Source organism: Arenibacter flavimaris (genome assembly GCF_030291335.1).
Lineage (GTDB): Bacteria > Bacteroidota > Bacteroidia > Flavobacteriales > Flavobacteriaceae > Arenibacter.
This window is the reverse complement of record NZ_JASWIM010000006.1, coordinates 115343-173013: the sequence shown is the minus strand read 5'-3', so window position 1 is coordinate 173013 and position 57671 is coordinate 115343. Positions and strand designations below refer to the sequence as shown.

The following is a 57671-nucleotide window of genomic DNA, read 5'->3' as shown; positions in this document are numbered from 1 at the left end:
TTTCCTGTAAAGCCTGCTGGATTTTGGAATTTACCGCCAAGGAACACTTGGCTTACCTCCTTCCGAGCATGGATACTTTTGTCCGTAATATTGGTTCGGTGCATTTGGATCCGGCAGTTAGGCCCATTGCCAAAATCTGCGAGATCTTAATGAAATCCTACTTTCAAACAAAGGACCACACAACCCGTAACGCACTTAATGAAGAACACTTGGAAAATATAACTTCCGCTTGTTTCGACTGGCTTATAGGGGACCATAAAGTGGCGGCCCAGGCATATTCCATGACCAGCTTATTGTTATTGGGCAGAAAGTTCAACTGGATCCATCCGGAATTGCGAATGATACTGGAACAGAACTATCAAAATGGCAGTGCGGCTTATAAGGCAAGGGCTAGGCTGACCTTGGCGAAACTGAAGTAAGTAAGAACCTTGGTACAAATAACAGAACAATCTTCCGCTTAACTTTTAAACTCCTTAACTTATAGCTATCTTTGCCCTTTTCCAAAATCAATCAAATAGCACGAGATGTCATTAAACAAATTAAACGCCATATCCCCTATTGATGGCAGATACAGAAACAAAATAGATTCCCTTGCCTCATATTTTTCAGAGGAGGCTCTTATAAAATATAGGGTGCGCGTAGAAATTGAATATTTTATATCACTTTGCGAAATTCCCCTTCCCCAGCTTTCAAATTTTGACAAATCAAAATTTAATGATTTACGTAAAATTTATAACGATTTTAGTTCGGAGGATGCCATTGCCATAAAGGAGATTGAAAAGGTAACCAACCACGATGTAAAGGCTGTTGAATACTTTATAAAAAAGGAGTTCGACAAATTGGGCTTGGAGTCACATAAGGAATTCATCCACTTTGGACTTACCTCGCAGGACATAAACAACACTGCTATTCCCCTTTCCATTAAAGAAGCCATGAACGAGGTTTATGTTCCCCAGTATTTGGAGGTATTGAACAAGTTAACGGCCCTGGTCAAGGAATGGGAAGCCGTTCCAATGTTGGCAAGGACGCACGGCCAGCCAGCATCCCCAACCCGTTTAGGAAAAGAGATAGAGGTATTTACCGTGCGTTTGGAAGAACAATTCAATCTGCTCAACGATATACCAAGTGCTGCCAAATTTGGGGGAGCAACAGGGAACTATAATGCCCACAAGGTTGCCTACCCACAAATTGATTGGAGAAGTTTTGGACAAAAATTTGTGCAAGAAAAGCTCGGTCTGCACCACTCCTTCCCTACTACACAGATAGAACATTACGACCATATGGCTGCCCTGTTCGACTGCCTAAAGAGGATCAATACAATTATAATAGATTTGGACCGGGATTTTTGGACCTATGTTTCCATGGACTATTTTAAACAGAAAATAAAAGCTGGCGAAGTGGGGTCGTCCGCTATGCCCCATAAGGTAAACCCTATCGATTTTGAAAACTCCGAAGGCAATTTGGGAATTGCCAATGCCATTTTTGAGCATTTATCCGCCAAACTTCCTGTTTCCAGGTTGCAAAGGGATTTAACGGACAGTACGGTACTCAGAAACGTTGGCGTACCTTTTGGCCATACACTTATAGCCTTTCAATCCACTTTAAAGGGATTGGATAAACTACTATTGAATAAGGAGAAATTTGAGCAGGACCTTGAAAATAATTGGGCGGTAGTGGCAGAAGCCATTCAAACCATCCTTAGGCGAGAGGCCTACCCCAATCCTTATGAAGCCCTGAAAGGATTAACCAGGACCAATGAGAAAATTACACAAAAATCCATTTCAAATTTTATAGATACTTTGGAAACGACGGAAGCAATAAAATCTGAATTGAAGCAAATTACCCCGAGTAATTATACGGGTATTTAAAAAAGCACTCAATTATAATAGGCTTACATGAAGCAATCCAGGGTATGATCTATATGCCCTGGATTACTTTTTTATCCATACTTCAAAGGAACAGACCCTACCCCTTCTTTTGTATTTCTACCTGATGGGGATATGGTATTTCGATACCTGCCTTATCAAGGGCCAATTTGCAGGATTCCAAGGTTCCAAAATACACCGACCAATAATCTTCTGGTAGACAAAAGGGACGTACGGCAAAATTCACGGAGCTATCCGCCAACTCGGAAACGTTAACCGATGGCGCCGGGTCTTTCAACACCTTGGGATTGGATTCCAATACGGCCAATAGTACCTCCTTGGCCTTCTTAATATCCTCATCATATCCAATACCAATGGTAGTATCCACCCTCATCTTACCTTCGGCCGTGTAATTGATGATATTGCCATTGGCCATGGCTCCATTGGGCACAATGGCAAGTTTATTTTGAGGTGTTATAAGTTTCGTGGTGAAGATTTCAATCTCCTTTACTGCACCTAATACGCCCTGTGCCTCTATTAAATCCCCAATCTTATAAGGTTTGAATATCATGATCAAAACCCCACCAGCAAAATTGGACAATGAGCCCTGTAGGGCAAGGCCAACTGCCAAACCGGCTGCAGCGATCACAGCGGCGAAAGTAGTTATGTTTATCCCTAACTGACCAATAACCACTAAGATTAAAAATATTTTCAGGATCCATGACACCATACTAAGTAAAAAACGCTGTAGGGATTCATCATATTTACTCTTGTACATGACCTTTCTAGTACCTCCGATAATCCTTTTAATAACCCATAATCCGATAATGAAGATTAAGAATGCCGTGAGCACCTTAGGTCCAAACTCTTTTGCCAATTCTATTCCGTAATTAAGCCATTCTTCTGCCTTTTCCATGATTGTATATTGTTAGTGTTCATAATATCACGAAGATAACATAAGTTTTATAATAGGTTAACTGCACCAAGGATTTGGAACTTTTAATCAATTAGATCCAGGCTCCCACCCCAAGACAAGCCATTATAAAAGGGAATGGTTCTTCTAAAATTGTAGAAGTATTAAATTTTAGGTTAAATTTTATACATGGAATGCTATTTGTCAATATTTATGTTATACTATAACATGAATAAATTTAATAGGAAATCGGTAATCTACATTATGGCTATTTCAGCCTCCTTGTTTATGAATGCACAACATAAAATTCCAAATTCGATTGAAAATGAAGCCTTAAAGGCACTGTCTTTTTATCCGGAACTATCAGAATGTAATATTGAAATTCGTTTTAAAAGAAATATCAAGAAATCGACCATGCAGGCCAGACCCACCTTTCAAAGTTTCTTCAAGAAACGGAGCAAAAGGAACTATGTAATATTGATCAGTGAAACTTTTAAGATTTCGGATAAAGAATTTACAACAAAGGATATCCCGTCCAATATTCTAATTGGTTGGATCGGCCATGAATTGGGACACATTATGGACTATCAAAATAGGACTAAGACCAATTTGGTTTCATTTGGGGTAAAATACCTCTTTTCCGATCGATTTATAATAGAGGCCGAACGTGCGGCGGACACCTATGCTGTTGCCCACGGTATGGAGAAATATATACTAGAAACCAAGAATTTTATTTTGAACCACTCAGATATAGCCGCCTCCTATAAGGATCGAATTAAAAAGTATTACCTATCCCCGGAAGAGATCATGATTTTGGCAGAAGAACGTAGCCGCTAGATCCCATGGGAGACTTTGGTGCGCACAAATTGTTCCCAGTCGGCAAATTTTTCTTCCTTCATTACCCGCTCCATTTTGACCTGACCACCTTTCTTTTTGTTCTTCCCATTCCAGTCGTAAAAAAAATCAGGAGAAACTACCTTAACCTTCACCCCTCTTAGGGATTTGCCCCTAGCTACCTTATAATTTTTGTTGGCCCCCATCAAAAACTTATCCAATGACTTTGACAGAGATTCGCAATCAGGATTTTCCATATCGGAACCCAAATACCAACAATGGTAGAACTCGCCATCATCAAAACGTTTGGCACAAATGGTATATTCAGGTATCTTGGTAGAATACGCATCTTCCAAATGTCCCATAGCATCATCCATTTTGTTAACGGTGAGCTGCGATCCAACCGTATTTAAGAAAAATTTTGTCCGTCCAGTAATTTGTATTTCGGCTTTCTCCAAATTTGTAAACCTAATGGTATCACCAATTAAATAACGCCATGCCCCGCTAACCGTGCTTATAACCAGAACATAATCCTTATCCAATTCCACTTCGTTTAAGGTAATGGAAGGGGCATTCCCCGTCAGGGACCCATCTTCCTGAATATATTCCGGTTTAAAGGGAACAAACTCGAAATAGATCCCATTATTGGTTATCAACTGCATGGCCGTGGTTTCTGGCCTTGTCTGGCAGGCAATAAATCCTTCGGAAGCCAAATAGGTATCTATGACTGTAATAGGGTGCCCCAAAAGAGAATTGAAACTTTTTTTATAGGGTTTAAAGGCTACCCCACCCGAAGTATACACCATCAGGTTGGGCCAAATTTCATGGATGTTTTTTAGGCCATGGTGTGCAATAACTTTTTGGAGCATTAATTCTATCCATGAAGGTATCCCGCTCAAAGCACCAATATCCCAATCACCGGCGCGTTCAGCGATACGCTCCACCCTTTTGTCCCAGTCTTCAATTTTTGCGATTTCCTCCCCTGGTTTATAGTAACTTCTGAACCAGTCAGGAATGTTTCCTGCACTTATACCACTTATTTCTCCTTCCAAATGTTCATTTCTTTCCTCCAAATTGGTAGAACTGCCCAACATCATAATTTCCTTTTCGAAAAAATCGGCAGGTAAATCAAAATTACTCAAAGCAAAGACTTGCTTAAGTCCGGCGGCCCTTATGGACTCGATCATATCGTCCGTAACAGGTATCCGCTTGCTCTTTTTTCCGGTTGTTCCGGAACTTAGGGCAAAATAAGATGGCTTGCCGGGCCAGGTAACATTCTCATGGCCTTCTTGTAATTTATGCCACCATTCCCTATTTATTTTTGAATAATCGAAATAAGGTATTTTTTCGGCAAATTTCCTGGGAAGGTCCCGAGAATCCAGGATGGTCCCAAAATCATAATAATTCCCGAAGTCGGTATTTCGGGCAATATTCAAAATATTTTGAAGGACCTCTTGTTGTTCTTCCCAATGATCCCTTTCAGAAGAGAACGTTTCCTTTAGGTGAATTGCACCTTTAATAATGTTGCCTAGGATTGCCATAGGGGATATATTGGATTTTTAATGTCTTCGGCAGCAACTTTTATAATAAATCAGCTGATTATTAAAGTTCCTGAGCAAAGGCTGATTTAACACAAATATCCCTAATCTCGTTACAAGACATTATTTCTAAACAGAGAATGTTTAACCCATTCCATACATAGCATTCCGCTAGGCACTGCTTTACCCCTTCAAAAAATTTCCTATTTCTCCCAATCCTTCCCCTTTATAATCCGATTTTTCCACAGCTTTCATAAATTGGACCAATTTGGCAGGGTTCATATTTTTGCCCAATACCCGTACCAGCATAAAACCCTTATCCTCGCTGTCTCCATAGATGATAACCTCATCAATGGCATCATCATCACCTAAATATCTTACCGAAGCTTTCCCGTATTTGGTGTTCATTTTCATTAGCTCTGTAAATTTGCCATTCTTTAGAATGGCCGTAATATTGGCTTTCTCTTTTTGAAACTCAATAAGGTTATCCTTGGTTATTTTAAACGCCAGAATATTTAATTTTTTTAATGACGCAAGAGCTTCCCTTTGGTCTTCCGTTAAATCGGTTTTCTCCATATTCAACAAGCTTACCGGTAGATCTACCGATAAAAAATTTGGATTATCCGCATTGTCCACATAATATTCCTGAAGACTTTGTGTGGACGAACATGCAGACAATGTGAAGATCAGCAACATTGCCCCGGTGAATTTCCCAACTTTTGTTTTCATTTTCTGTATGATTAAGTGTTGATCGGTAAGGGCAATGGTCCAATAAATGGATCATTGCCCCCAACCACTATTTCTTGTTCTTACCAGCCTTATTTAGCTCGGTAGGCAAATTCATCTTTTGGGTCAAAGATCCAATCTTGTTTAGATCGATATCCCCGGTCAGCGATAGCAATACCGTTTCAAATTTTCTATTATTAATTTCCAGGTCCGTATTATTAATCCCGGTGACAAACATGAGCAACTCACTTACATGATCCTCATCCTTCCCGCTCTTGATATAAAACTTTACGTTGGCATCCTTATCCTTAACCCTCATAAGTTCCTGTAATGACGACGATTTCAGATATTTTTCCATGGTAACCTGCATGTCCGCAGAAATCTTTTTATCCTCGGTAATAAAAACCTTCAGATTTTTCAGGTTTTGGGCAATATCCATAAAATCCTGAGCCTCTTTGTCATCGACCTCTACGTTTATCTTGCTCAACAATTTGAACATGCTTTCATTGACCACTACAGCGCTCACATTGTCCAGATCTTCAAATTTATCGAACATGGACTGTGAAAAACCTATTAGGGGCAAAACGGTAACTAATGCTATTATGATAATCTTTTTCATTTTTTTTGATTTAATTTTTGTTGTAAATTTTTTGTTTTGTTTCTTCAAATTCCCTTAAATATGCTACTTTCTCGGTTCCCTTACCAAGATTGGCGGCCAAAAGGCTCAATGCCTTTTTGGTTTCCTGATAGGCGTATTCGGCTTCTCGCTGTTCTTGATAGCTTCTTCCAAAATAAATACCAAATATCAAAATGCCTACAGCCGCAACGGAAATCCACTTCATATAACTTTTTTTTCTAGGTTTTAGTGGAACCTGTCTAGTAAACTTCTCTTCTTTGGCTATTGAAAAATACTGAAACATTGGGGCATATTTTTTTAAGTGCAACGGAACTTCTTCCTTTGTAAAATACTCCCTCAACATTTCTTCTTCAGCAACCGTAGCAGTTGCGTCAAAATATCTTTCCAATAATTTTTCTATATTATTTAATTCCATAATTGTGCTTTTGAACTAATTTTTCCCTCACTGTTTTTCGCGCTCTGGATAAAGTGACCCTAACTGCCGTTGCACTCAAACCCAATAGTTCGGCTATTTCCTCAAATTCATACTGCTCCACATCCCTTAGCTGTAGTACCATTTTTTGCTGTTCCGGCAATTCCTCCATGATTCTTTCTACCCAACCTAGACTATCGCTTACCTCAACCTGGTTCTGCAATGAAACATTTTCATCCCTATAATTGCTATGCACCAGTTTTAAGTTCCCGGCCTGTTTGGATTTGAGTCGGTCCAAACAAAAATTCTTTGTCATCATCATGGCATAGGCCTCCACATTGTTATAACCCTCCATCATACTATTTTTGGACCATAGCTTCATTAGGATTTCTTGTGTGGCATCCTCTGCTTCTTCCTTAGAGACCAATAAACGCTTGGCCAATCTATAAAGCTTATCCTTAAATGGCAAAACCACATTTAAAAACTCCGTTTGTTGCATTTTGGTTTAGTTGTTTTATAATCCTGATCAACAGGCTTACAATAGCAAGACGACGTACATCGAATTTTGTTACAATTAGTTTCCAATTCATTACAATGTAAGTAAATTAGCGCAACGGAAACCAAATTGGCAATATTACCGTATATAGTTTAAATCGTTCCCCAAAGCTAATTCATACTTTTTTAATGGAATGATATTTGTACGTCACTAACCATTATGGTTTGGCCGTTATTTTAAAAATTATGAAGAAGTATTTATTGATTTTTTTAGGATTGGGATTGATCCTCACGGGTTGTAATAAGAATGATGACCCCCAAGTTGCCGATGCATTTGAAGGGATAACCCCCAACCCGGAAGCAGAAATAGATGTAACGGTCCAAAACTTTATGTGGCAGACCATGAATACTTATTACTTTTGGCAAAGTGATGTATCTGACTTGGGAGATAACCGCTTTAATTCCTTTGAGGATTACGTATCGTTTTTGGAAACAGAGGAAGACCCTGGAACATTTTTTGACGAAAAATTACTTTATACGGAAGACCGCTTTAGTTTTTATTCCGATGATTATAAAGAATTAACACAATCTTTCGCCGGAATATCCAAAAGCAATGGCTTGGAGTTTGGTTTGGGTTTATTTGTGGATAGTAATGATGTCTACGGATATGTACGCTACATTGTACCCAACTCCAATGCCGCTACCAAAGATATCCGAAGAGGGGATATTTTTACGGGCGTAAATGGCACTAACCTTAATCTGGACAACTATATAGACCTTTTATTTGGAGATAGCGACACCTATACCTTAAATATGGCAGAAATCTCCGATAATATAATTTCCACTACGGATAGGGAGGTTACATTGACAAAAGAAGCCAACCTAACCGAAAATCCGATATTTATTACCAAGGTATTGGAAACTGCCGGACAAAAAATTGGCTATTTAATGTACAATAGCTTTACGAATGAATTTGACGAAGAGTTAAACGATGCCTTTGGCGAATTCAAATCCACCGGCGTTACAGATCTAGTTTTGGACCTTAGGTACAATCCCGGGGGATCGGTTAATTCGGCCCGATTATTATCCAGTATGGTTTATGGCACCTATACCAATAGTGTTTTCCTGAAAGCCAGGTATAATGACAAGCTGCAATCGGAGTTTAAGGACACCGATCTTATTGAGTATTTTGCCGACGCAACGGACAACAATACTCCTATAAACACGTTAGGCTTAAGCAAGGTTTATGTCATTGCCACCGGGAGTAGCGCATCGGCAAGTGAATTGGTAATGAACGGATTGGACCCTTACATAAATGTTATCCATATAGGGACAACAACGACTGGGAAGAATGAATTTTCCGTTACCTTTGTGGACGATTTTGAGAATGGCAATGTGTACGACCCAAATAGGGAGGACAATATAAATCCTGAAAATCATTGGGCCATTCAACCATTGATAGGACGAAATGAAAATGCCAATGGCTTTTCGGAGTATACGGACGGCCTTGCCCCTGATATATTATTGAGGGAGGATCTATCCAATATGGGTATATTGGGCAATATGGACGAACCCCTTTTGGCCAAGGCCATTGCAGAGATTACAGGAACCACTGCAAAAATGGATTTTACGGTAGATATGCCGGTTGAATTGGTAAGTAGTTCCAAGATGTTCACAAAGATCAAGGACAATATGTTTATGGATATCAAAAAACCCCTAAACTGGATAAAAAAACAGTAGCCAGTACTCTGTTTGAGGTGTCGCCCTAGCTTATAAAGATTAACCTAGGCCAATAAATATAATGTGCGGCAGAATTAATATTACTAATACTATGAAAAAAATCTTCAGCCTACTTTTAATTACAATAGTTTTTTCCTGTTCGGACAAGGATGATGATGCATTCGTCTATCCAAAGGAGTCAACTGTACAGAACTTTATGTGGCAAGGTTTAAATCAATGGTATTTTTGGCAGGCGGACGCTCCTAATTTAGGTGATGACAGATTCACTACCAATGACGACTATGTGGCCTATCTTGAATCCTATACCGATCCAGAGGAATTCTTCTACCAAACCTGTTACAATCACTCAAATGTAGTTGGCAGTAGTTCCGCTATTGATCGTTTCAGCTTTGTTGAGGATGATTACGAAACACTGGTAAATACACTGAGTGGTGTTTCAAAAAGTAATGGACTTGAATTTGGACTGGCGCGGAATGAGGGCAGTACCGATCTTTTTGGATACGTAAGGTACATAATTCCGAACTCCAATGCCTCCACTAAAGATATAGCCAGAGGGGATATATTTACTCGGGTGAATGGGGTGCAACTTACCGATGCCAATTACATAAGCCTTCTTTTTGGAAATTCCGATAGCTACACCCTTGGTATGGCCGATATTTCCGGAACTGTCGTTACGGATAATGACAGGGAAGTAACATTGAGCAAATCTGAAGGATTGCAAGAAAACCCGATACTAATAGCAAAGACAGTAGAGGTCAACGGAACCAAAATTGCCTACCTAATGTACAACGGTTTTACCAGTGGCTATAATGAACAACTAAATACGGTCTTCGGAGAGTTTAAAAATGCAGGGGCTACGGAATTGGTGCTAGACCTTCGGTACAACCCCGGAGGTTCGGTAAACAGCTCCAGATTATTGGCCAGTATGGTTTATGGCACCAATACGAAGGAATTATATGTAAGACAAAGATGGAACGATAAAATACAAGGCCTTCTTAAACAAGAGCAATTGGAAGACTATTTTGCCAATAAAACAGACTCGGGATCGGACTTGAACAGTCTTAACCTTAACAAAGTATATGTTCTTGCCACAGGAAGTTCCGCATCGGCCAGTGAATTGGTCATGAACGGACTGGCACCCTATGTTGATGTTTTTCACATTGGTGAAACCACGAGGGGTAAGAACGAATTTTCCGTTACTATGGTAGATGATATAGACAATGATTATATCTACAGATCCGACAGGGAAAATAAAATAAACCCTGGCAATAGATGGGCCATGCAGCCCCTTATGGGGAGAAACGAGAATTCCGAGGGGTTTTCGGACTATACCTCAGGCTTGGTCCCCGACGTTGTTTTAAAGGAAGATCTTGCGGACCTAGGCGTTTTAGGGGATATAAATGAACCTCTTTTTGCAAGGGCTATCCAAGAAATTACCGGTGCAAGTGCCAAGAGGGATTTTACCGTAAAAATGCCGGTAAATGAAATCTCCAACTCCAAAATGTTTACAGCTATAAAGGATAATATGTATTTGGACAAACCTATTGAAATTTCCTTTCAATAGGCCTTTCACCTAGTTATTCCACATAACAACCATAAAGCGGAAACCCCTCTTTTACTTGGCATATACCAAATAAAAGAGGGGTTTTCATTACCATAGGAAATCGGTCCAAACCACCTAATTGAAATAGATTCCCCCAGGAACAATACCCACCGTGATGGATTTTATAGCCAATGTGGTGCTTACATCATAAACTGTTAGTGTACCATTACTGGCATAATCGCCTGCATCGGTGCCATATAACCTACCATTATGTACGACCATATTATAAAAACTAACGCCTTCCAAGACCATTTCCATGCCCAAGGAGGTTGAAGTTAAACTTTGTTTAAACACGGTATCCCCCAAATGATAGTACAGATCCCCTCCATCCAAATTCAAACTATTGGGATGTTGGGTGGATTCAAACGGTAAATTGCCCTCCACTTCATTGGTGACCGTATTGATCTTTGATAGCACCCCTTCAGTTTCATCCTCCGTATAGGCAGGTTTACCCGAAGCCAATACCCATAAATTCCCAGAGGTGTCCAATTGCATAGAGTTGGGCACATCCCCTACTGTAAGTGTTTTTATCACCTCATTGGAAGTGGTGTTGATAACCGAAATCTTATTATTCTGGCCCCAAGCACCTTGATGGGCCACATACACCGTATTGTCTTTTGCCAAAATAGCTTCAGGACCCAAAACTACGGGTATGGTACCTTCCACAGTGTAATTTTGAAGATTGATAATGGCTACGAAATCATCTGTTTCATCTGCAGTATCTCCCCAATTGGTAACATACCCCTTGCCGTTTGCCTCAATAAAATACCTTGGGTTGTTCAAGCCGTTGGTAATACTTGCTATTTTTTCAAAAGTAAATCTATTTACTACATTTATTTTATTGGAAACATTGGCCACTATAAACGCCTCATCCTCCGTGAACCCTATCGACTGAACAACATTGCCCAGATCTTCATCATTCGTTGTATTATAAATTCCGTGATTCACTACGGACAGATCCTCGGAAATAAAAGTGACCGTTCCGGTTCCATTGCTAAAGGGGCCTTCGTTGGAAATCAAAATTCCATCTGCGTAATCGCCCATAGGCACTTGAATCCCATCATCATCGTTGGAGCATGACCAGGTAAGGCCGATAATCAATAGGGGTAAAACTACTTTTCTAATCTTCATTGGTTTAAACTGTTTTAAAATTTAGTAATTAATTGTATTTGAAAATTTCTATTGGGCATAGGTCTATAGGCTACGTTCTGATAACTTTTATTAAATATGTTGTTCACCTTTACTCCTAATATAAATTTGATTCCCGAAATATCCGGTCCATGGTAATCCAATCCTAGGTTGCCAAGGGTATATGAAGGTAGGCTATCGCTATTGTCTGTAGTTATATAAACCGATCCGTTGTACAAGAGCTGACAAAAGGCTACCACCTTCTTGTATTGATAGGCCAAATTTGACCTCAACATATGCACTGGGACATATAACAATTGATGGTCGGTGGAATTATCGATAGATTTGGTGAAGGAATATTCGCTCTCCCAGACCACATTATTGTTTCCCCATTTTTTTTTCCAATCAAGACCAAGTTCCAATCCGTATTGGGACACATCCTGGACATTCATCGCCATCCAAATACCTTGTTCATTGGGTCGCCATTGAATTAAATTATCGGTTGTTATACTGTAGGCATTTAATAATAAGGTTATGTTCTTCAACCTAAGTTTCTGCCCAAGTTCCAACTGCCAAGAGGCTTCCGGCAGGACCTCTAAATTACCACTGGCCCCGGCGCCTGTCCAATAAAGGTCATTGAAGGTGGGTATTCTATGGTTTTTGGACATATTAATGGTCAAGCGGTAGTTTTTAGACACTTCATAACCACTGTTCAAAGAAAAAAGAAATGGACTTTTAAAGTCACTTACCACTTCCTTTCTTAGGTTTACACCATAGTTGAACCTATCCGTAAGGTCATGGGACAACAAAAAAGTTCCGGCTACAAAATCTCTATTGGCATTTTCAATGGAAGTCCCTTTGGCCCTGATCGTAGAGAGATCGATCAAGCCATTTAACGTAATCCTATTTAACTGATATTTATAATCGTAATTGGCAAGAAAGGTATTGGCTTGTCCATAGCTAAACTCCTTTCGTTCCTTATTGGGAAAATAGCGATAGCGCTCATATAAATGCCCTACTTTTAACCGTGCTATCCTCTTTTCGTTAAAGCTGCCCAGCTCTACAAGTGACCTATGGTTTAAATCCCTGTAATTTTCATCGGCCGGGGCAGTCAATGTTCCAGAAAAATCCCGGTCACCAATAAAGGTATTATGGTACACTTTTACAATTTGTTGATCGGACAAAATAAAGCCAACATTGGCATTTAGGTTCAGCTGATCGTACGCACCATTCCCGTTTCTTCTGTCTGTCCCCAAAAACTTATAATCGTTGTCCGAAGCTATGTGGTTAACTCCGATTTGAAAAGATGTCTTTTCTTTACCGAGGGAAGTATTAAAAGCGAGCAGACTGGTATTAAAACTGCCATAACTTGTCCTAAGACTATTTTTCCAACCGTCATTAAACTTAAAGCTATCATTTAATAGTATCGTTCCCCCTACCGCTCCACTCCCGTATTGGACAGAACCTCCGCCACTTCTTACCACAACATCCCCGTAATTCCCTGGAATCAAGGTATTGAAATCTGTCTGACCTGTAAGTTGGGAGTTTATATTTATACCGTTCCAAACAACAGCAGTTTGTTGGGCATTGGTGCCCCTAAATGAAGCTGAAGAGACCATACCATAGCCATTTTCCTTAAAATATATATTGGAATTATACCGCAATAAATCCGTTAAGGTCGCTCCGCTTTTTTGCTGAACGGAATCCCTTACAACGCTAACTTTTGTACCTTTTGAAAAATGAAGCAGTTTGGCATCGCTCAAAATCACCTCGTCCAAAACAATTATATTGTCCTTTTGCCCAAAAATCTGCCCAATGGACAACAGTCCTATAAAAAATAAAAATATTTGTTTTTTTTCCATACCCAAGAAGACCCTTTGCCCGAAGATCTATTCTATTTTAGTGATGAATATGGCAGGTCTCCTGACTTGCGTACTATCATTTACCTTCCCACCCGTATTATAGGGCAGTGGTATTTGAAGAAATGATAGCCTTCCATACAATATGGATTAAGCTCACAGTTGCGGGAACAGTTCCGGAGTTTCACCGAATTCCCTTTTAATCCTATCCCCTATACATTTGGGAATAGAAACCAAAATTCATTGCGAAACTACTACTTTTTTTTGGATGTACCACCGTCCTTTTTTTTGTTTAATTTATAGGCCAACCAAATGAAACCTACAATAAAATGCAAGACTATGACAGCGGCAATAATATATATTAAGGTGTTGGACTCTCCTCTCATAATTTTTATTTGCCCAAAAATAAATACTCTGGCAACAATAAATTATGACCATTGTTAGCCTTTAAGAAATTTTGATTCAAGAAATTAATACTACTTTTGAATTCTTAAACAAACCCTTAGACTTTTGAGAAAAGCCATTTTTTTTCTACTTTTTATATGCATTTGTTCTTGCAAACAGTCTAAAAAGGAGGCTGTTTCCAGCTCTGTTTTATCACAGCCCACAAACATAGATTATGCCCAAGGTTTTACCATTGAAAGAACATCGTCCGGTGTAACTATTATTACAGTAAGTTCTCCTTGGCCCGAATCTGAAGATAGTTTCACCTATGCCCTGGTGCCTGAGGAAAAATTACCGACAATAACACTGAACAGGGATGAATATAGCGCCATAATAGGGGTGCCGATAAAAAAAATGGTAGTTACCTCCACTACACATATACCGGCTCTGGAGGCATTGGAAGAAGCTGATAAATTGACAGGGTTTCCAGATACGGAATACGTATCTTCCCCGAAAACCAGAAAACGTATAAATGAGGGATTGGTGCAGGAATTGGGCAACAATGAATCCTTAAATTCCGAAATGGTGATTGCCTTAAATCCCGAAGTAGTGATTGGTTTTAGCATTAACCGTACAAATAAAGCTTATGAGACCATTCAAAGGTCTAATATTCCCGTTGTTTATAATGGCGATTGGACCGAAGAAACACCATTGGGAAAAGCGGAATGGATAAAGTTTTTTGCCCCCTTCTTTCAAAAGGAACAAAAGGCCGATAATATTTTCAAAACAATAGAGACTAATTACAACAATGCCAAGGCCATGGCTAAAAATACAGCCGATAAGCCTAAGGTATTAAGCGGAGCCTTATATAAGGATATATGGTATTTGCCTGGTGGAAAGAGTTGGGCCTCCAAATTTATAGAAGATGCCAATGCGGAATATTTATGGAAGAATACCGATTCAAACGGAAGCCTTTCCCTTAGTTTGGAAAGCGTAATAGAGCGGGCCAAGGATGCCGATTTCTGGATTTCCCCCTCACAATTTGGCAGTTATTCCGAACTAAAGGAGGCCAACCTTCATTATACACAGTTTGATGCATTCAGCAATAAGAAGGTGTACACCTATGCCAATTCCAAAGGGGAAACTGGGGGATTGCTCTTTTTTGAACTGGCACCCAACAGACCGGATTTGGTACTAAAAGACCTAATCCATATTTTTCACCCCGAGCTGCTTCCCAACTATATTCCGACCTTTTATAAACCCCTGGATTAAGTGCGGCAACTAAAATCATATAGAATCTATTTTATCCTACTGTTTTTGGTTATGGTGGTATGTTTTTTAGTGAACATCAGCCTAGGCTCCGTTTCCATTCCCTTTCAAGAAACATTGAGATCAATAATTGGCAAAACTACCCAAGTAGATTCTTGGAGCTATATTATTTGGAACTACCGAATTCCCAAAGCGTTTACCGCCATATTGGTGGGGAGTGGCTTGGCTTTGAGCGGGTTATTGATGCAGACCTTGTTTAGAAACCCCTTGGCCGGCCCCTTTGTACTGGGCATAAGCTCCGGAGCAAGTTTAGGAGCGGCCCTCTTAATATTGGGATCCTCCCTATTCACCGGAATATTTTCCTTGGGGATGGTAAATGACATTTCCTTGGCCTTGGCATCCAGTATCGGTAGCTTTATGGTTCTATTGGCGGTCATGGTAGTTGCTGTAAGGGTAAAGGACACCATGGCCTTACTGATCATAGGTCTCATGTTCGGCAGTATTACTACTGCCGTGGTGAGCGTGCTCTCCTATTTCTCCACCGCCGAAAAATTACAGCAATATGTATATTGGTCTTTTGGAAGTATCGGGGATTTATCCTGGAACCAACTGATACTGCTGTTGTTGATTGTAATGATCGGTGTTTTGATCAGTATTTTTTCCATAAAACCCTTGAACGCCCTATTACTGGGAGAAAGCTATGCCAAAAGTTTAGGGGTCAATATGAAGCGGTCCCGGTATTCCATAATTGTAGCCACGGGTCTTTTGGCAGGTGGTGTAACCGCTTTCGCAGGGCCCATTGCCTTCATAGGCCTGGCCGTGCCTCATTTGACGCGACAAATTTTCAACACCACCGATCATAAAATTTTGGTTCCGGCGGTATTGGTCTACGGTGCCATATTAATGCTCATCTGCGATACCATTGCCCAAATGCCCAATTCGGCCAGTGTTTTACCCATTAACGCCATAACATCCATTATTGGTGCACCTGTTGTTATTTGGCTGTTAATAAGGAAAAGGAAAATGATTTTTTAATCTCTTGACAATATTGGGCAGTACTAAAGTACCTTCAATAAAATAGTAGCGTAAAGAACAGCAAAAACCAATAACTTAGCAACCTAAAATTCACCTAAAAATAGATACTTTTACTCCACATATTGCCCTTAAAACGGAAAAACTAAGCATAGGTTATTCCAACGGCAAGCAACAATCCTGCATTGCCCGGGATATTAATTTTACCCTATTTAAAGGAGAACTCGCCTCCATAGTTGGCGTTAATGGGATTGGAAAATCAACCTTATTGCGCACACTTGGCAATGTACAGCCCAAATTGTCCGGCAAGATTACTTTGAACAAAGAGTCCTTGGAACATCATTCCATTCAAGAGCTGGCATCGGAAATTAGTGTGGTACTAACAGAACCCATCGCCTCCAAAAACCTAACGGTGTTGGAGCTGGTCAGTCTAGGTAGACAACCATACACCAATTGGCTGGGAACACTTACCAAAAAAGATAATGACAAAATATCCATGGCCCTGGACATGGTCCGTATTTCAGCATTAAAGTCCAAAAAATGCTATGAACTCAGTGACGGACAATTGCAGCGTGTAATGATCGCCAGGGCCATAGCCCAGGACACCCAGCTAATTTTACTGGATGAGCCTACGACGCATCTGGACCTATACCATAAGGTACAAATACTAAAATTACTCAAAACCATTGCCCACGAAACCAACAAGACTATCCTCTTTACCACCCATGAAATTGAAATTGCGATTCAGTTGTGCGATAAAATATTGATACTAAAAGAAAACCAGAGCAGCTTTGGATCTCCATGCGAATTGATACAAAAGAAAAGTTTTGAAAATCTGTTCCCTTTAGACACCATTACTTTCGATGCACAAACGGGTTCTTTTAGAGTTAATAAGTAATGAATGTCAAGATCACTTTTTTTTAACACAATCCACTATCTTTACTCCAAAGAACCTTATAAACATGAATGAATTGCTCCTATATATAATCTTTGCCCTTGTAGGCTTGGCAATAGGCTATTTTTTGGGAAATTATATCCAAAATCTAAAAACAAAATCCAGTCAAAGCGCCCTTTTGGAACGCGAACAACAATTGAGAGCAAACCTCAGCACCTTGGAGCAGAGGCTTATCGATGCCGAGGAGCAAAAAGCACAATTACAATCCGAAAAGGAGCAATTGGGGAATAAAATAGTCCGTTATCAGGCAGAAATGGAAAATTTGGACCTCAAAAATCGGGAACAAAAAGGGGAGGTAGAGAAATTACAGGAAAAATTTACCAAGGAATTCGAGAATCTGGCCAATAAAATTTTGGACGAGAAGAGCACCAAATTCACGGAACAGAACAGGGAGAACATTAAAAATATATTGACCCCCCTACAAGAGAAGATAATTCTTTTTGAGAAAAAGGTGGAGGACAGCCAAAAAGAAAGTGTAGGCATGCATTCCGCCCTCAAGGAACAATTGGCCAATCTTCAAACACAAAACCTTAAAATAACCCAAGAGGCGGAAAACCTTACCAAGGCCCTAAAAGGGGACAGTAAGATGCAGGGCAATTGGGGCGAATTGGTATTGGAACGCGTTCTGGAAAAGTCGGGCTTGGAAAAGGATCGTGAATATACGGTACAACAAAGTTTTACCCGAGAAGATGGAAGTCGGGTGCTACCCGATGTGATCATAAACCTGCCCGACGGCAAAAAGATGATCGTAGATTCCAAGGTCTCCCTTACGGATTATGAACGTTATGTAAATGCCGAGGATGAGCTAAAGGATAAATTCCTTAAAGATCATATCAATTCCCTCAGGAGGCATGTGGACCAACTATCAGCAAAAAAATATGAGGACCTTTATGAAATGGAGAGTCCGGATTTTGTACTTATGTTCGTTCCCATAGAACCTGCATTTGCCATTGCAATAAACAACGATAACAACCTGTACAACAAAGCTTTTGAGCAGAACATTATCATAGTAACCCCTTCCACCCTATTGGCTACCCTACGGACTATAGACACCATGTGGAACAATGAAAAACAGCAACGCAATGCCATTGAAATTGCCCGTCAGGCGGGAGCCTTATATGATAAGTTTGAAGGTTTTGTTGGCGATTTGATGAAGGTTGGCAAAAAAATGGATGAAGCAAAATCCGAATATAAGGGAGCTATGAACAAATTGGTCGACGGTAGGGGAAATATAATTACCAGTATAGAGAAATTAAAAAAAATGGGCGCCAAAGCAAAAAAATCCATTCCCGATTCTCTCCTGAAAAGAGCCGAGGATGATGATGACGGGAATGAAGAACCTTTAACCTTACTTTAGCTAACTTAAACATTAAGCATGAAAAAAATACTCGGATTTACCTTGCTAGGCCTGGTCCTAATTATGACTGCCTATTTTTTATTTGTATATTTTGTTCCCTATAGTGAAGGAATCCGCTCGGGAGAACTTATCAAAATAAGCCGTAAAGGAGTGCTTATAAAAACATGGGAGGGTGAAATAAGTCAAGGAATATCCGGAGCACAGATTTTCTCCTTTTCGGTTTTAAAGGACGATGTAATTGCCAAACTGAAGGAATATCAAGGTTCTTATGTTAAAGTAACCTATATAGAGCGCTACAGGACCTTCTTTTGGTTGGGAGATACCAAATATTTTGTCACTTCCGTAGAAAAGGAAAACTCCCCCCACTTAAATTAAAAACCATGGACGAATTTAAAAGTGCCAGACAATCCAGAGTCTCCATAACCCAATTAATGCTGCCGTCCCATTCCAATTTTGGGGGAAAAGTACACGGTGGCCACATATTAAACCTAATGGATCAAATAGCCTTTGCCTGTGCCTCAAAACACTCAAGAAAGTATTGCGTTACAGCATCGGTGAACAAGGTAGATTTTTTAAACCCCATTGAAGTTGGGGAATTAGTTACGTTAAAGGCCTCCGTAAATTATACAGGACGTACCTCCATGGTCATAGGTGTCCGGGTAGAATCCGAAAACGTAACCACTGGAAAAAGAAAACATTGTAATTCCTCCTATTTCACTATGGTAGCGAAGGATTCGGAGGGCCGAAGCACTCCTGTGCCCGGTCTGATCATTGAAGACGAACAGGGCGTTCGCAGGTTTGCACGTAGTGTTCAACGGAAAAAACAATCAATGTCTCGAAGCAGTCAATTTGAATCGTCCCAATTTAAAATGAATGACTACTTGAAGGATTTGGACCATGAAAATGTCAAAATAAATCTAGACCCCTCCTAATTTATTTGGGCCGCGGCCTCCTCGTCCAAGAACCAAATTAACTCCCCGGATGAAGGCGCTACCAAAGAAGCGGGATAGCTCTCATGGCCTTCCTCCCTCGCAATTATGGCCCTAACTTTTTCTGCCTTACTGCTGCCCGTCACCAAAAATGCTACCGTCTTCGCATTGTTTATTAGCTTCCCGGTAATGGTAATACGTCTTTGTCCCGAATCTGGATGAATTGCTACCTCGCAGTTATTCTTGGAGTCCCAAAGGCCTATTTCATGTGGAAAAATAGAAGCTGTATGTCCGTCATCGCCCATACCGAGAATAACCAAATCAAATTGAGGCATGTTGTCCACTATGGGCAATTCCTCCTCCAAGACCTTTCCATATCTTCCTGCCTCCAATTCCGGCAGATCTTCCCCATGCACTCGGTGAATATTATCTTTGGGAATATTGATCTTGGATAACAAGTGGTCTACCGTCATTTTATAGTTACTTTCCGGATCGGTAGGAGGAACACATCGTTCATCTCCCCAATACAAATGAACCGTAGACCAATCCACCTCCTTATAATGCTCTGCCATATAATCAAAGACCACCTTAGGCGTACTACCCCCGGACAAGGCGATATGGGTTGTAATATTCTCTGTGATAAGTGCTTCCAAATAATCGGAGAAGTTTTTGGCAACTTCCGTTTTCGTGGGAGATATATTAATATGCATCTATTATATTTTGTTTGATTAAAAATTACTTAATAACACAGAAACCGGGGTCATCGGCCAAGTTTTCACCCGGATTCCTCCACTTTAGGTCCCCTTCCAATAAACGGTCCGAATTGGTTGGACCCCAAACTCCCGAAGAATAGCCATATATGTTTACATCCGAACCATTCTTCCAGTAGTCCAATATGGGATCTACAAACTCCCATGCAGCTTCCACTTCATCCGCTCTGGCGTAAAGGGTTGCATCTCCCTGCATGGCATCCAACAACAATCTTTCATAAGCATCCATTACATTATTATCTGCCAGATTGGAATAGTAAAAGTCCAGATTGGCCCGTTCTACGGTAAAGCCCTGCCCGGGAACTTTCACCCCAAACTTAATAAGGATGCCTTCATCCGGTTGAATCCTTATGATCAACTGGTTGTCCTTGTTGTTCATATCAGAATTTTTGAACACTTGGTGGTGCGGTGATTTAAAATGAATTACCACTTCTGTTACCTTGGTAGGCATTCTTTTGGCGGTGCGCACATAGAAGGGGACATCTTTCCACCTCCAATTATCCACGAAAAATTTAATGGCGGCATAGGTCTCCGTTTTGGAGTTGGGATCAACACCTTCCTCTTCCCTATACCCCTTTACTTTTTTACCGTCTATTACGGATGACAAGTATTGTGCCCTTACCGTATTATTATACAAGGTTTCCTCATCGCGCATAATCCGCAATGATTTTAATGCCTTGACTTTTTCGTTCCTTATTTCCTGCGCACTGGCATCTATTGGTGGTTCCATTACTATTAAAGAGACAATTTGCAATAAATGGTTCTGGAACATATCGCGAAGCGCACCGGATTTATCATAATACCCGCCCCTTTTTTCCACACCAACACTTTCGGCATTGGTGATTTCTATATGGTGTATATAGTTTCTGTTCCAAAGTGGTTCAAAAATACTATTGGAGAAACGGGTTACCAATAAATTCTGTACCGTTTCCTTACCCAAATAATGGTCAATTCTATAGATCTGGGATTCCTTGAAATAGGTCTGCAAACCAATATTTAGTTCTTTGGCCGTCTCCAAACTATAACCAAATGGCTTCTCAACAATAATTCGCTTCCAGCCGTTGGTTTCGTCATTTAAACCTTGCTCGGAAAGATTTTTTGCAATTAGCTCATAAAGACTGGGTGGGGTCGACAGATAAAATATATAATTGCCCCCGGTACTGAATTTATCATTCAAGTCCGATATTCTAGTTGACAACTTACTGTATACCTTACCGTAATCATCCCCAAGATCCTCATAAAAAAACTTATCTGCAAAGGTGTCTATAAAATCTGTGGAGGCATCCTTTACCTTTTCCTTCAGGTAAGTGCTTTCCTGGACGACCTTCCTCCTAAACTCACCATCGGTCATGTTGCTCCTACTTACTCCCAATACCACAAAATTCTCAGGGAGTTGTTTTGCCTTGTACAAGTTAAATAAAGCCGGAACCAGCTTTCTAGCAGTTAAATCTCCTGATGCCCCAAAAATAACAAGCATTTGATTTGCTGTTTTGTTCATATTATAATTATTGGAAGTTTTGTTCAATTTGTTGGGAATTTAAAACTTTGGTTCTAAAAACCGTTTAATTGATTATTTTTGATTTTTAAATTATCATGCGAAGATAAAACTAATTTAGCTTATTCATTTATAAACAAGGACACTTAACAAAAGCCACTTTATTTTGTTAAATAACTTTAAGGAAAAAACATGGAAAACACATATGATTTTGGATTGATCGGCCTAGGCGTAATGGGACGTAATTTTATTTTAAATGTTGCGGACAATAACTTTTCGGCCATGGGATACGATCTGGATGATGAAAAAGTAAATGCACTGATCGAGGAAGGACAGGACACTAAAAGAGTGAATGCCTCCACAAATATCGAACATTTCGTACAATCCTTATCACAGCCTAGAAAAATAATGCTTTTAGTGCCTGCTGGTAAAATAGTGGACTCCGTAATTGAGAGCCTACTGCCTTATTTGGATAAAAACGACCTTATCATAGATGGTGGAAATTCTTTTTTTACCGATACAGATCGCAGGGAGACGTATTTACAGAGCAAAGGAATTCACTTTTTTGGTTCCGGCGTTTCCGGAGGAGCTAAGGGTGCTAGGCGAGGTCCCAGCATAATGCCAGGTGGAAACAAGGAAGCCTACAAGGAAGTACAACCAATTTTCGAGGCGGTTTCGGCCAAATTTAAAGGAGAACCCTGCGTTGCCTATCTGGGCCCTAAATCTGCCGGTAACTATGTGAAAATGGTGCATAATGGCATTGAGTACGGCCTAATGCAACTTACCTCCGAAATTTACGACCTTCTAAAAAAGGCAGGTAAGTACAATAATGATGAACTACATGCCATTTTCGATTCCTGGAACAAGGGAAGGTTACAATCCTTTTTAATAGAAATATCCGCCGAGATCTTTAAACAGGATGATGACAAGGGCGATGGCAGATTGGTAGACAAAATCTTGGATAAGGCCAAACAAAAGGGCACTGGTAAATGGACATCCCAAAATGCCATGGACCTGGGTATTCCCATCCCAAGCATAGATATAGCCGTGAGTATGAGGGAAATATCGGCCCTGAAAGAAGAAAGGGTATTGGCCGATAAGTTATACAATAGGCCAGAGCCAGCTATCATGGAAAAAAATGAAATGGCAAAATGGGCAGAGGAAGCACTTTACTTTTCCTTTATAACCACATACGCACAGGGACTCCATCAACTCGCAGACGCCTCCAAGGAATATGGTTATGATCTGGATCTTTCCGTAATAGCCAAAATTTGGAGAGCGGGATGTATTATCCGTGCTGGCTTGCTGGAAGACATATCCGCGGCCTTTACCAAGGACAAACAATTGCCCAACCTACTATTGTCTCCCCAGTTTGTTCCCAAGGTACAGTCTACCGTGGGGGCCACGAGAAATCTTGTTGCATATGGAGCAAAAAATGGTATCCCATTACCTGGTCTTTCCAACTCTCTGACGTATTTTGATGCCTACACCTCTGGAAGATTGCCCTTAAACCTTATTCAGGCGCAACGGGATCACTTTGGATCGCACACATATGAAAGAACAGATATGGAAGGTATCTTCCATACCGAATGGGAGTAACCTGATAAAATAATTCTTTGCTTTTACATTTTTTTGGGCTATTTTTAATACAAATTAAAAGTAGCCCAAAAAAATTAAGATGAGTGGAAGTATTCAGGACATGAACAATAGAGTGAATCAGAATCGCTCTCTTAAACCTTCCAATCGGGCACGGTTTAAGGAAAGCAATAGGGACAATATATATTCCGATTCCACGCCTGCCCTTACAAAACTGAACTTTAAGCAAGTATCCGAAATAGAATTAAAAAAAATAAAGGATAGGATAAAAAACTGGGCCCTAAAAGATCGCAACAGGGAAATGTTTATTTTTCTTATGGTAGCCCTAACACTAGTGGCAACCCTTATTGTTCTCTTCCAATAAACACGCACAGCCTTAAGTGACCTTTCCCGGCCTAGGACTGCTTTCTATATTTCCCCCGAAATGGTCATATCCCTTTTTCAATTACCTTCCATTACCCAACACCACTCAAAATCCAAAGAAAATTTCCGTAAGCCCCAAATTTTGGTGACACAACTTTCAACGTCAAAAAGAAGGAGGCTTTTAAATTGATATTTCCCCTGCTGACATTTACAACTGTTATTCATGCTTTTATTTTTATCGAAGCCGTAAGGTATATTTTTAGAATCTCAAATCAAGAAGACCGCAAAAAATAATAATACATACTAAGAGGGTTTTATATTGATTCTTAAAAATACCATTTACCGAAAAAACGGTGGCAATAAGAATGAAGTCCCATATTTTAATTTAATTTTACCCATTAAAATTTGGATCTATGAATCCTTCTGCCACTGGTTGGATAGATAAGTTTGGGTATCTGGTAAAGGACAACAACGACTATATCCACTCTTTTGAAGAATTATACGCCCTACTAAAAAGTACTGGATTTGTCTATGGGATCAATCTGGATATACCTCCTTTTATCATTAAAGAGGTTCCCCTGTCCGAGGATGAAAAGGCCAAGATCAATTTAATAACCGCGCTCTATTTTACCTATAAGCTCAAAAACAACGACCCCAATTTTGAGGCTTTCCTGGGTCATATCTTTATGTTCTATAAAGATTTGGGAATTAACAGAATTTCATTTTTGAACAAATTTCTTACTGGAAAGAAAACATCCTCCAAACTGGAAAACCTCTTAAACTCCAGAATCTACTTGGAGGACAATGTAATAAGCAAGACCTTTAATAACATCATAACCAATTCGCTGCTTTTTATAGACGTTCTTAGCTTTAAAAGATATCTAGAAGGTGAAACCGCAATAAAAGAATATGCCCAGGGTCTGGAACATATCACCATAAATATTACATATCACACCCTAAACTCCAAGGAGAAAAATAAAAATGATGAAAAACTAGCGCAACTTTTTGCCTCCTCCCTAACTTTTATTGAAAGCGCAAAACAGGACTTTGACGGCTCTTATAGAAATGAATTGGTCAACAAATATTCCCGTTCGGAAAATAGGTATTTTCTGGATGTTGCCTGCTTAACGGTATGGGAAGACCAGTCATTGGATTACACCGAATCCGACTTTATTTTTGGCCTGGGAAGGGACCTTGGTTTTGACCAAAATGAAATAGGAAAATCCCTGCAGGATGTTACTGGATTTTTTCAATTAAATACCGACAAAATACCCCATCTAAAAGATCACAATTTGGCTGTCCAATTTTACGATAGCATGTCCAAAATTGTAAACAAACTTATTCTCAGAAACAGCAAACGTCTACAAAAGGAACTTTCGGAAAGCAAGGAACTGGTTACCTTATTATCCAAATCAACAGTGAAGGACCTTAGTCCTGAAGAGAAGAAAAAAGTGCAAAATCAACTCCTGGATATTTTTAAAAGCATTCCTTCGCTAGCGATTTTCATACTTCCTGGTGGAGCAGTTTTATTACCTATATTCATTAAATTAATTCCAAAATTACTACCTTCCTCTTTTGACGACAACAGAGTTGAAGAATAGCCCAAAATTACCCAAAACCACTACTATAAGAAAAAACTATAGCATATATTTTTACAAGATAACTATATTAAAATCAATATATTACATAACATTATTCCAACCATAACTTAAAGTCTTTTACCCTCTCCCTACTTACTATGATTTCGGCCCCATTGAAGCGGTTTAATTTAATTTCCAACCTGGAATTGGTATAATAAACAATGTCTTTGATATGATTTATATTCACGTAGAATTTTCTACTTACCCGAAAAAAGGATTTGGGATGAAGTTCCGATTCCAAGTTTTCCAAGGTATGGTCCAGTAGATAATTTCTCCCCTCAATTGTGGATGCATAGGTACCTTTGTTTTCGCTGTAAAAACATTCGATATCCTCCGCATTGATAATTTTAAGATGTTGCCCCACACTAACCGTAAACCTCTTTTTGTATTCCCGCTCCACAGGATTTACCAACAACTTTTTTACATCTTCAAAATCGAGTGACATTTTTTGTTTTTCAGGCCTAAAAGTGAGGTACTTTTTTACGGCCATTTCCAGCTCTTCATCATCTATGGGTTTCAACAAATAATCAATGCTATTCAACTTAAATGCCTGTAGCGCATATTCATCATATGCCGTAGTAAAAATTACCGAACTTCGTATATCAACAGCTTCGAAAATCTCAAAGGACAATCCATCCGAAAGCTGGATATCCAAAAAGATCAAATCGGGATGTTCATTTTCCCGAAACCACACAATGGCTTCCTCTACAGAATAGAGCATAGTGGACACCCCTACCTTTAAATTGGTCAATAATCGCCCCAACCTTCTGGCGGCAGGTTTTTCATCTTCAATAATGATTGCATTCATTTTATGGCTTGCTTGGTTTTTATTCGACGCCCCCCGAAATCCCCTTATCCTTCTATGTAATTTCCACTTGGCCACTCTTGCCAATGTCTTGGGAAAATTCAGGTTCCAATTTAAGAAAGTAAAATTCCGGCCACCAAGGGGACTACCCCCCAAAGAACCGGATAAATCACTATTTGTATATAATGGCCAAAGAACATCCGCTTACTTTCCGCACTTAATACACCCTTCCAGCGCATGCTTATCCATTTCCATTGGTTGCACTTTTAAGTTTCCCTCCCAGTTTTTTGCATGATTTTTTTTATCTGCTTCCCTTTCCCATCTTTTTACGAAATCCAACCCAGCACCAAAGATTCTAAGGTACTCTACAAACACAATGATCCAGGTAGCAACAGGTACCACAGCAAAAATCCAGATAACTGTGCTTGAAGCATTTTTACTGGATAAAAAATAGACAACACCCAGACTCCCCAAAGTAATAAGGCAAACCGTCCCTACAAACCAATAAAACTCTTTAATCAATTTCACTTTTTTCCTAGCATATAATTCCTTGGCACTACGAAAACCCTCCATTACCTGTATTTTTTGGATTCCTGTTTCTCTTTCTCCATATACCTTTGGATCTGCCTTTCTTCCCACTCTTTGTTGAAAAATGGATTATACGAAAAGACATTTAAACCATGAAACAATAAGCCTATCCCCCAAAACAACCAAACCGCAAAAGTTCCAAAATCCCAAAACGCCTCCAGCATGGTATCGCCATTGTTTTTATCACCAATAATCTTGGCTGTTGTAATAAATACGTTTACAGCCAGATACACCACAAGGTGAACATAAAACCCCTTCAATTCTGCCACCTGTTTTTTGGCGCGCTCCAATTTATTCTCCCTATCAAAATCCATTATTCCCATCTGTTTTTCCTGTCATCCTCCTTCATATACTCCTTAATTTTCCTTTCCTCCCAATTCTTTCCGAAGAAAGAGTCCAGACCAAATACTTTTATTGCATGAAATACCAACCCAATCCCCCAGCCAAATGCCGCCCACAGAAACCAAGGGTGCCGCCATTGATCGACCCAGTAGTTAAGGGCCGCTAGAAACCCTATAAAAACAGAATAGGACATTAGACTCATATAGAACTTTTTAATTGCCCCAACCCTTTCTTTGGCCCTGAAATACTTGTTCTCTTTTTCTAAATTTTCCATGATTTATTTTTAATTCAAAATTAGCGGCCCGCCCTTGTTTTTTCAAAAACAAACTAATGAAATGTTGATTTTATAGGATGGACCGTAACCCTAAAAATTTTCATCCTCCATATACTTTTTAATTTTCCTTTCCTCCCAGCCTTTCCCCAATAGCGGATTATAACCAAAGACCTCCATACCATGGACCACCACCCCAAATCCCCACCCTACCGCAGGAAAGAGCACCCACGGAAAACTTGTGGTGCTATAATTGACTATAATCAAGATGGGCAGTACCAAGCAATAGGATATTAGATTACCGTAAAAGCCCTTTATAGCTTCTACTTGTTCCTTGGCTTTCAGATAGCGTTTATCCTCCAAAAAAGATTCATGCATTTCCTTAACCCCTATTCTTTCCATAAGTATCGGGAGCTTGACCGTAAATTCCGAAGCAGATTTTTCAATTTGAACCCTCTTAATGGATAAAATCTGGTACCGTTCCCGTATATTCCTGAGTCCAACCCCACTACTCTTTCCAACAACCTGCTTCTCCTGCAGATTATTAGATATACAGAGCATTCCACCCTCCTCATAGACACGTATCCGCAAGGGCCTTTCAACCGTTACCACGTTGTGTTTAACTGCGTTTTCCAATAGGAGCTGTAGGGAGAGGGGAACTATTTTTGCCGCAGTATCACTGCACTTCCCAGGGATATCAAACACTATACTATCCTCAAATCTCATTTTCAACAACCTCACATAAGTCTCGGCAAAGGCAAGCTCTTCATCTACGGTTACCAAATCCTTGTTCTTCTGCTCCAGGACATATCGGTACACCTTGGAAAGGGAGGTTGTAAATTTTTGCGCCTGTAGGGGATCCTCCTCAATTAAACTGGTAAGCACATTTAAACTATTGAACAGGAAGTGTGGATCCAACTGGTTCTTTAAAGCATCAAACTTGGCAGAGGCCGTACCTGCAATTATTTTCTGCTCCTTAACCTTGTTCTCTTGCCGATGTTTAAAAAACCAAGCCAAATAAAACAATGCGGAAATTAAAACAGCCAACAATAACGATATTTTGTAGTGCCCAGGCTCCTCATTTACCAAAAAATCCGAAATAGGCATTTTCCCAATTACTACCTTAAGGATTACACGGGAAACGAATATACCCGCCAAAGAGAACGCAATATTACCAGAGAATCCAATCAACAAGTGTCTCCCCCTGTACATTTGCTGATCATATTTTATTATAAGAAATTGAATCCAATACGCATTCACCAAATAAAGGATTACCGTAAAAATCATATTGGTGCCGTACTCTTGAAGAGCCCTCTGTACATTAAAGCCTTCGTTAAATTTCCCCATAAAAAAGAAAACGGCGAGAAAAACAAAATATAATAAAGTCCCTACAAAAAGTGCATTCCCCAAATGTTTAATGAATCGTATCATTCAGCCTTATTTGTAATCCACCATATTAAAACCCTGTAAATTCAACTTAGCGTTATTGACACAATGGATCCCTCTTGGCTTAAAGTTAGGAAAAAGTTCCCACGAAGGTTCATTATCCACTGGAATATAAAGGTGACCATTTTCAGAATACAAAGTTGCCGGTACAAATGCTTTTGACACCTTTTTAGATTGTCTACTGTATTGATCCATAATGTAAAAAATAGAGTTATCTACTAATTTACTTTCACTATGGGCCGCCACCAATTCATTGACAACGGTCGCTAAAATTATCAATATGACTTTATGCATAGCCAATTCTTTCGTAAGTTTTTCACTGGACAAATGTGATTTAAAAAAAAGTGGATAGAAAATAGGTTCTACCGAATTGTAGATTTCACGGGATGGATTGAAGATGGTATTACCACAAACATAAAAGAGGACGCACCCCTACGTCCTCTTTTGAAGTTTTAAAAAATAGTTTCGTTTTGCAAAACGTATTTTTCAAGTCTTAACTTATGAATTATAAAATTAACATTTATTCCCCTACGAAACACCCTTTTTTGAAAAAAAATTAACTCAAATCGTAAACCCGATTCCAAGCATGCCCTGACAAAGTACACATGCAAACTGTTTGTTTGCAAATATACCTTAAGTAAAGAATTCATCAAATATTACACCCCATTTGAAAGTTGAAGAGTTTAGCCTGGAATTTTTTGTTTCAGAATTGTTCTGCAAAAGTGGAATCCTATCAAATAAAAAGAGGACGCACCCCTACGTCCTCTTTTAAAAGTTAAAAAATAGGTTTTTTTACCAAATAACTTATTCTTTAAGTCTTACTTATGAATACTAAATTTAGCAAATATTTTAATGCGAGGGGTGCTTTTTATCATAAAATATTGACTCAGTCCATATTTACAACCACCCAATGCCATATTCCACACTACACTCCGGATGGCTTAAAATTTCACTTTACGTTATAACCTTTAAAAAATTATATTTAAACTATTTAGCAGAAAAGGTAAAATCGGGAAGTCTAATAATCTCACCACCCTTAAGTGCCGACTCATGCGCCAGAATCCCAACACATGTAATATTGGCAGACTGCTGGGCATTGGGGTAAGGCGCTTTTTCCAGAACAAGTGCATTTACAAATTCGTGCACCAGGTGCGGATGGGACCCTCCGTGACCCGCCCCTTGTGTAAACGACAGGTGTTGGTGCTCATCGGAATCATACACTCCCTGGGTAGTAAAATGTTGTATTTCTTCAGGTAACAATTTTGCGAAATCCGGACTTTCCACTTCTTCCGGAATTTCAGGCTCCGGCTTCTTGGCCGTATGTACCACTAGAGGTTTCCCCTCAATCAATGGCCATTCCACCGATTTTTTTGAACCATAGACCTCAAAGCTTTCCCTGTACTGCCTGGCCACATCAAACAATGAACGATACACCTGTGCGCTTAAATCCGAATTTCGAAATTTAATATGTGTAGTTTCCACTGCAAACGGAGAGTTGTAGTGCGGTATCAACTCCTCGCGTATGGTTCCGGACCCAAAACAGGAAACGTACTCGGCCTCCCCTCTTGTAAGGGCTAGAACAGGGCCTACGCAATGCGTTGCGTAATGCATAGGTGGCAAACCGGGCCAGTAGTTCGGCCAGCCGTCCATATCCTGCTGATGACTGGCTTTAAGAAATTGTATTTTACCCAATTCTCCATGGTCAAATAATTCCTTCATAAATAGAAACTCCCTAGCATAGACTACGGTTTCCATCATCATATAGGTGAGGCCAGTTTCCTGTGTTAGACGAACAATTTCCTCACATTCCTCTACAGTAGTTGCCATAGGCACGGTACATGCTACATGCTTACCTGCCCTTAACGCTTTTATGGATTGTATTCCATGATCGGGAATAGGCGTATTGATATGCACGGCATCTATTTCCGGATCCAGCAACAATTCATCATAGGAAGTATATCTTTTTTCGATATTGAACGCATCTGCCAGTGCTTTTAGCTTATCTGGATTCCGTTGCGATATAGCTATCAAATTAGCGTTTGGATGCTTTTGATAGATTGGAATAAATTCCGCACCAAACCCCAGACCTACTATGGCGATGTTTACTTTCTTACTACTCATCTTATGTTATATTTAATTAAATGTCCTTTTTAAAAAATCAATTCCCTGTGAGGCGAATTCGCCCTGACTCTTCGCCATATTTTTCCAAATGCACACGGCTCCAGCCAACTCTTTGATCTCCGGGGTGAAACTTTCAATGACGATTGCCCCTTTATATTCAATGGCCTTCAACCCTTCGGCAAAATCGGTCCAAGGGGTCAATCCAGTCCCAGGAACTCCCCTATGGTTCTCCGAAACCTGCACATGAAGCAATTTATCGCCTACCAACTTTATAGCTTCGGCAATGTTACTTTCCTCAATAGTCATGTGAAAACCATCAAGTAAAACTTTAGCACATTTATGGTTAACATCTCCAATAAAACGCATTACATCCTCCGCAGTGTTGATTAAGTCGGACTCAAAACGGTTTAATGGTTCCAAGGCAACGGAGACCCCGTAATCCTGAGCCATTGTGCAAACCTTGGATACATTGCGTACCGCTAGGTCCCATTCCTGTTTCCGTTCTTCCCCGGGAAGCATTCTTGCCTTGCCCACAGCTGCATACATAGGACCTGCCAAAAAATCCACCCCCCACAAATTACACAATTGAAAACACTGTTCTATGTAATTGAAGCAGTTTTGATGAACTGCCGTATCCTTATGGGTCAGATCTTTTGTTGAGCCAAAGGCACCACAAACGATTGCTTGCAACCCATTGTGATCCAATGCCCTTTTTATAGCCTGTCCATCTATCAATTCAGGATCCTCCACTGGTATTTCCACCAAATCGAACCCCATCTTTTTAATTTTTGGAAACAAGGCTACGGATTTGGTATTAAAAGGTGATTCCCAAAGCCAGGTACTTACACCGTATTTTATATCGCTGATCATTATACAAGTTTTACTTTAAACAAAATATTGCAATAAATTATTTTACAACTATTTACTATAAATAATTGTATTTTATTTTACCACTCAATCCCCTTGGACCACCTTCATGACCCCTTGCATAATTCGCCAGTGCCCGGGAAAAGTGCAGATAAAAGGATAATCACCTGGTTCTTCGGGAGCTGTAAACTTTAGTACAACCTTTTCTTCAGGGTTTATAATGGCAGTGGCATAAAGCACTTCTGGCATTTCCGGAACATAATTTTTTTGTGCACCATCGGGATCCATTGCCAATTTATCCGCAGCCATACCTACCTTTTCCTTTTCTCCCACCTTGGTTATAACCAGGTTGTGTTGCATAAAATCGGTATTCTCAAATACAATTTCAACAGGTTTCCCAGCCACTGCAACAAACTCGGTGAGATCATATTTCATCTCATTTTTAATGGTTTTGATATTAATTACCAAAGCGTTGGAATTACTGTCCAGGTCATCATCCAATGCCAATTCAACCTCATTCATATAGGTTTCGACCAAAAGTTGGGACAAGGATTTATCTGCAAAAACGTTTTTTACAGTATTGGAGTAGTCCGATTCCACTTCATATTTCCAATCCCCGGCCAACGAAACGCTAAACTGCCCAACTTTTAGGGACATCTGCTCCTTTTTGCCCCAGATACCACCTCCGCCACCAGTATCCTCGACTCTGACGGCAATGGAATTACTTCCTGCTTTCAATACCCCGGATGGAATTTTGTACACCCTTTGCTCCTGATAATCCTTTTCTATACCACCCACCAAAATACCGTTTACATACACCTTGTCCGAATCATCTACAGGCCCCAAGGAAATAGTACCGGACTTGGCCGCTTCGTTGGACGGCACTTCCACATTTTTACGAAACCAAATTATACCATCTATCTGCAATCCTGCATCTTCTATCAACTGCGGTAGACGCATGGTTTCCCAATTGGAATCATCTAGGTCTGCCGCTTCTCTTTGACTTTCGTTAAACTGTCCCATTTCAAAATTGGGATTGGCAGCTAGGAATGCCGTAATGAATCCCTGATGATGTTTACTTCCCGCCGCATAAAGTGCCTTTGCCAACCAATCATCGGCCAACACTTGCTGGTTCTCGCTTAAAAGAAACAACTTCTTCCCTATTTCCACATTAGGTTCCCGGTCCGCAAAATAAATAAGCGTCGCCAATTGCACCTCAGGATCCTTATCCATCAATAAATTGGACTCCAAAAGCAATGCATCTGTTGTTTCATTTTTAGGCAAAATCTGTATGGCTGCTCTTCGAACCGCTCCAGATGGATGATTCAATGCAGCTTTCGCTACTTGAATAGCTTCGGCATTTGAGGGAATAACCCCTAATCCATTAAGTGTCCATAAAGCGTGTAAGGCACTTGGGTTAAGCCCCAAGTCGTCCACTTCCCTATTCTTCACCAAGGATATGAGTTCGGGCACTACGGCCTTATCTCCATTTTCAACCAATAAACGCTGGGCGGTCATACGCCAAAACATATTATCACTGGATAAGGCCTCTACCAAGCCCTTTGAATCCTCCCGATCCAAAGTCATGGTTGTATTTGCTTCCGCATCTTTGGGCATAATACGCCAAATACGCCCCCTGGATTTATCGCGTAAAGGATTCTCATAGGCATTCCCCAGTCCATTCACAGCATCATACCCACCTCTTTCTACCCGGGGAGTCGGATTGTGTTGAATAATAAAATTATACCAGTCCAATACCCAAACGGCACCTTCCGGTCCTACCTTGGCCTCCACCGGGGAAAACCATTCATCAGAGCTGGCCATTAAATTGCCCCCATCCTTTTCCAAAAATCCAGCGCCTTCTTTTTCAATTTTAGCAATATGGACTACACCTCCAGTAGGTTCGCATACAAAGGCATACTTATTCCAATACTGCTCGGGAAAGCCACGGGCCGTGTAAAAATGATGTCCGGCCGCAGCCGTGAAACCACCAAAAACATCAACTTGCCGAACGTTTTGGGTAATGGGCAACATGGCGTAATGGCCATCTATTTTTGCACTTCCTTCCAAGGAAATTCCTGCCACATCCTTTAAGCTCTTATTGGGTATGCCCATAAAAACACTATGGGTATTATTGGCCGTGGAAGCAAAAATGGAATTATCCTCTGTTATCCCCAACCCCCAAGTATTGTTACTGGTATTGGTCAACAATTCAAAATTGCCAAAGTCACTATTGAATCGATATATACCTTTACTAAGTTCGAAATATTCACCGGAAATAGTACCCTTAAATCCTGAATACCCAACAACTCCATAAATATTGTTATCAATACCACGTTGAAGGTTGGAAGGCCCTGCATGGGTATCATAAACACCCCAGCCATCGATTGCTACCTCCTTCACATCCGCTCTGTCATCCCCATCTGTATCCTTTAGAAACAAGAAATATGGGGCTTGGGAAACCAAAATACCCCCATTTACAAAGGTAAAACTCGTTGGTATATTTAGTTTATCCGCGAATACCGTAAACTTGTCAGCTTTGCCATCCCCATCGGTATCTTCACAAATTTTAATGCGGTCGTCCCCACTGCCTTTATCGTCGCGCACCGTGTTGGGATAGTCAACAGTCTCTATTACCCATAGCCTACCTTTCTCATCCCAATTCATTGCTATGGGATTAATTATATCGGGCTCGGAGGCAAATAGTTCCAACTTAAAGCCCGAAGGGACTTGAATTAATTTTGCCGATTCTTCCGGCGATAAAGGCAACTGATATTTAGGGGCAGGATCCCTTTTCTCATAATTGGGAATATTGGCCATTTCCTTATATTCCAGTGTTGGAATATCCTTAACGAATTCTTCCCAATTCTTTTTTACCTGATCGGCCACTGCCCATAGAATACCCTCCTTAATAAGATTTTGAAACCCAGGTTCACTCCATGTTCTTTCATCATGCCCATAAGCCGTGTAGAATACCTTGCCCTTACCAAATTGTTTTACCCATGTCCAAGGCTCATGATGTTCCCCATCCACCCTTTCCATCAAAACAGTAATATCACTGGCCAATTTATCATGAACATAGGTTTCGTCCCATGTTGAAAATTCTTCAAACTTTTGCATGATAGGATGCGATTTTTCAATAATCTTGGCAGTGAAAGTATCCGTACCGTGGGTTTTAAATTGCCCCCCTACCAAGTCTACATATTCTTCGGACTCCTTAAAACAAAAACTTGCACAGTGAATTGGTACAAATGCATGCCCCGCGGCGACATAATCCAGCAAGGCTTTTTCCTGCTCCGGAAACCTACCTTCATGATTGGCGTAAATTATTACACCGTCATAGCGTTCTAAGTTTTCAGGATTAAGGTCCTCCACCGCTTCGGTATAGGTAACATTTATACCGCTTTTGGTCAGTGCAGAAGCTAAAATTGGCATATAGGACCTAGAGTTATGGTGTTCCTGTGAATGCCCAAGGAACAGCATCTCTATCCGCCTAGGCTCATCGTCTTTCTTTTTCTTTTCAGAGGGATTACAGCCTATAATACTTGTAACTATAATAAGTAAACAAAAAAAACGTGCCGGTATGGTTTTCATGATTTAGTGTATTTAAGTTCAACAATTATAACGATTATTCGGGCACTAAGAATACTCTATCTTATCTACAATCGACTGTATTATATCATTCATTAAGTATTTTGACTATATTTATAGATAAATTATTACACAATCAAGGTATCTACCTAAGATTGGTGTGCTTACAACTTAGTAAATAAATCCTGGTCCCCACGTGAAATCCGCATTACAAAAATCGCCCATTCCCAAATCCCATGCCTTTGTGGCCAAATTGTTGAGACAGCCCAATTTTGACCCTATTTGGCATTTCCACCCCGAATATCAGCTATTTATGGTATTAAAAGGTAGTGGTACCCGATTTATAGGTGACCACGTTAAGCATTTCAAAGAGGGCGATATTACCTTTACCGGGCCAAATTTGCCCCATATGTGGCGCAGCGACAATGAAGGATATGTTGTTGAGGAAAGTTTATGGTCTGAGGGTATCGTAGTTTACTTTCATGAGGATTTCATTGGCCATAGCTTATTGCAAAAAGAAGAAATGATTAAACTGAGACAATTATTTCAAAGAAGTTTAAGGGGGTTGGATGTGACTGGGAAAACCGCCAAATCTATCGGTAGTATGTTAACCAACCTTATTCAGCTTGAAGGTATGGAGAGTGTTCTGGAATTGTTTAAAATCCTAAACTGTATTGCCAACACAACAGAAACTATTCCATTGGCCAGCCCGGGATATACCAACTCCTTAAAGGAGGCCGATACCGAAAGAATGAACAATGTACATGCCTATGTTATGAAAAATTTCAAAGGCAAAATAGAACTGGGTACGGTTGCCTCTTTGGCCAACATGACCCCTACCTCCTTTAGCAGATACTTTAAGATCCATGCCAACAAGACTTTCTCCGAGTTTTTAAGTGAAATTAGAATCGGCTACGCCTGCAAATTACTTATCGAGAACAAAATGAATATTGGCCAGGCCTGCTACGAGAGCGGCTTTCAAACCCTGTCCAACTTCAACAAACAGTTCAAGGCAATTACCAAAAGGACCCCATTGGCCTACAAAAAGGAGTATGGCCCATTAACAAAATAGGTGGCCACAGACCGGTCATTTTTTTTGGATAAATATTACTTTAATTAAAGTAATTTTGCGCTATGGTAAGAAACATACAGCTTAGGACCACTTTATTGGAAGAATCGGTAGAGGATATCCTACGAAAGAAAGCTTCAAAATATTTGGGAATTCCCTTGGAGGAAATTTCTATGGTGAACGTACTGCGTAAATCGATCGATGCCCGTAAACCTACCATATATTTCAATTACAAGGTTTCTGTATATATCAATGAAGCTGCTCCTAAAAACATGGAGTACAAGTTTAATTACAAGGATGTTTCCAAAGCCAAAAAAATACACATTATCGGTTTTGGACCTGCTGGGATGTACGCTGCGCTCCGATGTATAGAATTGGGATATAGACCCGTTGTCCTGGAAAGAGGAAAAAATGTTAAGGACCGTAGACGGGACCTAAAGGCCATCAATAGGGACCATCAAGTAAATGAAGACTCCAATTATTGTTTTGGCGAAGGAGGTGCCGGCACCTATTCGGACGGCAAATTGTACACCCGGAGCCTTAAGAGAGGGGATGTAAGGCGAATTTTTGAAAATTTGGTATATCACGGGGCCACAGAGCAAATTCTCATTGATGCCCACCCACATATCGGCACCAATAAATTGCCCAAGCTTGTGCAAAATATTAGGGAGACCATTATAAAATATGGTGGTGAAATACACTTTCAAACAAAGGTTGCCGATTTTAACATTATCAAGAATACCATAAAGGCCATTATACTACAAGATGGCACCGAAATGCCGGCAGAAAGGGTAATTTTGGCTACGGGCCATTCGGCCAGGGATATCTATTATTTACTGAACAATAAAAAAATAGCCTTACAGGCCAAGTCATTTGCCATGGGGGTACGGGTAGAACACCCTCAACATATTATAGATAGCATACAATACCACTGCAAAGGACAAAGGAACGAATTGCTCCCTGCCGCCGCCTATAGTCTGGTGGAACAAGTAAAGGACCGGGGGGTGTACTCGTTCTGTATGTGCCCTGGTGGATTTATAGTACCCGCAGCTACCGCGCCGGGAGAAGTAGTCGTAAATGGTATGTCGCCTTCCAAACGCAATAACTTATTTGCCAATTCCGGTATTGTCGTAGAAATAAATGTCGATATCGATATTCACAAATACGAGCACTATGGCCCGCTGAAGGGCTTGGAATATCAAAAGGATTTGGAGCGACTTGCTTTTACATCGGGGGGGCGGACACAAACGGCGCCTGCACAGCGGCTTACCGACTTTGTTGAAGGCAAACTATCCAACGACCTTAATGCCACCTCCTATCAGCCAGGTTTGAAATCTGCTCCACTACATTCCCTTTTACCCAAATTAATTGGCAGCAGGCTACGCTCGGGATTTACAGCTTTTGGGGAAAAAATGAAAGGCTATTACACTTCTGAGGCCAATGTGGTGGGGGTTGAATCACGGACCTCCTCCCCTGTAAATATACCGCGAAATAAAAACTTGGAACATCCGGAAATAAAAGGACTCTTTCCTTGTGGGGAAGGTGGTGGTTACGCCGGGGGCATTGTGTCGGCAGCCATGGATGGGGAGCGTTGTGCAGAAGCTGCAGTTGCTGGATTGTAAGGTCTATTTTTTGAATTAAACGGTTTATCCAAACTAATCCACTACCTTTGCCGCTTATTTTACATACTACATGACATTCAAAGAATTAGGTATTATAGAGCCTATCCTAAAAGCCCTGACGGCTGAAGGCTACACAAATCCAACTCCAATACAGGAAAAATCCATACCCATTTTATTAAAAGGAAAGGATCTATTGGGTTGCGCACAAACTGGTACCGGTAAAACAGCGGCCTTCTCCATTCCCATCATTCAACAATTGGTGATGGACAGGGAAACCGATCAGCGACAAAGAAAAATAAGAACCTTGGTGGTAACACCAACGCGGGAATTGGCCATACAGATAGGGGAAAATTTCACCTCCTACTCCCGGTTCACAGGAATAAAAAACACCGTTATTTTCGGGGGGATTAAACAGGGAAGGCAAACAGACGCCCTTAGAAAAGGAGTGGATGTACTTATAGCTACTCCGGGAAGGCTATTGGACTTGATGAACCAAGGCTTTATTTCTTTAAAGGATATTAAATATGCCGTATTGGATGAGGCCGATCAAATGTTGGACATGGGCTTTATCCACGATATTAAAAAGATAATCGCCAAACTACCGGAAAACAGACAATCACTTTTTTTCTCCGCTACCATGCCACCCGCCATTGTGGAACTCTCAAAGAAAATATTGGGGGACTTTGAACGCGTAACGATAAAACCTCAACAAGCAACAGCGGAAAAGGTAGAACAGGGAGTTTATTTTGTTACCAAAAAAAATAAGCCCAACCTCCTGATCCATCTTTTGGAAAAGGAACCAAATGATTCTGCCCTTGTTTTTTCACGGACCAAGCACGGTGCCAACAAAATAGTAAAACAGCTTGCCAAAGCCGATATTAAGTCCGATGCCATACACGGCAACAAATCGCAAAATGCTCGTCAAAAAGCCCTGGGCGATTTTAAGGATGGGGAACTAAAGGTCCTTATTGCAACCGATATTGCGGCTAGGGGAATAGATGTTGAAGAACTTTCCCTAGTGATTAATTATGACCTCCCCAATGTTCCGGAAACATACGTGCATCGTATAGGTAGAACCGGTAGGGCTAGCGCCAGTGGGGTTGCATTGTCATTTTGTGATGCTGAAGAGCGACCTTATCTAAAGGATATTCAAAAACTAATAAACCAGCAGGTACCCGTTATAACCGATCATCCCTTCGTGGATGATGGATCGGAAGAGATTCCTTTGGAAGAGAAAAAGCATCACCATAATAGGCAAAAACAAAGGACTGGACACTCCAATCCCAGGGGAGGCAGAAATAACAATCGCAACAGGAACAGAAATAATAGACCAAAAAGGGATTGATCTCAAATGATCAGTTCCCCCTTTTCTTTTATTTCTGTGATATTTACCCCGAAAGGATTAGTAGGTATATAAAAAAATCAGGATATTTATTCTTTTAAAAGATCAACTCTTAAAGTCTAAAAATAATTATCCAATGAAAAACATATTTACTACCCTATTAGTGGGGTTGGCCCTATTTTCAATTCCAGCTTACACATTTTCCCAAACCACCAACCTTATCAGTTTCAATATTAAGTATGACAATACATCTGATACCATAAACAGTTGGAACAAACGTAGGGCGTCAATGGCAACATTAATTAAGCACTATGATGCCGACATCATAGGTATACAGGAAGGCCTGCACCGCCAAGTTGATTACCTAAATAATGCCCTCGATGGTTATACCTATGTGGGAGTGGGACGGGACGATGGTCAGCAAAAAGGTGAATACTCGGCAATTTTTTACAATAGCAACAAATTTAAAGTACTGAAAGCGAATACCTTCTGGTTGTCCGAAACCCCTGAAAAAGTATCGGTAGGTTGGGATGCATCTATGGAGAGAATCTGCACCTATGCCTTATTTGAAAATTTAACGACCAAAAAACAATTTTGGGTCTTTAACACGCATTTTGATCACAGGGGTAAGCTGGCGAGAGTAAATTCGGCCCAACTCATTTATAAAAATATAAGGGAAATAAATACCTCCGACCTACCTGTGATATTAATGGGAGATTTAAATTTAACCCCTGACACCGAGCCTATTCAATTCTTAAAAAAGAACCTAACAGATGCCATGGAAATTTCACAAAAACCTTTCTATGGACCCATTGGTTCTTTTAATGGTTTTGATCAGGACAGAATTATGGAGAATAGAATAGACTATATCTTTGTAAACAAAATTGACGTTCTGTCCTATACCCATATTGATGACAGAATGCCCAACAATATGCATATATCGGATCATTTACCCGTATTGATGACAATGAAGGATTAAGTTATGCCTGAGTATTTGACCCATAAAGCACCGCTTATAACATGTATACCCCATCCCATTATAAAAACGAAAACCTGGATGAAGTTCGGGATTTCCTGAAGCAAAACAGCTTTGGTATTTTGGTCAACCAAACCGATGGCCGCCCCTGGGCCACACATATCCCATTGGAATTGGATAGAGATGACAAAGGCATGGATATACTGGTGGGTCATATCGCCAAGGCCAATCCCCAATGGAAATCATTCGTTGAAAATGAAGAAGTCTTAGCCATTTTCAATGGTCCGCATAGCTACGTTTCCTCTTCTTGGTACAAGCAAGAGGAAGTACCCACATGGAACTATATAGCGGTACACGTCTACGGTAAAATACAGATATTGAATGAAAGAGCGGTCTTGGACTCCCTTCATAAATTAGTGGACAAATACGAGAAAGAATCCACTAATCCGGTTTCAATCCATAATTTGTCCCACAAGACGATGAGGCAGATTAAGGGTATTGTTGGATTTCAAATCAACATATCGGATATTCAAGCAACCTATAAGTTATCACAGACAAGGCCTGAGGACCATCCAAAAATAATGGGGGAATTGCTAAAGACCAAGAATCCAGGTTCGCATGGGATTGCCATTAGGATAAAGCAAAAAAAATAACAACAGAGTAGTATTTAATATTTTTATACACATATTAGAAAATGAATCTGGATAGAGAAAAGCAGCTTGCAGCCAAAGAAGCCGTAAAATATGTTAAAAGTGGAATGACCGTAGGTTTGGGCACAGGTTCCACCGCAGCACACATGGTTAAAGAATTGGGTAATCTGGTACAAACAGGACTGGAAATTGTTGGGGTACCTTCCTCTGAAAACACTAAAAAATTGGCAACGGAATTAGGGATACCCCTTACTACCTTGGAAAAAACCAAAACCATTGATGTTTATATTGATGGTGCCGATGAATTTGATCCCTATATGCAACTTATAAAAGGGGGCGGTGGTGCCTTGTTAAGGGAAAAAATATTAACCTTCAATTCGGATTTGGTCATCATAATTGCCGATTCACAAAAAGAGGTAAAAAGGTTGGGCGATTTTAAATTACCCGTGGAAACCATACCTTTTGCCACTAAAAAAATTGAGCAGTTGCTCAAAAAAATGGGGTTACAGCCGAAATTAAGAGAAAAGGATGGGAGTAACTTTGTCACCGATGAGGGTAATTTTATTTTGGATCTTAATATTGTACACGTTTCAAATATCCAATTATTGGAAAGCGAACTAAAACAGATTCCGGGGGTTGTAGAGACCGGCTTATTTTTGGATATGGCCGATATCATAATAATAGGAAAAGGGGAAACTACAATTACCTTAAAAAAGTAAGTATATCCTATTGGATAAGGATTTACACATGCATGTTGATTCATCATCCTTATAAAACCAAAAGCCTATAATAACCGTTATAGGATTTTATTCTTTTTATTAAAAAGTGGGGTCGATTTATCAAATCCATATCATACACCAGATTATTAACCCTGCATTAAAATACTACCAAAAGCTAATATGGCCATAAGTTTAATTTGAACCATATTTTGTACTGAATAAATAGATCCCAAAATAGGCATGGAAACAGAACGAATACAGCCCACTGGTGCCGTAGACAGACTAAATTTATCCAAGCTCCGAATCGACCTTTTTAAATAGTGTGCAAATGTTTCAACAGATGCTCCTTAAAGGATTTACTTAGTGGAATTACCTTCCTGTTTATTTCCAAATGGTTATCCGCAACCACATCCAATTTGGAAATATTCACCATATATGATCTGTGAACCCTGAGAAACATATGGGTTTTCATTTTGTTTTCCACTACCTTAAGGGTGGTACTCACCAAATAATTTCCTGTTGAAGTAACTATCTTACTATAATTTCTATCGGCTTCTATATACAAAATATCATCGAGAAGGAGTTTAACCATTTTCCCATTATGTCTAACAAAAATACGATCCAAAAGAATCTCCAGATTTTCAGACTCCTCAAAGGTGTCAAAATCCTTGTCCCCTATTTGGTCCACAACCAAGGCAATTGTCCGATGCAGACTTAGACTATTAAATGGCTTTGAAATAAAAGCATGGGGGCGCGTAGCTTTGGCCTTTGTAAAAGTTGCCTCGTCACTATTGGCCGTGAGATATATGATGGGAATTTTTTTGTATTTCTGAATTTGCTCAGCAGCTTCAATTCCATTTATATGACCCCTTAAGTTAATATCCAACAAAATAATATCGGGACAATTGGTGGTGGCATGTAAGATTGCCTCTTCCCCCCTAGTTTCAATCCCCATTACCTCATATCCCAAATTAGAGAGTTGCACAGATATATTGGCGGCGATGATCATATCGTCCTCTACAATTAAAATACGGGTCTTTTCTTCCATAACTAAGCTGCTTTATGATATTGGAATTCAAAGGAGACCGAAGTTCCCTTTTTATGGTGAAGTACCATTTTGCCATCCAATTGTTTGGTTAATAGGGATATCAATTGAGTGCCAAACCCTGTTCCGTTTACCTTACTACCTTTTTGGAAACCGATGCCGTTGTCTGTGACCCTAAGCTCCAAAAACTGGGGCTTCTGCACAAGACTAATAGTAATTGTACCGATTAGATCGTTGGGAAAGGCATATTTTAAAGAATTTGTAATTAACTCGTTAACTATTAAACCTATAGGGGTTGCTATGTCCACATTTAGTTCTATCTCCTCCATGTCATAGACCATATCAATCCTTTTTTCCGTACCATAGGATTGCAGCACATAATCGCCCAAAATTTTGAAATAATGCTTCATTTCAATACTGGCCAGGTTCTTTCCCTGATACAAATTTTGATGGATCATGCTCATACTCAAAATCCGATTTTGAATTTGATGCATATTGTCCTTTATTTTTTTGTCCTCTATATAGGTAGACTGGAGCGAAAGCAAACTAGAAACAACCTCCAAATTATTCTTTACCCGGTGATGTATTTCCTTTATAAGAAATTCTTTTTCCTTATTTTGTTGCTGTAGTTGGCTATTCTTTCTATGGTTAATTCTAATGGCTACATAACCTACTATCAAAAGAAACAATAACAATCCAATGATTATTGAGGTTAAGATCTGATTACTCTTATGCTTTTGGATGGTCCCCTTTTGCATAAGTATGGTATCTTCCTTCTGTGCAACTTCAAATTCGGTTTGAAGCAAGGCTATACGTTGATCGGATTCCGCTGTAAAGATTTCATTTTTTAGCCCATCATACTTGGAAAACGCCTTATAGGCCTCCATATAATCATGATCTCCGGCATAAGCCTTGCCAAGGGCCTCATAAACCTGGCTCAAATAGTATTCATCTCCAAATTCGGTGGTAGCAACCTCCAGGGATTTCTGAAGGCTTTCTATGGCATTTTTATATTTTCCCTGAAGGTTCTGCAATTTTCCAATAGATAGCCAAGATCTCATCAACATAAAATCATTATCCAAGATGTCTGCATATTTAACCGCATTGAGCCCGGCACTTTCCGCCTTCTGATATTGACCTAAATAGGCATAGAGGTCTACAAGGGAAATGTAAACATCACTTAAATTATTATAAAACCCGTAGCGCTCGCCTATGGCCAAGGAATGTTCGTAATATTTAAGCGCCTCATCATATCTGTTCAGTTCTAAGAAATTATTTGCCACCACATAAAGGGTAAAATCATAATCCAGATCAATGATTCCCCGTTCCTCAAAAATGACAATGGACTTAATACCATATTTTAATCCCTTATCGTATTTTGCCTGTTTCCAAAAAATATTACTTAAGTCGCTATAAGCAAGGGCTATAGCTTTTTTGTCTTTTAATTCCTCCCCTATTTCCAATGCTTCCATGGCAAAATCGGCTGCCTTGTCGAGCTGCCCTCGACGTTCATAAACATAGCCCAGTTGTGTATATAATAAAGGAAGGTCTTTGATGGGTACCTTGCCTTGGGCCTCTTCCAAAACTTCTTGGGCCTCTGTTAGTTTTTCCATTCGCAGTAGTATGGCCCCTTGGGTAATTTGAAATCTGCCATGCCAAAGCATATCCCCTTTTGCCAAAGTACACTTTAATCCTTCCTCGGTAAAATTTAAGGCCTTAGTTAAATTGCGAGTATGCCAATAATAGGACAGATCATTCAATATTTCGTACTGTAGCGTATCCGAAGGGGCCTGTGAATAGGAATTCTCCAATTGTTGTAGATAGGAAGCTCCAAAATTATCGGTATCCACAAATACCTTTTCATAGGGGGCATCCCTATTAAAATCTATGAGTTGCCCAAATAACAAAGGACTGCAGAGGATAATTATGAAAACTGAAATAAAGTGATGTTTGCCCATTTTTGCAATCAATAATTTATCATAAAAATCCGGGGATGATTAAGATACGATAATAATGACATAAATCACAGGCTAAATAAAACTAGTTGTTCGGACATTAAATCAAGGGTTCCGTCCCAAACAAATTGCCACTCAACATAAAAACCAATTAATTAGATAGAATTAGGTAGTTATTTGAAAGTCATGAAAACACCCATGTTATTTTTAATTTTTATGGTCATAGGTTGTGTTTCATGTAAAAACAACAGAATTCTAGAGGGCAATGAAACCTTGACAAGGTCCGGTTACAATAAAATGGTTGCCAAGAAAAATAAGCTAGAGACAAGTATAATTGTCTACTTAAACCTTAGGAGAGAAAAAGAAATTGATAGCCTTGTAACAGACGATTATGTACGAAACATGAACGGAATACCAGTGGTTACCAATAAAACAGAGCTAAAAGCAAGACTTAATCTTTTTGGAACCGGATTCCCAGACTATGATATAACAATGGGCAATTGCCTGGTTTGTGATAATCAAGGCTATGTAGACTGGATGTTTACCGGGACCAATACCGGCCAATTTGCCGAAGTAATGGCCACAGGTAAGAAAGTAAAAATAAACGGATTTTCACACCTGTATTTTAATGAAGAGGGGCAAATATACCGTGAAGATATTTTCTATAATGAATTGGAATTTTTACAGCAATTGGGGTACTCGCTGCGGGCCCCTAATCTGAAATAGTGCAACATATAAAATCCTTAACAAAATTAAATGTCTAAACCATAAATCAACAAATATTATGAAAACACTAAAAAAAACGCTTTTTACTTCACTGGCATTAACACTAATAACATTCACAGCTATCGCACAGAAGGAAAAGAACCAAGCTTATTATGTACATGAGGATCAGGTAAAACCAAATATGATCCAAGAATATGACCAGGTTTCCAAAGACTTTACAGAAGCCAGTAAAAAACATAACCTGCAGGACCTTAGCTGGCAGGTAGCCTCAACCGACACCGGAAGGTACTTTAACATTTCCCCTATAGAAAATATGGCGGAACTGGACAAGAACGTCATGGCTCCCCTGTCTGAAAAAATGGGCGAAGAAGCCTTTGTCAATCTTTTTAAGCGGTTTAATGAATGTTATGACAAGCATGGCGATTATATAATTTATCTGAACAAGGAACTCACTTATATGCCCGAAGGAATAAACCCGATCACCGAAGGTCAGAACTACAGAAAATGGCATTTCTTACATGTTGCCCCGGGCAACATTCAAAATCTTAAAGGAAAACTAAAGGAATTAAAAGCCCTATATACTTCAAAGGGATCCAAGGAGTACTATCGTATATACCACAATGGATTTGGTAATATGGGAGATTATTATCTGGCAGTAATTTCGGCAGTAGACGCCGAGGACTATGCTAAAAAATCTAAGGAAAATGAGGCCTTGTTAGGTGAAGAAGGGAAAAAACTTTTCGATGAAGTGTTCAAGTACGTATTAAAATACGAAACCGAGACTGGGCGAATGCATCCCGAATTGGCCTATACGCCATCTAATTAAACTTATCAACAGGTAGGTCATAGGTTTCATCAGGAGCTTTGGGGCAACAAGTAGTTTGCAGATTTTCAATTTGAATTAGCAATTTCGTAAAGAAAATAGACCAAACCATTACTACACCCCCCTACCTGTTTTTTTTAAACAAAGAAAAGGAACAGTGAAACGTAAATTCAACTGAAAGTAAACTATCAAAACGATTGTCAGAGCACCATACTTCCCCCGATTTGGTATCGTCACAAGAAGGAAATTATTTTATAGTACCACCTAAAAGCTAAACGTTACTATAAATGGCACCCGCGCAGAACCCAATGGGCTTTTAAAGCAGTTTTCCAAAAAAATAACAAAACCAATAGAAAATCGCATTTGTTGTATTACTGGCTGCATTTGCTGTACATTTTTATCTGTTGAAAATTATTTTGGAAAGAAATTGACCTTACTTCGAATCAAACAAGAAAACGAAGAATTGGTATTTTAGATTGTGACACCCTTAGGTATATGTCCAACGGCAAGTATGCTTATTATTTGGACTTCATTCGGTTTGAGAAAAGGTTCCGGTCAAAACTATTTGAGAATACCGTTAAAAAAGAAATGTACGCCGTTTAAAGGTCCCAAAAAAAATCTATAAAAAGCCTTTAAAGATGTGGTCTACATTCCAGATGATCTTGGATTTGGAAGGCTGGGACCACCAATAGGTATATCACAGCCAGATTATTGAACAGAATGGAGGGCCCCTGTGCCATTGGTTATACAAAAGCCACCTTTTGGAAAGACATATAGGTTCAGAATCTAGGATGACAATGAAAAATTGCGGGGTAAAACTCGATCAAACGAAAATTTCTACTGAAATACCTGACATATTTAATATGTGATTACCAACTTTTAAAAAATACAGTTGGTTCAGTAAAATAAAAGTCAATCTTATGGAAAAAGCGTATAAAAATCTGGGATACTTTTTTTTGTTGCTGATACCGTTGACCTTTTTGGGTTTTTATAAAACTTATTTCGTTCAATTTCCAGATTTTGAAGAAAACCTAACTACGTTTATACATCTTCATGCCATTATTGCCTCCATTTGGATCTTACTTCTTATTGTTCAACCCCTCCTAATAATATACAGAAAAAACCAACTGCATAGAAAAATTGGCAAACTATCCTACATAGTATTCCCAATCCTAATTTTATCCTTTGTTCCCCAAATGATAAGGATTATAAATTCAGACGCACCACAGATTCTATTCTTCCCTATGGCCGATAGTGTTCTATTGATCCTATTTTATTCATTGGCTATGTACAATAGGGGGACTGTTTCAAAACATATGCGATACATTCTTGGTACGGCCACTGTTTTTCTAGGACCTACAATTGGTCGAATTGGACCACAAATTTTGGAGTGGTCAGAGCATGTAACCCAAAATTTACAATACGGAATAATCTACCTGATTCTTATTGGGTTGATTTTTTACGACAAAAGAAATGAAAAGAATTACCGACCATACCTTCTAATTCTATCAACTTGGGTAATACACCAAATAACCTTCAACCTATTATTTTAAAACCAAAAAAACACATTTAATCCAATTCATTATTAAACAAGAACCTAATATAAACAAACCTTCAAAATGGAAACAACAGCACAAACACAAATCGACCCGTCAAAAATTATGCAGGTCGGTACTGGATTTTTCGCCACCAAAACCTTACTCACGGCAGTGAATATGGAACTCTTCACCATTCTGGCCAAACGGGAATTATCTGCCAATGAAATTCAATCTAGGCTTGGTCTGCACGCACGTAGTCTATATGATTACTTGGACGCTTTGGTAGCATTGGGATTTCTAAACAGAAAGGGAATTAAGGAAAGTGCCCTTTACAGCAATTCAGAGGATGCCGATTTCTTCCTGGACAAGAACAAACCTAGCTACATAGGTGGAATTTTGGAAATGTGCAACAACCGTTTGTACCCTTTTTGGAACAATTTAGAGGACGGACTAAAAACAGGCTTGCCGCAAAATGAAGCCAAGGATGGTGGACAGTCTCCATTTGAGGTCATCTATGCCAATCCAGACAAATTGCGGGAATTTATACGTGCTATGACTGGCGTACAAATGGGCAATTTTATAGCTTTTGTCAATGAATTCGATTTTTCCAATTACAGTACACTGTGTGATATTGGAGGCTCGGCCGGAACTCTTTCCGCCCATGTGACAATGAAAAACCCACATATGCAATGTACCACGTTCGACTTGCCCCCGGTGTCGCCCATTGCCCAAGAAAATTTGGATGCCATGGGCCTAGGGGATAAGGTGAAGGTGGTTTCTGGGGACTTTTTTACGGACAATTTCCCAAAAGCCGATGTGATTACCATGGGTCAAATATTACACGATTGGGGAACCAAGGACAAAAAAATGCTTGTTAAAAAAGCATACGATGCTTTACCGAAAGGTGGGGCATTGGTCGTCATTGAAAATATTATCGATAAGGATCGTCGTAAAAATGCTTTTGGATTGCTTATGTCCCTCAACATGTTGATCGAAACTCCGGAAGGGTACGATTTTTCGACTTCGGATTTTGATGGACTTGCCAAGGAAGCTGGGTTCACCAAGACAAGTATAATTCCCTTAGCTGGACCATCGAGCGCAGGCATTGCTATTAAATAATTTACATTAAAAAATAATAGCCAATGGAAAGCAGTCTACCACCCAATATCGCCATTGCCCAAATGATCTTTGGGTATGTCACCACCGAGGCAATTTTTATAAAATCTGACCTAAAATTAACGAGGTTTATACCTGTTACCCCTGCAATCTGTATTGTAAAAGGAGAAATGAATTAATAATTAATTATATTTAATAAAACAAAAAGCATTCATTATGAAACCTTTAGGTTTAAATCCGAGTGTAAATAAATTAAACCAAAGACCTGTCTTTCCCCCTATTTATTTACACCCTATTTGATCAAATATGTTTTATAATCACAAAAGTAAACCAGAGGTTGGGCTTGGACAATATAGATCGTTATTAAAAATAAAAGGTATTAAACCTCAGGGCAAGCCTGCCTTTGTCGGCAGACAGGCCTGTCTGCCCTGAACCCAATAATAGGAATCGACCCTAGGGTCGAGGTATTGAACCTAGATTCCGCCGAAAAAGGCGGGATTAGTTCAACTTGCAATTTTAAGTACGTCTTACTGACTTCTCAAAATTGAGTTTCACTAATAAAAACATGATTTAGCTATGAAAACCAAATTTCTATACACCAGTATTTTTCTAGTTTTATTGGTTTCCTGTGGAAAAAAACAGCATCCAAAATTAGAAAAGGAAGCTACGTCGGCCTATATGGATTACTCCAACAGCGAGGACCAATTTACAGGCGGGATCGCCATGATACCAATTACCACACCAAAAGGCACGTTCAAGGTATGGACAAAAAGGGTTGGCAACAACCCCAAAATGAAGGTATTATTACTTCATGGGGGTCCAGGGGGTACCCATGAGTTTTTTGAGTGTTTTGATGGCTATTTGCCCAAGGAAGAAATTGAATACATTTATTATGATCAATTGGACTCCTATTACAGTGACAAACCCAACGATTCGACCCTTTGGACAACAGATCACTTTGTAGAGGAAGTGGAACAAGTTCGAAAAGCCCTAAACCTTAACAAGGACAACTTTTATCTTCTTGGACAATCATGGGGCGGGATCTTGGGAATGGAATATGCCTTAAAATATCAGGATAACTTAAAAGGACTTATTATTTCCAATATGATGGCCAGCATCCTGGCATATGAAAAGTATGCCGCTGAAGTGCTGGGCCCACAATTACCTCCAGAAGTCTATAAGGAAATTAAGGACATGGAGGCGAATAATGATTTTATGAATCCCAGATATTCAGAACTGGTAATGCAACATTATTATACGGAACACTTTTTAAGATTGCCCGTGGACAAATGGCCAGAATCCGTTAATCGTGCAATGGCCCATCTCAACCCCAATATTTATATTTTTATGCAGGGATATAGTGAATTTGGGGTAACTGGAAATGCCTCCTTAAAGGGTTGGGATGTCTCCGAGCGGTTGAACACGATTACAGTTCCTACTTTGGTAATTGGGGCCACCCATGATACCATGGATCCGAAATACATGGAATGGATGTCCCAAGAATTGCCAAAAGCTCGATTTTTATTATGTCCAAACGGCAGTCATTTATCGCAATACGATGATCAAAAGACTTATTTCAATGGTTTAATAAAATTCATTAAAGATGTTGACAACAAAACTTTTTAACCCGATAAAATGTACTAATGAATAATTTTAATTCTTCTATAGAGGCATTTTTATATTGGGAAAAAAAGACCCCCCTTAATCCGTTCTTGATTCAGAATTTTGAGAACCATCAAAAGACCCTATCCTACTCCGACGCCGGGATTGAGATGAGGAAATTGGCCTCGTATTTATCGAAACTGGGATTGCCCGAAAAAAGCCATATTGCCTTGCTTTCCAAAAATTGTCCCCACTGGATGATGGCGGATCTGGCCATATCCATGGCAGGATTTATTTCCATTCCCATCTACCCAACATTGACATCCGAAGGGATTGACCTGATTTTGACACATAGTGAATCCAAAGCCATAATTGTTGGCAAACTGGACGATTTTGCATCGCAAGAACAAGGCATTCCCGATATCCCTATTATCACTGTAAAAACATTTGGCGGCAATACCGGGAATTTATGGGAAGACATTATGCAGCAGGAAGAGGAGTTATTGGATTTATATTTGCCCAAAAATAATGATCTAAGGACTATTATATACACCTCCGGAACCACAGGGCAGCCAAAAGGAGTTATGCATAGCAGCGGAAATTTCTCCAAAAGTTCAAGTACATTTATCCGCGTCCTGAAGTTACCCAAAAACCCTAAATTCTTCTCCTATCTACCACTGGCACATGTAGCCGAACGGGCCTTTTGCAATGGGATACTTTTTTACGGAGGCCAGATAACCTTTCCATATTCATTGGAAAAATTTGCCGAAAACCTAGAGGCATTACAGCCCGATATTTTCTTTGCCGTACCTAGGATCTGGACCAAATTCCAGGAAAAAATTCTCGAAAGTATTCCGCAAAAAAAATTAGACTTCCTTTTATCCATCCCGTACTTGAATAGGGTGATCAAGAAAAAAATCCAGACCAAATTGGGATTGGCCAATGCTACATTCATAGCCTCTGCTGCCGCCCCCATTTCCAGTAGCTTGGTAAACTGGTACAGTACTATTGGCATCACTATTCAACAGGGCTATGGAATGACGGAGGATTGTTGTATTTCCCATTCCAATTTAATAGGCCATAGTAAAATAGGTACTGTAGGCAAAGCACTGCAGGGGGTGAAAATTAAATTCTCCGAGGAAGGGGAAATTCTAATTCTGAACAATTGTCTTTTTAAAGGGTATTACAAAGCACCGGAGTTAACGGCGGAAGTTTTTGACGAGGAAGGATATTTTAAAACCGGGGATATTGGAGAATATGATCACGAAGGATACTTAACCATAACCGGTAGGGTGAAAGATCAATTTAAAACCGATAAAGGTAAGTATATATCCCCTGCTCCCATAGAACTTCAAATTTCAAAAAATACCGATATTGAACAGATCTGTGTCGTTGGCACAGGGATACCCCAGCCCATAGCTTTAGTAACGGTCTCCTCTCTTGGGAAAGCCAAATCCAAAGATGATCTCGGCAAAAGTTTGCATCAATCAATTTTGGAAATTAATCCAAGACTTCAAAAACATGAAAAAATTGCCAAAGTTGTGGTCATGCAAGAGGAATGGAACGTAGCCAACGGATTTTCAACCCCCACTTTAAAAATAAAGAGAAATAGTTTGGAAAGGGTATTCCAACCCTTGTACAGAACATGGTTTGAAGCGGAACAAAACGTAATTTTTAAATAATAATAATAATAATAATATATACCACGACTATGGCAGGTGTTATTAAAACAGAATGCAGGCCTTATAATTGATCACTTTGAAAATTCCCTCTTAAATAGTAACAAGCAATATGCAACAATGGGGATCAACCAAAAACAACCTTATATTTATGCAACCAAAAACCAACAGAATAGAATCCATTGATATATTAAGAGGTCTGGTCATGGTTATTATGGCCCTGGACCATGTAAGGGACTATTTTAACTATGGCTCCTTTTTTGTTGACCCCACAGATTTGGAAACTACAACACCCATATTATTTTTTACACGTTTTATAACCCATTATTGTGCCCCCGTATTTGTATTTCTGGCCGGAACTTCCGCCTTCCTTTACGGTAGGAACAAAACCAGGGCCCAACTCTCCAAATTCCTGCTAACCAGAGGTGTCTGGTTAATTTTTATGGAAGTTGTTGTAAACAATTTAATATGGACCTTTGATCTTACCTACAGTTTTCCCATACTTCAAGTTATATGGGCCATTGGCTTTAGTATGATATGTTTATCGTTTCTAATTTATTTACCAAAACAAATAATTCTTGCTGTTGGTTTGATGATTATTGTGGGACACAATCTTTTGGATGGTATTGTGATGCAGGGGAATAACCTGCAGTCCATAATCTGGTATCTTCTACATCAGAATCAAGCCTTGGTAATTGGACCGGATAAAATGATATTGTTTCATTACCCCGTCATCCCTTGGATAGGCCTAATGGCATTGGGGTATTGTTTGGGACAATTGTACCTAACTGACTTTGATGCAAAACTAAGGCGAACATGGCTGTTGCGAATAGGATTAGGGGCCTTGGTCCTATTCTTTGTAATAAGAGGCTTGAACGTCTATGGGGATTTGGTGCCCTGGACAGTACAGGACACCAATACCAAAACAATGATGTCCTTTCTAAATGTAAGCAAATACCCACCATCATTGGCATTCATTCTTCTTACCATAGGTCCCGCCCTACTTTTCCTTTATGCCTTTGAAAATGTAAAAAATGCCATTTCCAATTTCTTTATGGTTTTTGGAAGGGTTCCCTTTTTCTATTATTTTCTACATGTATTGGTAATTCATGTTGTGGCTATAGTTGGAATTCTAATTTTTGGCGGCAATTGGAAAGACATGATATTAACTGCCGACGTATTTATGAATGAAAAACTGGCTACTTATGGATATGCCCTATGGATTGTTTATTTGGTATGGATAGGAATAATACTTGCCCTTTATCCCTTGTGCAAAAAGTATATGATCTACAAATCCAATAATCGGGATAAATGGTGGTTGAGTTATTTATAAGGAAGACTTATGGCCCATCTGTTAAAGAAGCTTATGGAATATAATTCTTATATCCCTACAAAGACTTTTTTCTTTTGGGAGGTATAAACCCAAAATGCTATAGTAATGGTCAGTGTTATTAATGTACCACCAATATAGGAGATTTCATTAGGTAGTTGGAAGCCTTCAGGGGCAATTAAAATATAGGTACTACATACCATGGTCATAAAAATTGCTGGCAATAGGGTAACCCAGTAAGCCTTATTTTCATAGATCAGATAAGCAGTTATGGTCCAAAGTACGATCATGGCCAAGGTTTGGTTGCTCCATGCAAAATAACGCCAAATAATTCCAAAGTCGATCTGGGTAAGTGCAAAGGCAATAATAAACAGCGGTAAACTAATTAGAAGCCTATTGATTATTTTTTTTTGGTTGGACTTGAAAATATCGGATAATATTAGGCGTGCAGACCTAAATGCGGTGTCTCCCGAGGTTATGGGAGCGGCAACAATTCCCAATAAGGCCAATACTCCTCCAATTTGCCCAAGCATATTAAGCGATATCTCATTGGCGGCCCAAGCAGCATTGTTGTTATTGGCCAACATAGCGCCGTTTAAACCTTCCACATTTCCAAAAAACGTCATAGCAGCAGCGGCCCATATCAGGGCTACGATTCCCTCTGTGACCATAGTACCGTAAAATATCTTTCGCCCTAGAGTTTCATTCTTCATACAGCGGGCCATTAAGGGGGATTGGGTAGCATGGAATCCGGAAATGGCACCACAGGCAATGGTTATAAAGAGAATGGGAAACAAGGGAGTTGCTTCGGGGTCATTGGTCATATTTCTTAAATTACCAGGTACCAATTCTGGAATATTATAATCCCCAAAAAATAGGGCAATAAGCAACCCAAGGGCCATAAGCAGCATGGCCACTCCAAATATGGGGTATAGCTTATTTATTAGTTTATCTATGGGCAGTAATGTAGAAAGAATGTAGTAAACCAAAATAATGGCCACCCAAATCCAAACGCTCCAGATATTCCCCGTCATGCCGTCGATTATTTTTGCGGGGCCCACCAAAAAAACGGTCCCTACAAATATCAATAATACTACCGAGAAAAAACGCATAAATTGTTTAGCGGTGGTACCAAGGTATATTCCCACCACTTCACTAATGCTCAATCCATCATGCCTTATGGATAGCATTCCTGAAAAATAGTCGTGTACCGCTCCTGCAAAAATACTTCCCAGTACAATCCATAAAAAGGCCGCTGGTCCAAACATGGCCCCTGCAATGGCTCCAAAGATGGGGCCTAATCCTGCTATATTCAGGAATTGGATCAGAAAGACCTTCCAAGTGGGCAATGTCATAAAATCAACCTCATCCCTAAGCCTAACGGCCGGGGTCTCCCTATCCTTATCCACTCCAAAAATACGTTCCATTAATTTCCCGTATGTAAAATAACCAAGGACCAAGGCACCAATGGATACTAAGAATGATATCATCTAAATTATATTTTGTTTACTTTTTAAAATTGTTGTAAGCCTATTATGCCCGCATCCCTTCTATTCCAATTCTTCCAAAAATTCGGCTACTACATAGGCGTATGTATGGGTGCCCGACCCGGCAAAACGTAAAAGCTGCGCGTTAATATCAGGATTGGTCATTGCCTCATTTTCAATGGCCAATAGATACAATTTCAACTGATTTTTGGTCATGATTTCCAAATTGCCTCCCAATAAGACCGCAACCTCAACCGGAGCCTGCTGAATATGATTTAACAATAAACTTCTACTATTGATATCCACAGTAGCGAAACTTTCCCAAAAGGGCATTTGTAAGCTATCGCTTTCCCAGAACAATTTAGGAAGGTTTTGTACAATATAGGAACGGATCAAGGGAATACCCTCCTTGAAAATTTGTATTATCCGGTCCCTATGATCCAAATACTCTGCTTCATTCAAAGTCCCTAATGCGTACATTTGATAATCCTGTTCATTGCTTTGAAGCATATAGCCTTTCATTTCTTTATCAAAGTTGGCTATGGTATAATCCCGTAGTTCCCCTTTAATGGGTCCGTGCGCTATATTCCAGGCTACGTAACAGGAATAGAGTGCCCCGTCTACCACCGATTCCTTCACCTCCTCAATAGTGGCACCCGCTATGGCATCCACTCCGTCCTGTAGCGGCTCTTTAGGTTTTGAAACCAGCTCATCAATTTTCTTCCTTTTCAAAATAGAATTGTCATCCAACAATAGCCGGTGCAATTTTTCATAATCCTGTTCCAAGAATTCCTCATGATCATGTTTTGTCAATACCTGACCTTCTACCTTGTCATAACCCGCATAGTCCCCCAATAAATCCCAATAAAGTGCAAGGTACATTAACCTGCATTCGCCATCTGCGCAGACGGGAGTACAAACATCAGCGGTATAGAGTACCGGTCTATTCTGCTCGTTAACAAGGATATCAACATTCTGATTGCCCAAAGTCTCAACCTCAATAAAAAATGGGGTTGACTTCTTTTTTAACGCCATGCCTTCCTGCCATTGCAAGGCAAAAAACTCCGGCTTTTTTGTCAACATTTTATGTTGGTATTCCATTGTTTTGACCATCCCCTTTTTTGGGGTCCATACCAATCCCAATCCGCAAAATAGTAATGTGACAATTATTATTTTCATGATAATTTACTTACCGCCAACATGGATCAAGTCGTTTTTTATAGATTGTTTTCAGATAAACCCATTACTTCTTGGATTCTGGAATAGGGGTATACTTTTGATTTTCAATAAGATCCATATATTCTTCCAAATAGCCGGTATAAATATCCCTAGGGTTTACTTCGTACTTTTTACAAAGTGAAGCGGCAAAGCCCACAGCTGCGCCCATTTGTCCTGTGGTTCTCATTACCCGTGGCCCCCCCAATCCAATATGGGAGGTGCTAAAATTTCTTCCGGCCATAAATAAATTATCAATATTTTTTGAATACAGACTTCGGTAAGGGATATAATATTTTGGGGTCTCATAGAAAAGTGCCTCAGAAATAAAGTCGGGGTTTTTCTCATCCTCCAATACCGTCTGATAATGAACATCCACCTCCCTGGTCTCCTCCACCACCCCATCGGGGAAAGTGCGGCCGGATTTTGCATCGTTCAAAGTAAAAATATAATCCCCGACCAATCTGCGCGATTCCCGCTTACCAACTAGATAGGATACCCATTCCAATTTTCGATTGGCATTTTCAGGAAGTTTTTTCGCATTCCCGAAAGAACCGTATATAGCCCTAAGCATATGATCCCGGATTTCCTCGGCATCGTCAATTTGATGAAGATCATTACGACTAAACTCCCACTGCCATTCCCCTTTGACCTTTGCATAGTCCCTAGCCACAGGCATGGCCCAAGGCACCTCGGGAAAATCTTCCACTTGGTCCGCTTCAAAGGATCGCCAAAGTACAGAAGAGCCCATTACAGCATTGTCCGGCTGTTTCGGACTCCATAGTTCCCCATGCTCTTTCCATTCCTCCCCATACTCATCAACACTTTCACGTCCATAAGAAAATTCGGCACCCGCCCAAAAACCTATCCAACCATCTCCTGTGGAATCCACAAAAAGTGGGGCCTCAAAACGTAAACGTTCCCCTGTGGCCGTTTGGCGTGCATCCACATAATTAATTTTATTTTCAACAGCCTTGGCATCATAGGCCCTCCAATTTAAAAAGAGGGAAATGTTATCATAACTTTTTACATTGTTATCCCTTTTTATCTGGTCTATATGTGCTTCGGGAGAGCCATTGGGATAATGTTCCGTATCCAACTTTTTCAGGATTCGTTCAAAATTACCATATATACCCAGGGTGTGTACCCTGATTTCACTACTGGCATTACCACCCAAAACGGGCCGGTCATGAATCAACGCCACCT

At 39.8% G+C, this 57671-nt stretch carries 52 protein-coding genes and 1 riboswitch (2 of these 53 running past the window's edge); of the genes, 28 read left to right on the top strand and 24 right to left on the bottom strand.

From position 1 onward, the window contains the following. Positions 1 to 419 carry the 3' portion of an adenylosuccinate lyase gene (locus QSE00_RS07725; protein WP_286105509.1) on the top strand. The gene continues 142 nt to the left of window position 1, outside the view, so only the last 419 of its 561 coding nucleotides appear in the window; the start codon falls outside the window, past its left edge; the stop codon is at positions 417 to 419. A gap of 105 nt (positions 420 to 524) precedes the next feature. Continuing rightward, the gene (gene purB / locus QSE00_RS07720; protein WP_110357753.1) at positions 525 to 1868 is read left to right on the top strand and encodes an adenylosuccinate lyase; all 1344 of its coding nucleotides are present in this window, start codon (positions 525 to 527) and stop codon (positions 1866 to 1868) included. Positions 1869 to 1965: 97 nt separating this feature from the next. Here purB and QSE00_RS07715 read toward each other — a convergent pair whose 3' ends face one another. Beyond that, positions 1966 to 2781, bottom strand: a complete 816-nt coding sequence (locus QSE00_RS07715; protein ID WP_110357752.1) for a mechanosensitive ion channel family protein — start codon at positions 2779 to 2781, stop codon at positions 1966 to 1968. 225 nt (positions 2782 to 3006) lie between these two features. On the opposite strand from QSE00_RS07715, the gene QSE00_RS07710 reads away from it, so the two are divergent. Beyond that, the gene (locus QSE00_RS07710; RefSeq protein ID WP_459076835.1) at positions 3007 to 3615 is read left to right on the top strand and encodes a hypothetical protein; all 609 of its coding nucleotides are present in this window, start codon (positions 3007 to 3009) and stop codon (positions 3613 to 3615) included. Here the strand turns inward: QSE00_RS07710 and QSE00_RS07705 are convergent. From QSE00_RS07705 to QSE00_RS07685, 5 genes are all read right to left on the bottom strand, one after another. Further along, positions 3612 to 5153 carry a GH3 family acyl-acid amido synthetase gene (locus QSE00_RS07705; protein WP_286105508.1) on the bottom strand — a complete coding sequence of 514 codons (1542 nt, stop codon included), beginning with the start codon at positions 5151 to 5153 and terminating at the stop codon, positions 3612 to 3614. The genes QSE00_RS07710 and QSE00_RS07705 overlap by 4 nt on opposite strands. A gap of 180 nt (positions 5154 to 5333) precedes the next feature. Further along, positions 5334 to 5879: a DUF4252 domain-containing protein gene (locus QSE00_RS07700; RefSeq protein WP_110357750.1), complete on the bottom strand. Its 546-nt coding sequence runs from the start codon at positions 5877 to 5879 to the stop codon at positions 5334 to 5336. 67 nt (positions 5880 to 5946) lie between these two features. Continuing rightward, positions 5947 to 6495, bottom strand: a complete 549-nt coding sequence (locus tag QSE00_RS07695; RefSeq protein ID WP_110357784.1) for a DUF4252 domain-containing protein — start codon at positions 6493 to 6495, stop codon at positions 5947 to 5949. Between the two features lie 10 nt (positions 6496 to 6505). Continuing rightward, positions 6506 to 6928: a hypothetical protein gene (locus QSE00_RS07690; protein WP_110357749.1), complete on the bottom strand. Its 423-nt coding sequence runs from the start codon at positions 6926 to 6928 to the stop codon at positions 6506 to 6508. Then, complete coding sequence (locus QSE00_RS07685; RefSeq protein WP_110357748.1) at positions 6915 to 7424, bottom strand: RNA polymerase sigma factor; 510 nt, start codon at positions 7422 to 7424, stop codon at positions 6915 to 6917. Before QSE00_RS07685 ends, QSE00_RS07690 begins: the two co-directional genes overlap by 14 nt. Before the next feature lie 242 nt (positions 7425 to 7666). Here QSE00_RS07685 and QSE00_RS07680 point away from each other — a divergent pair, with 242 nt between their 5' ends. Together QSE00_RS07680 and QSE00_RS07675 are read left to right on the top strand one after the other, a co-directional pair. After that, positions 7667 to 9160 carry a S41 family peptidase gene (locus QSE00_RS07680; protein WP_286105507.1) on the top strand — a complete coding sequence of 498 codons (1494 nt, stop codon included), beginning with the start codon at positions 7667 to 7669 and terminating at the stop codon, positions 9158 to 9160. A 91-nt stretch (positions 9161 to 9251) separates the two neighbouring features. Next, positions 9252 to 10724: a S41 family peptidase gene (locus tag QSE00_RS07675; protein WP_286105506.1), complete on the top strand. Its 1473-nt coding sequence runs from the start codon at positions 9252 to 9254 to the stop codon at positions 10722 to 10724. Positions 10725 to 10838: 114 nt separating this feature from the next. Here the strand turns inward: QSE00_RS07675 and QSE00_RS07670 are convergent, their stop codons facing one another. Both QSE00_RS07670 and QSE00_RS07665 read right to left on the bottom strand, forming a co-directional pair. Beyond that, positions 10839 to 11894: a YncE family protein gene (locus QSE00_RS07670; protein WP_110357745.1), complete on the bottom strand. Its 1056-nt coding sequence runs from the start codon at positions 11892 to 11894 to the stop codon at positions 10839 to 10841. A 14-nt stretch (positions 11895 to 11908) separates the two neighbouring features. Further along, a complete protein-coding gene (locus tag QSE00_RS07665) occupies positions 11909 to 13753 on the bottom strand; it encodes a TonB-dependent receptor (RefSeq protein WP_286105505.1) in 1845 nt (614 codons plus the stop codon). Between the two features lie 34 nt (positions 13754 to 13787). Beyond that, positions 13788 to 14004: riboswitch (cobalamin riboswitch) on the bottom strand. Positions 14005 to 14260: 256 nt separating this feature from the next. On the opposite strand from QSE00_RS07665, the gene QSE00_RS07660 reads away from it, so the two are divergent. From QSE00_RS07660 to QSE00_RS07635, 6 genes are all read left to right on the top strand, one after another. Continuing rightward, positions 14261 to 15406 carry an ABC transporter substrate-binding protein gene (locus QSE00_RS07660; RefSeq protein WP_286105504.1) on the top strand — a complete coding sequence of 382 codons (1146 nt, stop codon included), beginning with the start codon at positions 14261 to 14263 and terminating at the stop codon, positions 15404 to 15406. A 51-nt stretch (positions 15407 to 15457) separates the two neighbouring features. After that, the gene (locus QSE00_RS07655) at positions 15458 to 16438 is read left to right on the top strand and encodes a FecCD family ABC transporter permease (RefSeq protein WP_110357742.1); all 981 of its coding nucleotides are present in this window, start codon (positions 15458 to 15460) and stop codon (positions 16436 to 16438) included. A gap of 88 nt (positions 16439 to 16526) precedes the next feature. Next, positions 16527 to 17333, top strand: a complete 807-nt coding sequence (locus QSE00_RS07650; RefSeq protein WP_353477449.1) for an ABC transporter ATP-binding protein — start codon at positions 16527 to 16529, stop codon at positions 17331 to 17333. Positions 17334 to 17397: 64 nt separating this feature from the next. Then, positions 17398 to 18747: a DNA recombination protein RmuC gene (locus QSE00_RS07645; protein WP_286105503.1), complete on the top strand. Its 1350-nt coding sequence runs from the start codon at positions 17398 to 17400 to the stop codon at positions 18745 to 18747. 18 nt (positions 18748 to 18765) lie between these two features. Next, on the top strand, positions 18766 to 19122 hold the full coding sequence (locus QSE00_RS07640) for a 6-phosphogluconate dehydrogenase (RefSeq protein ID WP_110357737.1): 357 nt from the start codon (positions 18766 to 18768) through the stop codon (positions 19120 to 19122). Between the two features lie 5 nt (positions 19123 to 19127). Further along, complete coding sequence (locus QSE00_RS07635; RefSeq protein WP_286105502.1) at positions 19128 to 19679, top strand: acyl-CoA thioesterase; 552 nt, start codon at positions 19128 to 19130, stop codon at positions 19677 to 19679. Here the strand turns inward: QSE00_RS07635 and pgl are convergent. Next, positions 19676 to 20386, bottom strand: coding sequence for a 6-phosphogluconolactonase (gene pgl, locus QSE00_RS07630; protein WP_110357735.1), 711 nt, complete (start codon positions 20384 to 20386; stop codon positions 19676 to 19678). The two genes, QSE00_RS07635 and pgl, sit on opposite strands and share 4 nt — an antisense overlap. A 25-nt stretch (positions 20387 to 20411) precedes the next feature. Further along, positions 20412 to 21944 (bottom strand): glucose-6-phosphate dehydrogenase, encoded by a 1533-nt coding sequence (gene zwf / locus QSE00_RS07625; protein WP_286105501.1) that lies wholly within the window; start codon positions 21942 to 21944, stop codon positions 20412 to 20414. 189 nt (positions 21945 to 22133) lie between these two features. Between zwf and gndA the strand changes: the two genes are divergently transcribed. The 3 genes from gndA (at position 22134) to QSE00_RS07610 (ending at position 25501) form a co-directional block, all read left to right on the top strand. Continuing rightward, a complete protein-coding gene (gene gndA / locus QSE00_RS07620) occupies positions 22134 to 23540 on the top strand; it encodes an NADP-dependent phosphogluconate dehydrogenase (protein ID WP_110357733.1) in 1407 nt (468 codons plus the stop codon). Between the two features lie 79 nt (positions 23541 to 23619). Beyond that, a complete protein-coding gene (locus tag QSE00_RS07615) occupies positions 23620 to 23901 on the top strand; it encodes a hypothetical protein (RefSeq protein ID WP_286105500.1) in 282 nt (93 codons plus the stop codon). A 412-nt stretch (positions 23902 to 24313) separates the two neighbouring features. After that, a complete protein-coding gene (locus QSE00_RS07610) occupies positions 24314 to 25501 on the top strand; it encodes an LETM1-related biofilm-associated protein (RefSeq protein WP_286105499.1) in 1188 nt (395 codons plus the stop codon). Between the two features lie 91 nt (positions 25502 to 25592). Here the strand turns inward: QSE00_RS07610 and QSE00_RS07605 are convergent, their stop codons facing one another. From QSE00_RS07605 to QSE00_RS07565, 9 genes are all read right to left on the bottom strand, one after another. Next, on the bottom strand, positions 25593 to 26348 hold the full coding sequence (locus QSE00_RS07605) for a LytR/AlgR family response regulator transcription factor (RefSeq protein ID WP_286105498.1): 756 nt from the start codon (positions 26346 to 26348) through the stop codon (positions 25593 to 25595). A gap of 201 nt (positions 26349 to 26549) precedes the next feature. Beyond that, positions 26550 to 26873: a hypothetical protein gene (locus QSE00_RS07600; RefSeq protein WP_286105497.1), complete on the bottom strand. Its 324-nt coding sequence runs from the start codon at positions 26871 to 26873 to the stop codon at positions 26550 to 26552. Positions 26874 to 26917: 44 nt separating this feature from the next. Continuing rightward, on the bottom strand, positions 26918 to 27247 hold the full coding sequence (locus QSE00_RS07595; protein WP_286105495.1) for a 2TM domain-containing protein: 330 nt from the start codon (positions 27245 to 27247) through the stop codon (positions 26918 to 26920). Continuing rightward, positions 27247 to 27549 (bottom strand): 2TM domain-containing protein, encoded by a 303-nt coding sequence (locus QSE00_RS07590; protein WP_110357728.1) that lies wholly within the window; start codon positions 27547 to 27549, stop codon positions 27247 to 27249. The genes QSE00_RS07595 and QSE00_RS07590 overlap by 1 nt, the downstream gene beginning before the upstream one ends. Positions 27550 to 27639: 90 nt before the next feature. Next, positions 27640 to 28977 (bottom strand): 2TM domain-containing protein, encoded by a 1338-nt coding sequence (locus QSE00_RS07585; protein ID WP_110357727.1) that lies wholly within the window; start codon positions 28975 to 28977, stop codon positions 27640 to 27642. 6 nt (positions 28978 to 28983) lie between these two features. After that, on the bottom strand, positions 28984 to 29286 hold the full coding sequence (locus tag QSE00_RS07580) for a hypothetical protein (protein ID WP_286105494.1): 303 nt from the start codon (positions 29284 to 29286) through the stop codon (positions 28984 to 28986). A gap of 693 nt (positions 29287 to 29979) precedes the next feature. Continuing rightward, the gene (locus tag QSE00_RS07575; protein WP_110357724.1) at positions 29980 to 31113 is read right to left on the bottom strand and encodes a Gfo/Idh/MocA family protein; all 1134 of its coding nucleotides are present in this window, start codon (positions 31111 to 31113) and stop codon (positions 29980 to 29982) included. Between the two features lie 12 nt (positions 31114 to 31125). Beyond that, the gene (locus QSE00_RS07570; RefSeq protein WP_286105493.1) at positions 31126 to 31983 is read right to left on the bottom strand and encodes a sugar phosphate isomerase/epimerase family protein; all 858 of its coding nucleotides are present in this window, start codon (positions 31981 to 31983) and stop codon (positions 31126 to 31128) included. An 84-nt stretch (positions 31984 to 32067) separates the two neighbouring features. Further along, positions 32068 to 35574, bottom strand: a complete 3507-nt coding sequence (locus QSE00_RS07565; protein ID WP_286105492.1) for a PVC-type heme-binding CxxCH protein — start codon at positions 35572 to 35574, stop codon at positions 32068 to 32070. A 193-nt stretch (positions 35575 to 35767) separates the two neighbouring features. On the opposite strand from QSE00_RS07565, the gene QSE00_RS07560 reads away from it, so the two are divergent. The 6 genes from QSE00_RS07560 to rpiA all read left to right on the top strand — a co-directional run bounded on the left by QSE00_RS07560 (position 35768) and on the right by rpiA (position 41949). Then, a complete protein-coding gene (locus tag QSE00_RS07560; RefSeq protein WP_286105491.1) occupies positions 35768 to 36643 on the top strand; it encodes an AraC family transcriptional regulator in 876 nt (291 codons plus the stop codon). A 62-nt stretch (positions 36644 to 36705) separates the two neighbouring features. Beyond that, entirely contained in the window at positions 36706 to 38262 is a 1557-nt protein-coding gene (locus QSE00_RS07555; protein WP_286105490.1) for an NAD(P)/FAD-dependent oxidoreductase, read from the top strand. 70 nt (positions 38263 to 38332) lie between these two features. Beyond that, positions 38333 to 39607 (top strand): DEAD/DEAH box helicase, encoded by a 1275-nt coding sequence (locus QSE00_RS07550; protein WP_110357719.1) that lies wholly within the window; start codon positions 38333 to 38335, stop codon positions 39605 to 39607. A 133-nt stretch (positions 39608 to 39740) separates the two neighbouring features. After that, on the top strand, positions 39741 to 40583 hold the full coding sequence (locus QSE00_RS07545; RefSeq protein WP_286105489.1) for an endonuclease/exonuclease/phosphatase family protein: 843 nt from the start codon (positions 39741 to 39743) through the stop codon (positions 40581 to 40583). 41 nt (positions 40584 to 40624) lie between these two features. Further along, positions 40625 to 41233 carry an FMN-binding negative transcriptional regulator gene (locus tag QSE00_RS07540; protein WP_286105488.1) on the top strand — a complete coding sequence of 203 codons (609 nt, stop codon included), beginning with the start codon at positions 40625 to 40627 and terminating at the stop codon, positions 41231 to 41233. A gap of 41 nt (positions 41234 to 41274) precedes the next feature. After that, the gene (gene rpiA, locus QSE00_RS07535; RefSeq protein ID WP_110357716.1) at positions 41275 to 41949 is read left to right on the top strand and encodes a ribose-5-phosphate isomerase RpiA; all 675 of its coding nucleotides are present in this window, start codon (positions 41275 to 41277) and stop codon (positions 41947 to 41949) included. A gap of 313 nt (positions 41950 to 42262) precedes the next feature. On the opposite strand, the gene QSE00_RS07530 is transcribed toward rpiA, so the two are convergent. Together QSE00_RS07530 and QSE00_RS07525 are read right to left on the bottom strand one after the other, a co-directional pair. Beyond that, positions 42263 to 42997 (bottom strand): LytR/AlgR family response regulator transcription factor, encoded by a 735-nt coding sequence (locus tag QSE00_RS07530; RefSeq protein ID WP_286105487.1) that lies wholly within the window; start codon positions 42995 to 42997, stop codon positions 42263 to 42265. Positions 42998 to 42999: 2 nt separating this feature from the next. Beyond that, the gene (locus tag QSE00_RS07525) at positions 43000 to 44952 is read right to left on the bottom strand and encodes a tetratricopeptide repeat-containing sensor histidine kinase (RefSeq protein ID WP_286105486.1); all 1953 of its coding nucleotides are present in this window, start codon (positions 44950 to 44952) and stop codon (positions 43000 to 43002) included. Between the two features lie 183 nt (positions 44953 to 45135). On the opposite strand from QSE00_RS07525, the gene QSE00_RS07520 reads away from it, so the two are divergent. The 8 genes from QSE00_RS07520 (at position 45136) to QSE00_RS07485 (ending at position 53766) form a co-directional block, all read left to right on the top strand. Further along, on the top strand, positions 45136 to 45675 hold the full coding sequence (locus tag QSE00_RS07520; protein ID WP_110357713.1) for an ester cyclase: 540 nt from the start codon (positions 45136 to 45138) through the stop codon (positions 45673 to 45675). A 58-nt stretch (positions 45676 to 45733) separates the two neighbouring features. After that, positions 45734 to 46501 carry a hypothetical protein gene (locus QSE00_RS07515; protein ID WP_286105485.1) on the top strand — a complete coding sequence of 256 codons (768 nt, stop codon included), beginning with the start codon at positions 45734 to 45736 and terminating at the stop codon, positions 46499 to 46501. Between the two features lie 917 nt (positions 46502 to 47418). Continuing rightward, positions 47419 to 48051, top strand: coding sequence for a hypothetical protein (locus tag QSE00_RS07510; protein ID WP_286105484.1), 633 nt, complete (start codon positions 47419 to 47421; stop codon positions 48049 to 48051). A 66-nt stretch (positions 48052 to 48117) separates the two neighbouring features. Next, positions 48118 to 49155 (top strand): methyltransferase, encoded by a 1038-nt coding sequence (locus tag QSE00_RS07505; protein WP_286105483.1) that lies wholly within the window; start codon positions 48118 to 48120, stop codon positions 49153 to 49155. 23 nt (positions 49156 to 49178) lie between these two features. Continuing rightward, complete coding sequence (locus QSE00_RS07500) at positions 49179 to 49331, top strand: hypothetical protein (RefSeq protein ID WP_181422936.1); 153 nt, start codon at positions 49179 to 49181, stop codon at positions 49329 to 49331. A 397-nt stretch (positions 49332 to 49728) separates the two neighbouring features. Beyond that, positions 49729 to 50778 (top strand): proline iminopeptidase-family hydrolase, encoded by a 1050-nt coding sequence (locus tag QSE00_RS07495; RefSeq protein ID WP_286105482.1) that lies wholly within the window; start codon positions 49729 to 49731, stop codon positions 50776 to 50778. 17 nt (positions 50779 to 50795) lie between these two features. Next, entirely contained in the window at positions 50796 to 52436 is a 1641-nt protein-coding gene (locus QSE00_RS07490) for an AMP-binding protein (protein ID WP_286105481.1), read from the top strand. Positions 52437 to 52584: 148 nt separating this feature from the next. Then, positions 52585 to 53766 (top strand): DUF1624 domain-containing protein, encoded by a 1182-nt coding sequence (locus QSE00_RS07485; protein ID WP_110357782.1) that lies wholly within the window; start codon positions 52585 to 52587, stop codon positions 53764 to 53766. 47 nt (positions 53767 to 53813) lie between these two features. Here the strand turns inward: QSE00_RS07485 and QSE00_RS07480 are convergent, their stop codons facing one another. From QSE00_RS07480 to QSE00_RS07470, 3 genes are all read right to left on the bottom strand, one after another. Continuing rightward, positions 53814 to 55253 carry a carbon starvation CstA family protein gene (locus QSE00_RS07480; RefSeq protein ID WP_286105480.1) on the bottom strand — a complete coding sequence of 480 codons (1440 nt, stop codon included), beginning with the start codon at positions 55251 to 55253 and terminating at the stop codon, positions 53814 to 53816. Positions 55254 to 55313: 60 nt separating this feature from the next. After that, on the bottom strand, positions 55314 to 56429 hold the full coding sequence (locus QSE00_RS07475; protein WP_286105479.1) for a hypothetical protein: 1116 nt from the start codon (positions 56427 to 56429) through the stop codon (positions 55314 to 55316). Positions 56430 to 56493: 64 nt separating this feature from the next. Continuing rightward, positions 56494 to 57671: the 3' portion of an FAD-dependent oxidoreductase gene (locus QSE00_RS07470; RefSeq protein WP_286105478.1), read on the bottom strand. 610 nt of this gene lie beyond the right edge of the window; the window shows 1178 of its 1788 coding nt (coding positions 611–1788); its start codon lies beyond the right edge, outside the window; it ends in the stop codon at positions 56494 to 56496.

Coding starts and splice junctions, on each gene's coding strand:
- purB (WP_110357753.1), top strand. CDS start 525: ATGTCATTAAACAAATTAAACGCCATATCCCCTATTGATGGCAGATAC.
- QSE00_RS07715 (WP_110357752.1), bottom strand. CDS start 2,781: ATGGAAAAGGCAGAAGAATGGCTTAATTACGGAATAGAATTGGCAAAA.
- QSE00_RS07710 (WP_459076835.1), top strand. CDS start 3,007: ATGAATAAATTTAATAGGAAATCGGTAATCTACATTATGGCTATTTCA.
- QSE00_RS07705 (WP_286105508.1), bottom strand. CDS start 5,153: ATGGCAATCCTAGGCAACATTATTAAAGGTGCAATTCACCTAAAGGAA.
- QSE00_RS07700 (WP_110357750.1), bottom strand. CDS start 5,879: ATGAAAACAAAAGTTGGGAAATTCACCGGGGCAATGTTGCTGATCTTC.
- QSE00_RS07695 (WP_110357784.1), bottom strand. CDS start 6,495: ATGAAAAAGATTATCATAATAGCATTAGTTACCGTTTTGCCCCTAATA.
- QSE00_RS07690 (WP_110357749.1), bottom strand. CDS start 6,928: ATGGAATTAAATAATATAGAAAAATTATTGGAAAGATATTTTGACGCA.
- QSE00_RS07685 (WP_110357748.1), bottom strand. CDS start 7,424: ATGCAACAAACGGAGTTTTTAAATGTGGTTTTGCCATTTAAGGATAAG.
- QSE00_RS07680 (WP_286105507.1), top strand. CDS start 7,667: ATGAAGAAGTATTTATTGATTTTTTTAGGATTGGGATTGATCCTCACG.
- QSE00_RS07675 (WP_286105506.1), top strand. CDS start 9,252: ATGAAAAAAATCTTCAGCCTACTTTTAATTACAATAGTTTTTTCCTGT.
- QSE00_RS07670 (WP_110357745.1), bottom strand. CDS start 11,894: ATGAAGATTAGAAAAGTAGTTTTACCCCTATTGATTATCGGCCTTACC.
- QSE00_RS07665 (WP_286105505.1), bottom strand. CDS start 13,753: ATGGAAAAAAAACAAATATTTTTATTTTTTATAGGACTGTTGTCCATT.
- QSE00_RS07655 (WP_110357742.1), top strand. CDS start 15,458: ATGGTGGTATGTTTTTTAGTGAACATCAGCCTAGGCTCCGTTTCCATT.
- QSE00_RS07645 (WP_286105503.1), top strand. CDS start 17,398: ATGAATGAATTGCTCCTATATATAATCTTTGCCCTTGTAGGCTTGGCA.
- QSE00_RS07640 (WP_110357737.1), top strand. CDS start 18,766: ATGAAAAAAATACTCGGATTTACCTTGCTAGGCCTGGTCCTAATTATG.
- QSE00_RS07635 (WP_286105502.1), top strand. CDS start 19,128: ATGGACGAATTTAAAAGTGCCAGACAATCCAGAGTCTCCATAACCCAA.
- pgl (WP_110357735.1), bottom strand. CDS start 20,386: ATGCATATTAATATATCTCCCACGAAAACGGAAGTTGCCAAAAACTTC.
- zwf (WP_286105501.1), bottom strand. CDS start 21,944: ATGAACAAAACAGCAAATCAAATGCTTGTTATTTTTGGGGCATCAGGA.
- gndA (WP_110357733.1), top strand. CDS start 22,134: ATGGAAAACACATATGATTTTGGATTGATCGGCCTAGGCGTAATGGGA.
- QSE00_RS07615 (WP_286105500.1), top strand. CDS start 23,620: ATGAGTGGAAGTATTCAGGACATGAACAATAGAGTGAATCAGAATCGC.
- QSE00_RS07610 (WP_286105499.1), top strand. CDS start 24,314: ATGAATCCTTCTGCCACTGGTTGGATAGATAAGTTTGGGTATCTGGTA.
- QSE00_RS07605 (WP_286105498.1), bottom strand. CDS start 26,348: ATGAATGCAATCATTATTGAAGATGAAAAACCTGCCGCCAGAAGGTTG.
- QSE00_RS07595 (WP_286105495.1), bottom strand. CDS start 27,247: ATGGATTTTGATAGGGAGAATAAATTGGAGCGCGCCAAAAAACAGGTG.
- QSE00_RS07590 (WP_110357728.1), bottom strand. CDS start 27,549: ATGGAAAATTTAGAAAAAGAGAACAAGTATTTCAGGGCCAAAGAAAGG.
- QSE00_RS07585 (WP_110357727.1), bottom strand. CDS start 28,977: ATGATACGATTCATTAAACATTTGGGGAATGCACTTTTTGTAGGGACT.
- QSE00_RS07580 (WP_286105494.1), bottom strand. CDS start 29,286: ATGCATAAAGTCATATTGATAATTTTAGCGACCGTTGTCAATGAATTG.
- QSE00_RS07575 (WP_110357724.1), bottom strand. CDS start 31,113: ATGAGTAGTAAGAAAGTAAACATCGCCATAGTAGGTCTGGGGTTTGGT.
- QSE00_RS07570 (WP_286105493.1), bottom strand. CDS start 31,983: ATGATCAGCGATATAAAATACGGTGTAAGTACCTGGCTTTGGGAATCA.
- QSE00_RS07565 (WP_286105492.1), bottom strand. CDS start 35,574: ATGAAAACCATACCGGCACGTTTTTTTTGTTTACTTATTATAGTTACA.
- QSE00_RS07555 (WP_286105490.1), top strand. CDS start 36,706: ATGGTAAGAAACATACAGCTTAGGACCACTTTATTGGAAGAATCGGTA.
- QSE00_RS07550 (WP_110357719.1), top strand. CDS start 38,333: ATGACATTCAAAGAATTAGGTATTATAGAGCCTATCCTAAAAGCCCTG.
- QSE00_RS07545 (WP_286105489.1), top strand. CDS start 39,741: ATGAAAAACATATTTACTACCCTATTAGTGGGGTTGGCCCTATTTTCA.
- QSE00_RS07540 (WP_286105488.1), top strand. CDS start 40,625: ATGTATACCCCATCCCATTATAAAAACGAAAACCTGGATGAAGTTCGG.
- rpiA (WP_110357716.1), top strand. CDS start 41,275: ATGAATCTGGATAGAGAAAAGCAGCTTGCAGCCAAAGAAGCCGTAAAA.
- QSE00_RS07530 (WP_286105487.1), bottom strand. CDS start 42,997: ATGGAAGAAAAGACCCGTATTTTAATTGTAGAGGACGATATGATCATC.
- QSE00_RS07525 (WP_286105486.1), bottom strand. CDS start 44,952: ATGGGCAAACATCACTTTATTTCAGTTTTCATAATTATCCTCTGCAGT.
- QSE00_RS07520 (WP_110357713.1), top strand. CDS start 45,136: ATGAAAACACCCATGTTATTTTTAATTTTTATGGTCATAGGTTGTGTT.
- QSE00_RS07515 (WP_286105485.1), top strand. CDS start 45,734: ATGAAAACACTAAAAAAAACGCTTTTTACTTCACTGGCATTAACACTA.
- QSE00_RS07510 (WP_286105484.1), top strand. CDS start 47,419: ATGGAAAAAGCGTATAAAAATCTGGGATACTTTTTTTTGTTGCTGATA.
- QSE00_RS07505 (WP_286105483.1), top strand. CDS start 48,118: ATGGAAACAACAGCACAAACACAAATCGACCCGTCAAAAATTATGCAG.
- QSE00_RS07500 (WP_181422936.1), top strand. CDS start 49,179: ATGGAAAGCAGTCTACCACCCAATATCGCCATTGCCCAAATGATCTTT.
- QSE00_RS07495 (WP_286105482.1), top strand. CDS start 49,729: ATGAAAACCAAATTTCTATACACCAGTATTTTTCTAGTTTTATTGGTT.
- QSE00_RS07490 (WP_286105481.1), top strand. CDS start 50,796: ATGAATAATTTTAATTCTTCTATAGAGGCATTTTTATATTGGGAAAAA.
- QSE00_RS07485 (WP_110357782.1), top strand. CDS start 52,585: ATGCAACCAAAAACCAACAGAATAGAATCCATTGATATATTAAGAGGT.
- QSE00_RS07480 (WP_286105480.1), bottom strand. CDS start 55,253: ATGATATCATTCTTAGTATCCATTGGTGCCTTGGTCCTTGGTTATTTT.
- QSE00_RS07475 (WP_286105479.1), bottom strand. CDS start 56,429: ATGAAAATAATAATTGTCACATTACTATTTTGCGGATTGGGATTGGTA.